At 44.9% G+C, this 57671-nt stretch carries 59 protein-coding genes (2 of these 59 only partly in view); 25 read left to right on the forward strand and 34 right to left on the reverse strand.

The genetic code is table 11. The features are described from left to right. Positions 1–431, reverse strand: the 5' portion of a protein-coding gene (gene gltS / locus L4C44_RS08535; protein WP_146492613.1) for a sodium/glutamate symporter. 796 nt of this gene lie to the left of the window's left edge; 431 of the gene's 1227 nt are visible here — the first part of the coding sequence; it begins with the start codon at positions 429–431; its stop codon lies beyond the left edge, outside the window. A 316-nt stretch (positions 432–747) separates the two neighbouring features. Further along, the gene (locus L4C44_RS08540; protein ID WP_060980886.1) at positions 748–1104 is read right to left on the reverse strand and encodes a YibL family ribosome-associated protein; all 357 of its coding nucleotides are present in this window, start codon (positions 1102–1104) and stop codon (positions 748–750) included. A 325-nt stretch (positions 1105–1429) separates the two neighbouring features. Here L4C44_RS08540 and L4C44_RS08545 point away from each other — a divergent pair, with 325 nt between their 5' ends. Then, positions 1430–2227 (forward strand): DUF4344 domain-containing metallopeptidase, encoded by a 798-nt coding sequence (locus L4C44_RS08545; RefSeq protein ID WP_146492615.1) that lies wholly within the window; start codon positions 1430–1432, stop codon positions 2225–2227. A 114-nt stretch (positions 2228–2341) separates the two neighbouring features. On the opposite strand, the gene L4C44_RS08550 is transcribed toward L4C44_RS08545, so the two are convergent. Then, the gene (locus L4C44_RS08550) at positions 2342–2728 is read right to left on the reverse strand and encodes a tautomerase family protein (protein WP_017070218.1); all 387 of its coding nucleotides are present in this window, start codon (positions 2726–2728) and stop codon (positions 2342–2344) included. A gap of 252 nt (positions 2729–2980) precedes the next feature. Between L4C44_RS08550 and L4C44_RS08555 the strand changes: the two genes are divergently transcribed. From L4C44_RS08555 to L4C44_RS08625, 15 genes are all read left to right on the forward strand, one after another. Then, positions 2981–3601 carry an LON peptidase substrate-binding domain-containing protein gene (locus tag L4C44_RS08555; RefSeq protein ID WP_146492617.1) on the forward strand — a complete coding sequence of 207 codons (621 nt, stop codon included), beginning with the start codon at positions 2981–2983 and terminating at the stop codon, positions 3599–3601. Between the two features lie 110 nt (positions 3602–3711). Beyond that, the gene (locus tag L4C44_RS08560) at positions 3712–4359 is read left to right on the forward strand and encodes a sigma-70 family RNA polymerase sigma factor (RefSeq protein WP_428804866.1); all 648 of its coding nucleotides are present in this window, start codon (positions 3712–3714) and stop codon (positions 4357–4359) included. Then, the gene (locus L4C44_RS08565; RefSeq protein ID WP_146492618.1) at positions 4352–5032 is read left to right on the forward strand and encodes a ChrR family anti-sigma-E factor; all 681 of its coding nucleotides are present in this window, start codon (positions 4352–4354) and stop codon (positions 5030–5032) included. The genes L4C44_RS08560 and L4C44_RS08565 overlap by 8 nt, the downstream gene beginning before the upstream one ends. A 132-nt stretch (positions 5033–5164) precedes the next feature. Continuing rightward, complete coding sequence (locus L4C44_RS08570) at positions 5165–6112, forward strand: YbgA family protein (protein WP_146492619.1); 948 nt, start codon at positions 5165–5167, stop codon at positions 6110–6112. Beyond that, on the forward strand, positions 6109–7554 hold the full coding sequence (gene phrB / locus L4C44_RS08575; protein ID WP_428804867.1) for a deoxyribodipyrimidine photo-lyase: 1446 nt from the start codon (positions 6109–6111) through the stop codon (positions 7552–7554). Before L4C44_RS08570 ends, phrB begins: the two co-directional genes overlap by 4 nt. Positions 7555–7568: 14 nt before the next feature. Next, entirely contained in the window at positions 7569–8000 is a 432-nt protein-coding gene (locus L4C44_RS08580; RefSeq protein WP_146492621.1) for a nuclear transport factor 2 family protein, read from the forward strand. Continuing rightward, positions 8000–8731, forward strand: a complete 732-nt coding sequence (locus L4C44_RS08585; RefSeq protein WP_146492622.1) for an SDR family NAD(P)-dependent oxidoreductase — start codon at positions 8000–8002, stop codon at positions 8729–8731. Before L4C44_RS08580 ends, L4C44_RS08585 begins: the two co-directional genes overlap by 1 nt. A gap of 2 nt (positions 8732–8733) precedes the next feature. Then, positions 8734–10005 carry an NAD(P)/FAD-dependent oxidoreductase gene (locus L4C44_RS08590; RefSeq protein WP_428804868.1) on the forward strand — a complete coding sequence of 424 codons (1272 nt, stop codon included), beginning with the start codon at positions 8734–8736 and terminating at the stop codon, positions 10003–10005. Beyond that, positions 10002–10808 carry a DUF1365 domain-containing protein gene (locus tag L4C44_RS08595; protein WP_146492624.1) on the forward strand — a complete coding sequence of 269 codons (807 nt, stop codon included), beginning with the start codon at positions 10002–10004 and terminating at the stop codon, positions 10806–10808. Before L4C44_RS08590 ends, L4C44_RS08595 begins: the two co-directional genes overlap by 4 nt. A 118-nt stretch (positions 10809–10926) precedes the next feature. Next, a complete protein-coding gene (locus tag L4C44_RS08600) occupies positions 10927–12207 on the forward strand; it encodes a class I SAM-dependent methyltransferase (RefSeq protein ID WP_428804869.1) in 1281 nt (426 codons plus the stop codon). Continuing rightward, positions 12185–12706 (forward strand): DUF2878 domain-containing protein, encoded by a 522-nt coding sequence (locus L4C44_RS08605; RefSeq protein WP_428804870.1) that lies wholly within the window; start codon positions 12185–12187, stop codon positions 12704–12706. Before L4C44_RS08600 ends, L4C44_RS08605 begins: the two co-directional genes overlap by 23 nt. A gap of 3 nt (positions 12707–12709) precedes the next feature. Beyond that, positions 12710–13285, forward strand: a complete 576-nt coding sequence (locus tag L4C44_RS08610) for a chalcone isomerase family protein (RefSeq protein WP_428804871.1) — start codon at positions 12710–12712, stop codon at positions 13283–13285. After that, a complete protein-coding gene (locus L4C44_RS08615) occupies positions 13282–13824 on the forward strand; it encodes a DUF3833 domain-containing protein (RefSeq protein ID WP_371714036.1) in 543 nt (180 codons plus the stop codon). The genes L4C44_RS08610 and L4C44_RS08615 overlap by 4 nt, the downstream gene beginning before the upstream one ends. 253 nt (positions 13825–14077) lie before the next feature. Continuing rightward, positions 14078–14341 carry a hypothetical protein gene (locus L4C44_RS08620; protein WP_017061275.1) on the forward strand — a complete coding sequence of 88 codons (264 nt, stop codon included), beginning with the start codon at positions 14078–14080 and terminating at the stop codon, positions 14339–14341. Positions 14342–14472: 131 nt separating this feature from the next. Further along, on the forward strand, positions 14473–14712 hold the full coding sequence (locus L4C44_RS08625) for an RNA recognition motif domain-containing protein (RefSeq protein ID WP_017057644.1): 240 nt from the start codon (positions 14473–14475) through the stop codon (positions 14710–14712). 157 nt (positions 14713–14869) lie between these two features. Here the strand turns inward: L4C44_RS08625 and L4C44_RS08630 are convergent, their stop codons facing one another. The 3 genes from L4C44_RS08630 to L4C44_RS08640 form a co-directional block, all read right to left on the reverse strand. After that, complete coding sequence (locus tag L4C44_RS08630; RefSeq protein ID WP_428804872.1) at positions 14870–15214, reverse strand: ribosome recycling factor family protein; 345 nt, start codon at positions 15212–15214, stop codon at positions 14870–14872. A gap of 152 nt (positions 15215–15366) precedes the next feature. Next, positions 15367–15834 carry an OsmC family protein gene (locus L4C44_RS08635; protein ID WP_428804873.1) on the reverse strand — a complete coding sequence of 156 codons (468 nt, stop codon included), beginning with the start codon at positions 15832–15834 and terminating at the stop codon, positions 15367–15369. A gap of 29 nt (positions 15835–15863) precedes the next feature. Beyond that, the gene (locus L4C44_RS08640; RefSeq protein ID WP_428804874.1) at positions 15864–16256 is read right to left on the reverse strand and encodes a GFA family protein; all 393 of its coding nucleotides are present in this window, start codon (positions 16254–16256) and stop codon (positions 15864–15866) included. 209 nt (positions 16257–16465) lie between these two features. Here L4C44_RS08640 and L4C44_RS08645 point away from each other — a divergent pair, with 209 nt between their 5' ends. Together L4C44_RS08645 and L4C44_RS08650 are read left to right on the forward strand one after the other, a co-directional pair. After that, a complete protein-coding gene (locus L4C44_RS08645) occupies positions 16466–17296 on the forward strand; it encodes a LysR family transcriptional regulator (protein ID WP_428804875.1) in 831 nt (276 codons plus the stop codon). A 244-nt stretch (positions 17297–17540) separates the two neighbouring features. Beyond that, positions 17541–19568 (forward strand): alkyl sulfatase dimerization domain-containing protein, encoded by a 2028-nt coding sequence (locus L4C44_RS08650; protein ID WP_428804876.1) that lies wholly within the window; start codon positions 17541–17543, stop codon positions 19566–19568. Positions 19569–19701: 133 nt separating this feature from the next. On the opposite strand, the gene L4C44_RS08655 is transcribed toward L4C44_RS08650, so the two are convergent. Beyond that, positions 19702–20631, reverse strand: a complete 930-nt coding sequence (locus L4C44_RS08655; protein ID WP_428804877.1) for a LysR family transcriptional regulator — start codon at positions 20629–20631, stop codon at positions 19702–19704. Between the two features lie 124 nt (positions 20632–20755). On the opposite strand from L4C44_RS08655, the gene L4C44_RS08660 reads away from it, so the two are divergent. The 3 genes from L4C44_RS08660 (at position 20756) to L4C44_RS08670 (ending at position 23909) form a co-directional block, all read left to right on the forward strand. Continuing rightward, complete coding sequence (locus tag L4C44_RS08660; RefSeq protein WP_428804878.1) at positions 20756–21439, forward strand: SDR family oxidoreductase; 684 nt, start codon at positions 20756–20758, stop codon at positions 21437–21439. Positions 21440–21523: 84 nt separating this feature from the next. Then, positions 21524–22747, forward strand: a complete 1224-nt coding sequence (locus L4C44_RS08665) for an MFS transporter (protein WP_428804879.1) — start codon at positions 21524–21526, stop codon at positions 22745–22747. Positions 22748–22820: 73 nt separating this feature from the next. Next, the gene (locus tag L4C44_RS08670) at positions 22821–23909 is read left to right on the forward strand and encodes an alkene reductase (protein WP_428804880.1); all 1089 of its coding nucleotides are present in this window, start codon (positions 22821–22823) and stop codon (positions 23907–23909) included. A 298-nt stretch (positions 23910–24207) separates the two neighbouring features. Here L4C44_RS08670 and rlmJ read toward each other — a convergent pair whose 3' ends face one another. The 13 genes from rlmJ to L4C44_RS08735 form a co-directional block, all read right to left on the reverse strand. Continuing rightward, on the reverse strand, positions 24208–25074 hold the full coding sequence (rlmJ, locus tag L4C44_RS08675) for a 23S rRNA (adenine(2030)-N(6))-methyltransferase RlmJ (protein WP_428804881.1): 867 nt from the start codon (positions 25072–25074) through the stop codon (positions 24208–24210). 200 nt (positions 25075–25274) lie between these two features. Beyond that, positions 25275–26198, reverse strand: a complete 924-nt coding sequence (gene secF, locus L4C44_RS08680; RefSeq protein ID WP_428804882.1) for a protein translocase subunit SecF — start codon at positions 26196–26198, stop codon at positions 25275–25277. A gap of 2 nt (positions 26199–26200) precedes the next feature. After that, positions 26201–28000 carry a protein translocase subunit SecD gene (secD, locus tag L4C44_RS08685; RefSeq protein WP_428804883.1) on the reverse strand — a complete coding sequence of 600 codons (1800 nt, stop codon included), beginning with the start codon at positions 27998–28000 and terminating at the stop codon, positions 26201–26203. Positions 28001–28275: 275 nt separating this feature from the next. After that, on the reverse strand, positions 28276–28740 hold the full coding sequence (locus L4C44_RS08690) for a hypothetical protein (RefSeq protein ID WP_239719112.1): 465 nt from the start codon (positions 28738–28740) through the stop codon (positions 28276–28278). 277 nt (positions 28741–29017) lie between these two features. After that, positions 29018–31792 carry a M16 family metallopeptidase gene (locus L4C44_RS08695; RefSeq protein WP_428804884.1) on the reverse strand — a complete coding sequence of 925 codons (2775 nt, stop codon included), beginning with the start codon at positions 31790–31792 and terminating at the stop codon, positions 29018–29020. A gap of 191 nt (positions 31793–31983) precedes the next feature. After that, positions 31984–32832, reverse strand: coding sequence for a LytR/AlgR family response regulator transcription factor (locus L4C44_RS08700; protein ID WP_428804885.1), 849 nt, complete (start codon positions 32830–32832; stop codon positions 31984–31986). Positions 32833–32904: 72 nt separating this feature from the next. Then, positions 32905–33939 (reverse strand): sensor histidine kinase, encoded by a 1035-nt coding sequence (locus L4C44_RS08705; protein ID WP_086714629.1) that lies wholly within the window; start codon positions 33937–33939, stop codon positions 32905–32907. After that, a complete protein-coding gene (locus tag L4C44_RS08710; RefSeq protein WP_285953398.1) occupies positions 33939–35231 on the reverse strand; it encodes a hypothetical protein in 1293 nt (430 codons plus the stop codon). Before L4C44_RS08710 ends, L4C44_RS08705 begins: the two co-directional genes overlap by 1 nt. 9 nt (positions 35232–35240) lie before the next feature. Further along, positions 35241–36035, reverse strand: a complete 795-nt coding sequence (locus L4C44_RS08715) for an outer membrane lipoprotein-sorting protein (RefSeq protein ID WP_057622713.1) — start codon at positions 36033–36035, stop codon at positions 35241–35243. Beyond that, entirely contained in the window at positions 36028–37317 is a 1290-nt protein-coding gene (locus L4C44_RS08720) for an ABC transporter permease (RefSeq protein WP_428804886.1), read from the reverse strand. The genes L4C44_RS08715 and L4C44_RS08720 overlap by 8 nt, the downstream gene beginning before the upstream one ends. Beyond that, positions 37305–38003, reverse strand: a complete 699-nt coding sequence (locus tag L4C44_RS08725; protein WP_428804887.1) for an ABC transporter ATP-binding protein — start codon at positions 38001–38003, stop codon at positions 37305–37307. Before L4C44_RS08725 ends, L4C44_RS08720 begins: the two co-directional genes overlap by 13 nt. Positions 38004–38069: 66 nt before the next feature. After that, positions 38070–38750: a hypothetical protein gene (locus tag L4C44_RS08730; protein ID WP_017061254.1), complete on the reverse strand. Its 681-nt coding sequence runs from the start codon at positions 38748–38750 to the stop codon at positions 38070–38072. Positions 38751–39020: 270 nt separating this feature from the next. Next, positions 39021–39458 carry a carboxymuconolactone decarboxylase family protein gene (locus L4C44_RS08735; RefSeq protein ID WP_048660563.1) on the reverse strand — a complete coding sequence of 146 codons (438 nt, stop codon included), beginning with the start codon at positions 39456–39458 and terminating at the stop codon, positions 39021–39023. Between the two features lie 127 nt (positions 39459–39585). On the opposite strand from L4C44_RS08735, the gene L4C44_RS08740 reads away from it, so the two are divergent. After that, positions 39586–40515 carry a LysR family transcriptional regulator gene (locus L4C44_RS08740; protein WP_239718598.1) on the forward strand — a complete coding sequence of 310 codons (930 nt, stop codon included), beginning with the start codon at positions 39586–39588 and terminating at the stop codon, positions 40513–40515. Positions 40516–40607: 92 nt separating this feature from the next. Here L4C44_RS08740 and sodC read toward each other — a convergent pair whose 3' ends face one another. The 8 genes from sodC to L4C44_RS08780 form a co-directional block, all read right to left on the reverse strand. Continuing rightward, positions 40608–41120: a superoxide dismutase family protein gene (gene sodC / locus L4C44_RS08745; protein WP_123311851.1), complete on the reverse strand. Its 513-nt coding sequence runs from the start codon at positions 41118–41120 to the stop codon at positions 40608–40610. 37 nt (positions 41121–41157) lie between these two features. Further along, the gene (locus L4C44_RS08750) at positions 41158–41622 is read right to left on the reverse strand and encodes an ankyrin repeat domain-containing protein (RefSeq protein WP_123311849.1); all 465 of its coding nucleotides are present in this window, start codon (positions 41620–41622) and stop codon (positions 41158–41160) included. A gap of 113 nt (positions 41623–41735) precedes the next feature. Beyond that, complete coding sequence (gene katE1 / locus L4C44_RS08755; protein WP_428804888.1) at positions 41736–43256, reverse strand: catalase KatE1; 1521 nt, start codon at positions 43254–43256, stop codon at positions 41736–41738. Between the two features lie 398 nt (positions 43257–43654). Continuing rightward, positions 43655–45100, reverse strand: a complete 1446-nt coding sequence (locus tag L4C44_RS08760) for a sugar porter family MFS transporter (protein WP_285953406.1) — start codon at positions 45098–45100, stop codon at positions 43655–43657. Between the two features lie 42 nt (positions 45101–45142). Then, positions 45143–45799: a nucleoside/nucleotide kinase family protein gene (locus tag L4C44_RS08765; RefSeq protein ID WP_123287160.1), complete on the reverse strand. Its 657-nt coding sequence runs from the start codon at positions 45797–45799 to the stop codon at positions 45143–45145. Further along, a complete protein-coding gene (locus tag L4C44_RS08770) occupies positions 45778–46632 on the reverse strand; it encodes a PfkB family carbohydrate kinase (protein ID WP_061040086.1) in 855 nt (284 codons plus the stop codon). The genes L4C44_RS08765 and L4C44_RS08770 overlap by 22 nt, the downstream gene beginning before the upstream one ends. Before the next feature lie 18 nt (positions 46633–46650). Continuing rightward, entirely contained in the window at positions 46651–47703 is a 1053-nt protein-coding gene (gene fba, locus L4C44_RS08775) for a class II fructose-bisphosphate aldolase (RefSeq protein ID WP_123287164.1), read from the reverse strand. Positions 47704–47928: 225 nt separating this feature from the next. Beyond that, positions 47929–49452 (reverse strand): glycoside hydrolase family 32 protein, encoded by a 1524-nt coding sequence (locus tag L4C44_RS08780; protein ID WP_048660550.1) that lies wholly within the window; start codon positions 49450–49452, stop codon positions 47929–47931. Positions 49453–49675: 223 nt separating this feature from the next. On the opposite strand from L4C44_RS08780, the gene L4C44_RS08785 reads away from it, so the two are divergent. Then, positions 49676–50905, forward strand: coding sequence for an ROK family transcriptional regulator (locus tag L4C44_RS08785; RefSeq protein ID WP_428804889.1), 1230 nt, complete (start codon positions 49676–49678; stop codon positions 50903–50905). Positions 50906–50990: 85 nt separating this feature from the next. Here L4C44_RS08785 and L4C44_RS08790 read toward each other — a convergent pair whose 3' ends face one another. Both L4C44_RS08790 and L4C44_RS08795 read right to left on the reverse strand, forming a co-directional pair. Then, on the reverse strand, positions 50991–51866 hold the full coding sequence (locus L4C44_RS08790) for an NAD(P)-dependent oxidoreductase (protein WP_428804890.1): 876 nt from the start codon (positions 51864–51866) through the stop codon (positions 50991–50993). A gap of 12 nt (positions 51867–51878) precedes the next feature. Beyond that, positions 51879–52781 carry a LysR family transcriptional regulator gene (locus L4C44_RS08795; protein ID WP_428804891.1) on the reverse strand — a complete coding sequence of 301 codons (903 nt, stop codon included), beginning with the start codon at positions 52779–52781 and terminating at the stop codon, positions 51879–51881. Between the two features lie 85 nt (positions 52782–52866). Between L4C44_RS08795 and L4C44_RS08800 the strand changes: the two genes are divergently transcribed. Continuing rightward, a complete protein-coding gene (locus L4C44_RS08800; RefSeq protein ID WP_146492653.1) occupies positions 52867–53097 on the forward strand; it encodes a DUF2798 domain-containing protein in 231 nt (76 codons plus the stop codon). A gap of 171 nt (positions 53098–53268) precedes the next feature. On the opposite strand, the gene L4C44_RS08805 is transcribed toward L4C44_RS08800, so the two are convergent. From L4C44_RS08805 to phhA, 4 genes are all read right to left on the reverse strand, one after another. Then, on the reverse strand, positions 53269–53985 hold the full coding sequence (locus L4C44_RS08805) for a YebC/PmpR family DNA-binding transcriptional regulator (protein WP_017057670.1): 717 nt from the start codon (positions 53983–53985) through the stop codon (positions 53269–53271). Positions 53986–54081: 96 nt separating this feature from the next. Further along, positions 54082–54291: a DUF3283 family protein gene (locus L4C44_RS08810; protein WP_008216860.1), complete on the reverse strand. Its 210-nt coding sequence runs from the start codon at positions 54289–54291 to the stop codon at positions 54082–54084. Between the two features lie 283 nt (positions 54292–54574). Continuing rightward, positions 54575–54913 carry a 4a-hydroxytetrahydrobiopterin dehydratase gene (locus L4C44_RS08815; protein WP_019819924.1) on the reverse strand — a complete coding sequence of 113 codons (339 nt, stop codon included), beginning with the start codon at positions 54911–54913 and terminating at the stop codon, positions 54575–54577. Continuing rightward, positions 54903–55697, reverse strand: a complete 795-nt coding sequence (phhA, locus tag L4C44_RS08820; RefSeq protein WP_428804892.1) for a phenylalanine 4-monooxygenase — start codon at positions 55695–55697, stop codon at positions 54903–54905. Before phhA ends, L4C44_RS08815 begins: the two co-directional genes overlap by 11 nt. A 199-nt stretch (positions 55698–55896) precedes the next feature. On the opposite strand from phhA, the gene L4C44_RS08825 reads away from it, so the two are divergent. Further along, on the forward strand, positions 55897–57671 hold the 5' portion of the coding sequence (locus L4C44_RS08825; protein WP_428804893.1) for an acetoacetate--CoA ligase. Its footprint extends 280 nt past the window's final position; the window shows 1775 of its 2055 coding nt (coding positions 1–1775); the start codon lies at positions 55897–55899; the stop codon falls past the right edge of the window.

Below are 57671 nucleotides of genomic sequence, written 5' to 3' on the forward strand. Positions count from 1 at the left end.
GCGCCTGTGCCATGGCCACCCGAAAGCGTGATAGAGCCAGCAATCAAACCCATCAAGGGTTCAAGGCCTAGTGCCGTTGCTAAGGTTACGCCTACACCGTTTTGGATAATGATGTAGACCGACGCCACCCCTAAAAATAGGAAGACTTTGGCACCACCTTTCATTAGCTGCGTGTAGTTAGCCGCAAGGCCGACCGTTGCAAAGAACATCAACATGAAGGTGTTCTGCAAGGGCAAAGAAAACTCAAGATCAAGGCCATTAAAGTGCAGGGCTGTAATAGCAAAAGCGACAATCAAGCCGCCGACAATGGGCTCTGGGATGTTGTACTTTTTGAGAACCGGAAGCTTTGCATTGACGAAATGACCTAGAAACAAAACACTAATCGCGATTAGGAAGGATTCTAGTGGTCCAATTGAAATTAATTGATTCATATAACCTCTATTTTTTTACGTTCTCATCTTCCTTAATGAGTCTAGTTTTATCTGTAATTATTTGTGCTGCTCTACCTATATTTATTGCAAACTGGAGAGAAATTGTGGATTAGAAAACGAACACATTACTGCGGTCGCTTAGTGCCATGTTAGTAGCACGTTAACTTTTATAGGAGATAAAAGGATTTGTGACAACAATCACCTCCAAAAAGTTAAAAACGGCGTGAGTATTTTTGCCGTTGATTCTGCTTTTTCAATACCTAAAAAAGCAAAAAGGAGCTATTGCTAGCTCCTCTTTCATCACCATCGCTGGTAATTAGAATTTTTTCGGTGCGTAACCAGTCATAACCTCAATGCGAAGCTCTTTACCGATCTTTGTCATTGGGTGAACAATTACAAGCCCTTTTACAGACTTCTTAAGTTTGCCCATATCCGCTTGCTCAGCCTTAGTAATCTCGCGGCTAAATGGCATATCAATCAGAGATTTACGCTCTTGATTCACATCGTAGCTTTCTTTGTGTTTAAGCTGGGCAATTTTCTTAGTTAGCTTCTTAATCTCTTCCTCGAACTGACGAACAACAGGACGATCATTACGAGTTTTAGCAGCATCTAACTTGTGGCGACACTTGTCTAGACGGTTGTTAATTTGTTGAAGTTCGTTTTTAACACTCATAATAATTTCCTAAGATTTAACAAGCCAATTCGGATTGGGGCGCGGAGTATAGCACAAGGGTTCTGTTGAACCGAAATTTATCTGTTAATTACCAACAAAACCGAATCACACGAACACCACTCATTCAGCTCACCTATCCTTTATGACGAATATCTAAACGGTTTTTTATTGATAGGATAGCGCCTACTTCAAAAATTGCAGTCCTCGATGCATCAAAATTCCGTCTAAACTTATACTCTAACGTAGTAACTAACTCAGGGTACACAGCTTGGGGTATCCACTCCTGCAACGACTCTGATTCGTAGCGTAATCACAAGGATAGCCGATGACATTATTGAAAAGAACATTGACCTGTAGCCTAGCTCTGAGTTCAATGTTTGCCGCAACTTATGCATCTAGTGAACAAACAGCCCAAAGTAACTTAATCGTCGAATACTTTGCACCGAAAAATGCCGAAGAAGAGCAGCTCAAACGCGAGATTCAAAGCAGTGGCGTTAATGACACCGTGATTGAACTATCAAGCCAACTCTTCATGTTTGAAAAGCCGTTAACCATTAAATATGGCGGGGAGGAAGGACCGCTCTACGATCCACAAACCCATCAAGTGCTGATCCCTTACCGCTTTTACGCTGAGTCACTCAATTACTTTGAGCAGAACCAATATGAAAAAGAGTATGGCAAATCTGCGCAAACCGGCGCTATTGATACCTTGCTACACACCCTGCTACACGAAGCTGGGCATGCTTATATTGAAGACCAAAAGATTGCCATCTTGGGCAAAGAGGAAGATGCGGTAGACAACCTAGCAACCATCCTATTACTTAACTATGTGGAACATGGCGCCGATGCCGCGATCAGCGCAGCAGACATGTTCGCTTTCGAGTCAGAAGACCGCCCGGAGTATTACGACTTGGGGGAATACATCGACGAGCACAGTTTCGATCTGCAGCGTTACTTCTCCACGTTATGCTTGGTGTATGGCAGCGACCCCGATGCTTATAAAAACTTGCTCGATGAAGTGGAAAACGACTATTTGAAAGATAGGAAAGAGTTCTGTGTCGAGCACTTTGACGTGATCAATGAAAATTGGCATCAGTATTTAAAAGAGAGTGACGATACGTAGATGCTTAGAGGTTAGTGTCGAGAACGAGACAAAACGGCTTTGGCATCAAATTCCAAAGCCGTAACCCGATAGGTTGGCTCAAGTCTTACGTGTTAAGAGTTAAGAGTTTAAACCCTAGACCTTCACTTTATATTTCAGATCTTGAGCTTCATCGCCCGTCATGCCTCGAAATCCCCAGCAGTGCGATGGCTGTTCCTTAATGGTGATTTCGATATCAATTGGAGAGATAGCTAACTGCTTCTCTATCTCAGAAAATATCTTCTTGATTAAGCGCTTTTTGGTGTTTACCGCCCGACCTTCCATCATGTTGATCTCAATGACGGTATAGGCTTCTGTTCTTCCTTCCGGGTAAAAGAAGTCATCTCGTTCCAATGGCACAAATCGATGTGCTCGCTTGTCATCGGGTAAACCCATCTCACTGTTCAAGCACTGCTGCAACACATTAGAGAGCTGCAACTTAATTGGATTTAAGCACTCTTTGATACCATAAATAACAATCATGACCATTCCTTTGATGCAATGTTAGGTATAGAAGAACGTCAGATAGAAGCATCGTCTTGCGACCACCCATTCGCTTACTATTTGTACACATATTACCTAATGACGCGTATGAGAAAAGGTAAAAACAATGAATTTATGAACAGGTGCAACAAAATACCTATCCCTTTGCAAACATAAGCCGAAGCGAATTGATCGAACACCACCCTCCCCGCGTATATCTTCTCAAATCACATTTGAACTAAGGAGTGCTATGTGCCGAATTCACCGAGGAAGACCACGCCGACAGACGCCGAACTAGAAACACCCATAGAGTCTTCTCTCGAGCTCGCTGTGTTTCCTCTCCCTATCTTCCTTCTCCCCGGAGGCAGACAAAGACTGCGCATTTTTGAGCCAAAGTATCTCGCGATGGTTGCTCACGCAGCGCAGAGCGATGGTTTCATTATCTCCACTCAAGACAACTCGAACCCTGATCATCTCAGTTCTTGGGGAACAAAGGTGAACATCGTCGACTTCAATATGTCGGATGACCAGATATTGGAAATTGATGTCGAAGGCGAAAAGTTGGTGCAACTTCATGACTCGTTTCGAGACAATGATGACTTGATTAAAAGCAAGTTCAGCTTGTTGCCCCACTGGCCAGCCCATGAATATCAAGTGCCAAACGTGTTTACCGCATTTTTGGTTCAGTTGTTTCGCGACCACGATTCGATAAGAACACTCTATCCCACTCCAGATTTCGAGAGTCCTCAATGGATCTGTGCACGATTGCTCGAAATGATGCCTATCCCATTGGAAAAGAAAACAGAATTTACTGAGCCTGCTAGTTTTCCGTCTCTAGTTCCTTTTTTGAATCAAATCATCACGGGGCAATAAGCATTTTTCTTCACTATAATTTTGTATAGTGGAAATTAATTTAAATTTAAGTGATCCCGACCTTCAACTTACACGTAGTGCCTCTCAAATTCGCATGATGGTTATTTACTATGCAAGTCGAAAGTAGAAGTTCAGGGAAAGGCAAGGAGCATGTCATTATCCCAGACAAAAAAACAACGACCGAATCCAAAGTTCCAGCAGAGCTTTCAATCTGGTTGATCTTGGTTGGTACAGACAGAGACAAGCAGGCATTTACCTGTTTGTTCAAGTTCTTTGCTCCCAAGATAAAGCGTTTCGGAATTAGTAAGTTAGGTGGTGAAGCTGCTGCAAACGAGCTAGTTCAAGACACCATGACCAACGTTTGGAAGAAAGCTCATCTGTATAAAGAAGACAAAGGCGCTGCGACGACTTGGGTCTACACGGTCATGCGAAACGCTGCTTTTGATATGTTGCGCAAAGTAAAAGCAAAGGCTGAACAAACAATCGCAGACGACATCTGGCCTATCGACGCGATGGTTGCGGAATCTCAGAGTGATCAATTACCGTTTGGCGATCATTTGATGAGCCGACACGTAATGACCCAAATAGAGAAGCTGCCTCTGGCCCAGAAAACTATTGTCAAAGGTGTTTACTTTCAAGAGCTCTCTCAAGAGCAACTCGCTCAGCAACTTGGCGTCCCACTTGGAACCGTGAAATCACGTCTAAGACTTGCTTTAGCCAAACTTAAGGTTCATATGGGGGAACAAAGTCATGATTAAACATCACCCAAATGCTGAAATTTTGAAAGATTTTGTCGATGGCACGCTCGCAGACTCTGTTTCTTTGATTGTTTCTAGTCACGTAGAACTGTGTGAACACTGCCAACAGCAAGTTAAGCAGCTTACCGCTGAAGCGGCGAATAACGTATTCGACGCGGATTCAGTATTTTCAAGCGATGACCTAAATAGCTTCTCAATGGACGATATGGGCTTTGATTTCGACGCGATTGATCAAATCACTGCTGATTTATCTCAAGCAGTGGAAGTTGAGTCAAAGGTAGAACAAGTTACCGTTGCAGACACCACATTCACTATCCCTCGCGCTCTAAATTCAGTGGCGAGAAAAGACTGGATGAACCTAGGCAAAATTTCACGCGCAAGACTCGACTTTGATGACGAAGCACATCACACAAGTTTGCTGCATATCGATAAAGACGGACAAGTGCCTTGCCATACTCACAGAGGTTTCGAGATCACGCTTCTTTTAGAGGGTAGCTTCGAAGACGAGATGGGGGTCTACAACAAAGGCGACTTCATCTGGCTAGATGGCAATCATACTCACCAACCGGCTACTAAAGAAGGATGTGTGTGTTTAACGGTTTCAAGTGATGCCTTGTACTTCACTAAAGGCGTGAGTCAACTGTTCAATCCATTAGGTAAATACATTTATTAGATTGAGTACATTTACTTGACGCGTCAAGTTGGCTAGGTAGAAAAATAATAACCTAACTAAAGCAACGCGAAATAAGTAATAAACCACATAACATAAGAATAACGATGAGCAATGAACGTGAGGATTTGACCAATGGATAAGAAAATAAAAATAGGCATCAGTGCATGTGTCGCCGGTCATAAAGTTCGGTTCGATACCGGACACAAACGTTCTCGCTTCTGCACAGACGATCTTGCAGATTATGTAGAACTTGAGCCGGTATGCCCTGAAATGGGAGTTGGACTGCCAACGCCTCGCCCAACTATTCGTCAGACACGGATGTTAGACGATATCATTCACGTCTCCCGTCCAGACGGTTCTGGTGATGTAACCCAGGAGCTGATCGAATTCGGTCAAAACTACTCGAAGAACAACCAGCACATTGCTGGATTCATTGTTTGCCAAAAGAGCCCAACTTGCGGCATGGAGCGAGTGAAAGTGTACCACCACCATGGTCGCGGCTCTGAATCGACTGGCGTAGGCATGTTTACCCAACAAATTATGGACGCTAATCCGTTACTTCCCGTTGAAGAAAACGGCCGCCTTAACGATCCCATTTTGCGTGAAAACTTCATGACTCGAGTATTCACTTACCAAAAATGGCTCGATCTTGTGGATGAAGGTGTAACAAAGCACAAGCTGATCCTATTCCATAGTGCACACAAGTACTTGGTAATGTGTCACCACGTTGAGAGTTACAAAAGCTTAGGCAAACTGTTAGCGGGTAATGAGTTAGAGATTGACGAATTGGCGGCTCAATACATCGAAGGCTTGATGACGGCGTTATCGCATCACGCCAATAGAGGCAGTCACGCCAATACTCTGCATCACTTACAAGGTTACTTTAAGAAGCAATTGAGCAGCACGCACAAGCAAGAGCTCACCAATCAGATTGCATCATTTAGAGAGGGCGTAATTCCACTGCTAGTGCCCCTAACGTTGATAAACCACTACCTAATGGAATACCCAAACGAGTACTTGGAGTCACAGGTTTACCTAAACCCTCACCCACAAGAACTTAAACTGAGATACGGATATTGAGCAACATTCTATGGATAAGACGAGACCTGAGGATTCACGATAACCCAGCGCTCGTCGCGGCAGTTGAAAACGGCGTGTCTATCGCCGTTTTTATTTCAACACCACAGCAATGGCAGCAACACCACCTTGCACCAATCAAAGCCGATTTCATCTATCGTCACCTAAAACAGCTCGAATCCCAGCTCGCTAAGTTTGGGATTTCATTACTGCACCTCAAAGCCAGCGATTTTGATGACCAAGCCCGACAGCTCATCGAATTATACGAACAACTTGATGCGAAGTGCGTATATGCAAATTCAGAGCCTGAGGTAGATGAACAAACTCGCGATAAAAAGCTGATAACAAGCGGCCTAAACCTGAAGATAAGCGACTGTGACGTTATGCTGCCATTAGGTAGCGTGCTGAATAAACAGGGCGAAATGTTCAAAGTCTTTACGCCCTTTAAGAACGCGTGGCTAAAAGAAGTTCAGGCGAAAGGCATCACCTGTAGCCCTGCTCTTGTCGCACCCGCTAAGCTTCAACAAACACAGCGTCAACAAACTCAACGTTCACAAGAAGAGCTTTCTAACGACTTAAGAGCTTTAAGAATCTCCGCTGAGTATGATTTCGACTTTCCTCATGTTGATTCCAGCCGTTGGCCATTAAGCCAAGAAGTGCTGGGCAATGTGATACCTAACTTCCTAGCCAACAAGGTCAACAACTATGCGCGCCTGAGAGACATTCCCTCGGTCAAAGGCACGTCTGGTCTTTCGCCATATTTGGCTATCGGCGCAGTCAGCCCTCGTTGGTTAGCGATTCAATTGATTCAGCAACAGCCTGACTTATTATTTGATACTCAGTTGCCAGCCTTTTCTTGGCTCAATGAGTTGATTTGGCGAGATTTTTATAAGCATTTGATGTTCCATCATCCTAAACTGGTTAAAGGTGCGAACTTTCAACAGAAATACAACGGCTTAGATTGGTATCACGACAACCCGAGCTTCAAGGCGTGGTGCGAAGGAAAAACAGGCTACCCATTAGTTGATGCAGCGATGCGTCAATTGGTTGATACAGGCTGGATGCACAACAGGCTCAGAATGGTGGTGGCAAGCTTCCTAACCAAGCACCTGCTGATCGATTGGCGTTGGGGCGAACGTTTCTTTATGTCGCACCTTATCGATGGTGATTTCAGCGCGAATAATGGCGGTTGGCAATGGGCTTCAAGTACTGGCTGTGATGCTCAACCTTACTTTCGAATTTTCAATCCGATCACACAGAGTGAAAAGTTTGATCCGAAAGGAATTTTTATTCGTAAGTACATACCAGAGCTGCAAAATATTCCTGACAAGCATGTGCATTTTCCACATGATTACATTGCAAAAAACGGAATTAACAGCGAATACTGGCAACCCATCGTTGAGCACAAAGAAGCACGATTGAGAGCCTTAGCCTTCTTCAAATAATTAGAGCGAATATTATGGATAACTCTCTATGGCTTGATAACTTTATCAACATGTATCGAGAACTCGGAACCGACAATTTCGACGTGCTTAAGACGGTTTATCACCCTGATATCGAATTCCAAGATCCGCTGCATCATGTCAGCGGAATTGCGTCGCTTACCCACTACTTCGAGAATCTCTACACTCAGGTAACGAGCTGTTACTTTCATATCGAACACACTTTCGAAGCGAACGACGAAGCTTCGGTTTACTGGACGATGCAATTTGCTCACAAGCAATTAAATGGGCAAAAGCCGATCGAAGTACAAGGACACAGTCATCTCAAGATGCTCGACGGTCAAGTGATCTACCACAGAGATTACCTCGACGTCGGTTCTATGTTGTACGAACACATTCCAGTACTGGGCTGCGCGATTAAATCCATCAAAAAGAGAGCGAGCAGATAATGCGTATTATGATTACAGGCGCGACTTCAGGTATCGGCCAATCACTCGCTATCGATTACGCTCAACAAGGGCATCAGGTGATTGCTTGTGGCCGTAACTCAGACAAGCTGCAAGCATTAGTTGATTCTCACGAGACAGACATCGTGCATTCATCAATTACACCGCTCTGTTTCGATCTGACCGATTACCACAACTTCCCAGAAATTGACCAAGACAAGCCGCTCGATCTACTGATTCTAAACGCGGGTGATTGTGAGTACATCGACGACCCAGTGAATTTTGATGCCGAGCTTTTCGAGCGCGTCATCAACATAAACTTAATTTCAATTGGCTACGCCCTTAAAGCCTGGTTAAAAAACATCAAGCCCGGCGGCCGTTTGGTTTTAGTAAGCTCCAGCGCCAGCTTTTTACCTTTGCCAAGAGCCGAGGCTTATGGCGCTTCAAAGGCAGCCCTCACCTACTTAGGCAGAACACTGTCGGTTGATCTGGCCGAGCACAATATTCATGTCTCAATTGTGCACCCAGGCTTTGTTGAAACGCCATTAACCGAGCGAAATACTTTCTCTATGCCTATGATTATTAGTAGTGAGGCCGCAACTCAGCGAATCGTAAATGGTATTGCTCAAGGAAAGAGTGAAATCGATTTCCCAAGACGATTCATCATGTTGATGAAGCTACTAAGAATGCTTCCAACTCCAGTTTGGCAAAAACTCGCTTCAAGGATGGTATAACAATGAAGAAAATCGCCATTATTGGGTCAGGTATCTCTGGACTCACTTGCGCACACATATTAGATAAGCACCACGACGTGACCGTATTCGAAAAAAACGATTATGTTGGGGGCCACACAGCCACCGTTGATATTGAACATCAAGGCTCGGCGTTTTCGATAGATACCGGTTTCATCGTATTCAATGATCGAACCTATCCAAATTTCAATCAGCTACTCGAACAACTCGGTGTTGAAAGGCAACCTACCGAGATGAGTTTCAGCGTTCACAACACAACGACTAAGTTTGAATACAACGGCCACAGCATCAACTCTCTGTTCGCTCAACGAAGTAATATTTTCAAACCTCAATTTTGGTCTTTGGTATCTGACATTCTCAAGTTCAACAAACTGTGTAAGGCTCAATTCGAAAGCAATAAGTTCACACCGGATGTTACCTTGGGCAGCTTCCTGCGCGACAATCAATTTTCCGATTTTTTCAGCCAACACTACATCTTACCTATGGGCGCGGCAATTTGGTCGACAAGCTTAGAGGAGATGGAAGAATTTGAGCTTAAATTCTTCATTCAATTCTTCTACAACCACGGACTACTCGACATCGCGAACCGTCCACAATGGTATGTGATTCCTAAAGGGTCGCGCTCTTACGTTGAAATTATCCTTTCACGTTTGAGTAAGCCTGTTGCACTGAATACATCGATTAAACAAGTCACTCGCCAAGAAACGAGTGTCGCGGTTGAATTTGAAGATGGCAGCACACAAAACTTCGACGAAGTAATCTTTGCCTGTCACTCAGACCAAGCCTTACATCTGCTTGGTGATGCGACAGAGCAAGAGCAACAGGTACTGGGCGAGATCCCATACAGCCGCAATGAAGTGGTTCTGCACACCGATATTCGCTTATTACCAGACAGAAAACTGGCTTGGGCAAGCTGGAACTACATGTTGGATGGCGACAGTAAACGACCTGCCTGTGTGACTTACAACATGAACATTCTGCAAGGCATCGAAAGCCAAGACACCTTCTGCGTCACCTTGAATCAAAGCGAAGCCATCGACCCAGAGAAAATCATTCGCAGCTTTGTATATCACCATCCAGTATTGAACTCCAACACGGTCAACGCACAACAACAGCGAGATCGAATTTGCGGTAAACAGAATACGCATTTCGCAGGCGCGTATTGGTACAACGGATTCCACGAAGATGGCGTTCATAGCGCGCTTGATGTGACCAAACGCTTCGGCTTAGATTTGAGTACGAGTTCGACATTATGAACACGCACACCATGACACCCGACATGGGGATCACATCCGAAAAGAGTGAAGAGCTCAGCGGTATCTATTGGGGTAATGTCAGACATCGCCGTTTTGGCGACATCACCCACGAGTTCAGTTATCAGCTTTATATGATGGGGTTAGATCTTGATGAACTGCCCCAAACCACAGCGCGCAGTGCTCTGTTCGGAACTCGATGGTATAACCCGATTCGCTTTGTCGAATCGGATTATCTCGCTGAAAAAAAAGAAAATGTCTCAACGGATGAACCAAAATCACTTAAGCAACGTATAGCTTCCAAAGTGCAACAACTTGATGGTGTTTGGTCTGATTCAAACCGTGTGACGATGCTGGCTCAGTGTCGCTGTTTAGGTATCTATTTCAGCCCAATCAACTGTTTCTTCTGTTATGACGAGACTGGAGATTGTAAGTACATGCTGGCTGAGGTGAGTAACACGCCTTGGCGAGAAAGACATTACTATCTCATCGACATGCACCAAGAATTAAAGGTAAAAAAAGAGTTTCACGTTTCGCCGTTCATGGACTTGAACATGACTTATTTTTGGAAGATTAAGCCACCAGCGAAACGCACGTTAGTCCACATCGAAAGCCGCCGAGACGACAAGCTTTTCGATGCGACACTAGCTCTGACAAAACAGTCAGTAACCAAGACAAACATTAGACGGACAGTATTCAAGATTCCGGCGATGACGATAAAAGTCGTGATGGGAATTTATTATCAGGCTCTCAAATTATTCCTGAAAAAAGTACCGTTTGTGGCGCATCCAGACTCAACATCTTAAGCGTCTTAACAACAACTAAATAATAGAACTCGACCCAAGCTTGGGTTCGCTCCAACCAAGGGGCATAACCCAGCTTAGTTGGCACAAAATATTAGAATGAGTTATCAGCGAGGTTTACATGGAACAGCTTGCCAAACAAAACAACAACATTGAACAACAAGCTAAAGCCGTTGCTGTTTCAAGCAACTGTAAATATCGAGCTTTAATCTTCAAGGTTTTAGAAAGCCTACAATTCGCCACGCTTGAGATCATTGAGCGCGACCAACATTCGGTATTTGGTGATCGAGAAGCCGAATTGAAAGGTCGAATCGTGATTCATGACGCGACCTTTTTTAGAGATGTCGTTATCAACGGCAGTATCGGGGCATCTGAAGCGTACATCGATGGTAAATGGACCAGCCCAAATCTGACGCGCGTGATTCAAATCATGGCTCGTAACCAAGCCCAATTGGACGAGCTTGATGACAAGACACAGTGGATATCTCGTATTAAAAACCTATTGCTGCGTCGTAAGAATGCCAACACCGAGCAAGGCTCCAAGCGCAACATTCTGGCTCACTACGACATTGGTAACGAGCTGTATGAACGCTTCCTAGACAGTTCGATGCAATACTCATCCGCTATCTATAGCGAAGATGCACAAACCCTATCCAAAGCTCAACAGAACAAAATGAAAACCATTTGTGAGCGATTAGAGCTGTCTGAGAAGGATAGCGTGGTTGAGATAGGCACTGGCTGGGGTGGCTTAGCCATCTTCATGGCGCAACACTACGGTTGTCATGTCACTACAACCACAATCTCAGATGCCCAACACGCACTTGCAGAACAGAGAGTCAAAGCACTTGGTTTAACCGACAAAATCACCCTACTTAAAGAGGATTATCGCAACCTTGCAGGTAAGTATGACAAGTTGGTCTCTATCGAGATGATAGAAGCGGTCGGCCATGAATATCTACAAACCTTCTTTGAAAAATGTTCGTCGCTACTCAAACCTTCAGGCAAGATGCTGATTCAAGCAATTACGATTGCTGACAGCCGTTACGATAAATACCGTAAGGGCGTCGACTTTATTCAGAAGTACATCTTCCCAGGTGGCTGTTTACCCTCCGTTTCAGTCATGACACAACACCTTGCGACCAGTACCGACCTTGTGGTTCAAGAGATTGACGACATTGGCCTACACTACGCTCGAACGCTTAACGACTGGAACATCGCCTTTGAAAATAGCTGGGAAGAACTTGAGTCTCTCGGCTATTCAGAAGAGTTTAAGCGCTTGTGGATCTTCTACTTCTGTTACTGTGAAGGTGCATTCAAAGAGCGAGTGATCAGCACTCACCACGTTGTAGCCAGAAAACCTCGTTACTTTGGAGCAAAAGATGAAACGGTTTTGGATTATTAATCTCGTACTGTTTCAAGCGACCTGGGTTTGCAGCGCCTTCTTTACAGCGCAAGCCCCGTTCGTTACACCACTGATCGTGATTGTCCATTTCCTTCTTTCTCCGACTCGCAATAGCGATCTCAAAATCCTCTGTTTGTTACCTTTGGGGCTACTGCTCGATAGCTTGATGCTTCATTTTGGCGTGTTCGCTGTTGATCCTGATATCGCCAATCAAACCATATTCCCAGTGTGGCTTGTATGCCTGTGGGTCATGTTTTTAATCAGCTTCAATCACAGCCTAAATTGGCTTTTAAAATGCTCGAAAGTGATCTTGTTTGTCATAGGGTTCGTAGCAGGTACTAGTAGTTATTGGGGAGGCATCAAAGCAGGTGCCCTTCTGACTACTTGGCCAGATGCATCGGTAGTTGCTGCCCTTGCAATAAGCTGGGGGGTTTTGTTGCCCTTACTGGTGGCCGCCTACTCCAACTTAGTACAACCTAAAATGGCATTATCGAGGTGACTTATGGCTTCTCCACGCAACCCGAGACAAACGTTCAAACCTGAGAGCGTTTTTGTTCGCGCTCATCAACAACTAAAAAACAAACTCTTCGCCTTCATCACTTTATCGCTAATCCTTGCAGCGCTTCTATTTACCGGAAGCGCAAAAGCCTCAGCCGTCGATGACTTAAATAAACGCGGCCAAGGCGAAATGAGTTACCTATTTTGGACACTCTACTCTGCTGAATTCTATGCCACACCAACCAATTCCGAGCGCGCACTCAAGCTTGAATATTACCGCGCTATCGATAGCAAAGACTTAGTCGATGCAACCGAAGATCAATGGAACAAGCTTGGCTACTCTAACATCAACATTCAACGTTGGTTGAAGCCGTTGTACGCGATGTGGCCAAACGTAGAAGCAGGAAGCACTCTCACGATTCGCGTAGCTGAAGATAATGTCAGCCGCTTTTACTTTGATGAGCAACCAATTGGGGTAATCCAAGACAAACAATTTGGTGAGGCCTTCTTAGCGATCTGGTTATCTGAAAACACATCCGAGCCCGGTCTTCGCAAACAACTATTAGGTTTAAATAAATGAATCCAAAAACAACAATGATAAAATTCGCTCTGACACTGCTTTCTCTCACTTGGCTAGCTGGATGTGGCTCTGCAAGTTTAAAAGATCACGTAGACACTACGCCAGAGCTCAAGCTTGAAACCTTTTTTAATGGCGAGCTAATGGCCTACGGCATGGTACTCGACCGCTCTGGTAACCTACTGCGCCGCTTTGATGCCAAACTTATCGCGACTTGGGACGGTGACAACGGAGAGATAAAAGAGTGGTTCTCTTTTGCTGATGGCGAGCGCTCAACTCGCGTTTGGAATCTGATAAAAACCGGTGAAAACACCTATTCAGGCACTGCCAATGATGTAGTGGGTACTGCCTATGGCGAGACCCAAGGTTCGGCTCTGTATTGGAAATATGACCTAGAAATCCAAGTAGACGGCAGCACTTATGAGGTGGTGCTCGATGATTGGATGTTCTTAATGGACGACAAACGCTTGTTCAACAAAACTGAGATGTCCAAGTTTGGCTTTAAAGTGGGAGAGGTCATCTTATACATCGAGAAGATTTGATTTAACTGCCGTTTCTGACTGTCAGCTTCAAAGCAATAACTACAACTACAACTACAACTACAGTACGTAACAGCCCATAACGAAAATTGTGGGCTGTTTTGTTTAATCCCTCGAATAGCATACCTGTATGCTCAAGCCTCTGTGCTAAGATGCGCCACCAGCATACAAATGGGCTAGGCTCATACTCAGTATTTCCTGTTTGTTTCGCTTAGCGTAGATTCCCTACCATGAATAATTGAAAAGGCTTTAAAGCATGAGCAAGTTGACCTCAGCGGAGCGTAAAGCTCGCGATAATGAACGTTTCTCACAACGCGTAAACGACCGCAGAGAAAAAGGTGAAGACGTAGTTGCTTACGCACTGACCAACAAAAAAGCTGTAAAATTCCTGACTAAGTCAGAGAAAAAACGTTTCAACGAAACGAGAGCGACTCTTCAAGAAGAGAAGCGAGTAAAAGAACAAGAAGAGCTTAACCGAATCGAAGATGCGTTCACCATCAAACAGTTCGACGACGAATAATCACGTTTGACTACTCAAAAGCGCTGGCTCTGCGTAATAAAACCAAGCAAGCGTGATCTCAAATTATTATGTCAGGGTGGGCACAAAAATGTGCGACAATACTCGGCGTAAATTCATATTCAAGGTTTATTATGAAACTTCTAGTTCGTAACCTATCGCGCTCTACTTCTGAGCAAGACATCCGTGTGCTATTTTCTGAGTTCGGTTCAGTAAAAGAGTGCAGCCTAGTTTTAGACCAAGAAACTGGCGACTCAAAAGGCTTTGCTTTTGTTGAAATGCCAGAGCACGAAGAAGCTAAAGCAGCACTAAACAAGCTGAACATGACTAAGCTTGGCAAAAACACGATTCGTGTAAAAGTAGCGAACTCTTAATTGAGCCACGCTTGATAAGCCACGTGGCTTAGCTTAACGGCAGCACAGATGATAAAGCCCGTAACGATATTCCGCTGAAAAACGTAATATCGTTACGGGCTTTTTGCTGCTCGCGATTCTCTTTTTACAACACGACCGGCATACTTAATGCTCGCGTTTATAACCCTTCATGTTCATCAATAGCACGCCTTGCTTCTGCCATTGAACATCCAGATTCCATCACCAGCTGAGCGACCGTCATCGAGGGTGTCGCCGCTAACAGCGAAGCCAAACACACCACAGGTTTAGGCAGTACTTTGTCGATTGCAATTGCTATCCAACCGTCTTTTTCATGGGTGAGCAGGCTTTTAAATTCAACGAGTTGATGCTCTTGAGCGACCAACAGCCAATTACGCGAACGACGAACTCGTTTCAACTGACATCCACATTCCGCAGCATTCGCCATCACTTGGCTTTTATCACTCACACGATGTACAAAACTATTCAATGGGACGCTAAACATAACTCTCTGCCAATAAATCTCTATCAATCATTAAAGCGCCAGTACCCGCAACTCAACACTTCAATCACAACTCAATAAAACCCTGAGTAGGATTACACAGCGTTTACGAAACTGCCAGATCCTGTTTTTGCTCACAAAGAATGAACTGCAGGTTACCCAATAGTCTCTACCACAATATCTGTTTTTACCGAGTTCGCGATAAAGCAGTTTTTGTGCGCTAAATGATGAAGCTTGTCGAGTTGTTTGGCCGTTGGCTTCTTAGTACCGGAGAACACAATATCAGGTCGCAGAGTCACCTTAGTCACAGACGAACGACCTGATTCATCTTCTTCCAGCACACCTATCGCATCATCGACATAAGAGTCAATTACGTACTTCTGTTTTGCAGCAATGCCCAAAAACGTCAGCATATGACAGCTAGAAAGTGCCGCAATAAAGGCTTCTTCAGGGTCAACATTCGCTTCCACTGAAAACGGCAGTGGCACAACATGTGGAGAGGACGAAGCAGGTACAGTGACACCACCATCGAACTCCCACGTATGACTGCGACTGTATTGATTGTCGCTAAAGGCTTCATCTTGCGCTTTTTGCCAGCGAATGACTGCTCCGTATTCAGACATAACCCCTTCCCTTTTTAATGCTCAATAAATTAACGATCAGCTGGGTGATTAACACCGTCGTTGGTCACCACATCACCAATATCAAAAGGGTTCACCCCTTCCAAACAACCGATATTAAAACCATATTCGTTTGGGCTTGAGCGGCGTTGATGATGGGTATAGATACCGCAGTTCGAGCAGAAGTAATGCTTCGCGGTATTGGTGTTGAATTGATAAAGCTTGAGATGATCTTCACCTTTAAGGATCTTGATGCCATCAAGCGCAACAGAGCTAACAATCGCGCCTTTACGGCGACAGATAGAACAATCACATCGACGCGGCTTTTCTATTCCGTTAGGTAAACTGAGCTCTAGTTCAACAGATCCACAATGACAACTTGCTTTGTGTAAAGATTTGATGATGGTACTTCCTACCAGCTTCATGAACACTCCTTGCCTTGTTTGTTTTTTTGTTCATCATATCGCTGTTTTACATTTTGGTAAAAAAATGTGTTTTCCTACAAATATATAGCGCATGTTTTCAATACATAATTTAAGCTAAATCTCGGCACTATTAACTCGGTCATCTTCTACACAGTAATCACCGAGTCGTATTCAAACTATTTAATCTCTTTTCTACAGGGCGTACCTATATGAATCTAAATCTGATTAAACACTTTCTCGCTGCCTATGACTTCAAAAGTATTTCTAAGGCAGCAGAGCATATGAATATGACTCAGCCATCAATGACCGCCGCAATCAAAAATTTTGAAGAGCAGAGCGGAAAGATCATGTTTTATCGCACCAGTCGCTCGATTCAGCCGACTGAAGAGGCGCATTACCTTGCGGAACAGTGTCGAGAAATATTGGGGAGACTCGACTCAGTATTTCAAGAGGAACGAAAACTAAAGGTTTGTTGTCCTGAAGCGATAATGCAATCACTTCCCGGATATGATGGTGTCCACTTCGTAGAGACCCCAGCTGTTGAATACAGTATTTTAGACCAAATCAGAACTGGGGAAGTTGATATTGTTATCGACGACATCTCCATCGCTGACCATTCTTTTGTCGTAGAGTCAATTGGCTCTCAAAAACTAGCGTTAGCATGTCGTAAAAACCACCCCACTATCGGCGACACCATTACGCTCGAACAATTTAAAAGTGCCGAACACATCATGTTGCGCCTAAAAAATAAGAATGTAAGCGCTCTTGAAACTCGAACGGAAGAGACATTTAACCGTAATGTGGTGCGCGAGGTGTCTGGTCAATCAAACCTCTTGCTCAATGCCCGTAATTCCGATGCCGTATGTATTGTGAGTGAGTCGATGTTTGGTTTAGCAGAGGAGCTAGGGTTAAAAGTACTAGAGCCACCGTTTGCATTGCGTGACTATGAGATGAAGATGATTTATCACAAGCGAAATATTAACAACCACCAACATACTTTGGTTCGAGAGCACATCAAAAAGCACCTTCAACCTAAATAAACATAAAGCTAGGCTATTTAAATCAACAAAAAATCGTCAATAATGACTAAAGTCTCAAGTTTGCATAGCTAAAATCTATACAAATTATAGTTCTTACCCAATGGTTCACTTTCTAATAACTGCCTAAGATAACGCCATCAACGGCGCATTTTGTATGCCTCGTTTTCCTTCAACTTTTGAAGAATTACGAAACAGAATGGATTCTGAATCTGATTCATACGAAACACAGAACCAGGGTACAACTATGAAAAAAACCATCATCACTTTATCTATTGTCGCATCATTCGGTGCGATGGCTCATTCTCATAACGCCTCTGAGCGCTTAACTCATGGTGACCACGACCACTCCTTCGACATGAGCCAATACGATGTAGTTCTGTCTGACAACTATGACCCGAAGGCCAATGGCATTGAGTTTCTAAGCCCGAACTTGTCCGCTGAAAGTCAAAGCTACTTCCCTTTAGCTGACAACGCATCGACTGAACTTGCTGGCTCTTTTCCAGAAATAATCTGGCGCGGTGAACCTCTATTTACTCCTGAATACAACAAGGAGAATATGGAAAAAGCGCTACAAGAAGGTAAGATCCATCCTGAACTGGCAGCGATGGAAGAAGCAATGACTAACCCTGTGATCTTCAAATTATCAGACCGCATGTACAACGCGTTTGGTTTTGAAGGTGCTTCTATCACCTTTATTCAAGGCGACGAAGGGCTAATCATTGCTGATGCAGGCTCAACGGCAGAAACCGCAGCAGCGATGCTTGCCGCTTATCGTGAAGCAACAGGAGACAAACGCGAAGTTCACACTATTTTCTATACTCACCACCACCCAGATCAATGGGCAGGAACCGAGGGGCTAGCAACGCGTGAAGACTTTGAAGCGGGTAAAATCAACGTGATTGCCCATACCGACTTCCAAAGAAAAATGAACGAAGAATCTGGTATTTATCTCAATCAACAGTCGATTCGAACAGCGTATGCCTTTGGCGCGTTTATCCCTCATAACAATGACTATGATAAAGGTGTAAACCAAGGTGTCGGCTACCCGTCAGACATTATTATGCAGTCAAAAAACAAATCCTTCTTTGCACCTAATATCTTGGTCGACGATCTTATGATCATAAAGGTCGACGGCTTAACATTAGAGTTTTTCCATACTCCGGGAGAAGCCCCAGATGGCGTCGCACTCTACATTCATGAAACAGGTGACATGGTCGGTGGTGATACCATTCAAGGCGAAACCATTCCGAACCTCTATACCATTCGAGGTGCAGAATACCGTGACGGCCTTGAGTGGGCTGACTCAATAGACCGCATGCGTCGCTATCAGCCGAAATCTCTATCATTGCATCACGGCCGTTCAGCTGTGAATGCCGAGCGTGTTGAAGACGTGATGAAGGCTTACGCAGACTCATTACGTTATATGCAAGATCAAACGGTTCGTTACATCAACAAAGGCTATACGATGCACGAACTTTCAGACAACATCCGTTTACCTGAAGAGCTCAAAGATCACGATTACTTGCGTCCATTACGCGGTTCTGAGTATCAAAACGTCGCTAATATTTATGCGGGGAACGTAGGCTGGTTTAACGGTGATGCAAGTGAGTTTGCTAAACCTGCTCACAAAGATATGGCGCAACTCTATGTCGATATGATGGGAGGCTCTGACGCAATCAAAAAAGCCGCAGACCGTTTAATTGAACAGCAGCATTATGGTGAAGCAATGCAGATTTTGACTCACGTTATTCGCGTCGATCATGGCGATATGTATGCTCGCGGACAAAAAGCGGTCGCACTTGAGCGTTGGGGCTGGGAACAATCAACTCCGGGTTGGCGTCACTGGGCATTAACTGGCGCAGCTGAACTGCGCGGCGAACTAGACGGCGTGCTTGATACGATGAACTTCTTTGGCGATGCCAGTAAGTTTGTCGATGCTCCAACCAATGATGTGATGTCACTGATTCCAACACGTTTGATGGCTGAACAGCTCACAACAAATGAAAGCTACCAGATCAACCTAGTCGTGGATGGTAGCCCGTATTTGGTTAACGTCTCAAACCGAACCATGGCAGTCGACAATGGGTTCAATTCGGATGATGCCGAGCTTACGATTGAAATGACGAAGAAAGACCTAGTTCACTTGTTCTTAGTGAAAGACATCAATGTGGCAGAATCAACCGCCACAGCAACCAAAGGAGACATCAATCAACTTCAACGACTCGTTGATGTTATTGATACCTTCTCTCCGTTCTACTTGCACCTTCGCTAGAATCATTCACTAATCCTGTGCCTCAGCTACCTGAGGCACGATAAGAGGTGCCCATGATAGATAAAGATACCTTTATCCCAAGAGCGTTAGCGGTTGCCATCGTTGTATTTCTATTATTTTCGTAACTTGGAAATCAACAACTCGAGTTGACGCAATCTCCAAACCGCTCAAACAGAAAATCCAAAAACAGCCGGATACGTTTCGGCTGATATTTCTTGCTTATATACACCACATTCAAGTCGGCGCTCGACACACTCATAGAAGTATTGAAGTTTTTCATGTAGCCATTAAGCAGAGTCACAAGGCGTTGGTTATTGATGTCGTCCTGCACATCCAACACCGATTTAAGCGCAATACCCTCGCCTTTCAGTGCCCAGTAGCGAATCACTTCACCGTCGTCTGAGAATCGCTTTGGCACAACAGTGATAGACTTCTTCATGCCATGATCTTGGAAGTGCCATGTCTTGAGTTCTTCATTGCTGCGCAGCATTGCCAAACAGTCGTGCTCAACCAAGTCTTGTGGCGTCAACGGTGTCCCGTGTTTGGCAAGGTATTCAGGAGAAGCACACAGCACACGTCTGCTCGGGGATAAACGTCTTGATATCAAACTGCTGTCGACTAACTCTCCGTAGCGAATCACCACATCCATGCCCGACTCTGCAATATTCGACAAGTTATCGTTCAAATACAGGTAAGGGATCACGTCAGGGTATTTCTGACAAAACTCCGACAAGATTGGCAGAATGTATTGCTTTCCAATGTCCTTCGGCGCGGCGATTTTTAATGGGCCTTTGACCTCTTTGACGCCATTTTGAATCAGGTTTTCAGCCTCACTGACGTTATCCAATATCTCCAGACACGCCTTGTGATACAGGTCGCCAGAGTCGGTCAAAGACACATGGCGTGTGCTTCGATTCAACAACTTCACACCATATCGTTCTTCAAGCGCCTGCAGCCTTGCTGTCATGGTCGCAGGAGAGAGCCCTAGCTCTCGCCCCGCCGCTGCTAACCCGTGATGCTTAACAATGCTCACGAACATCGCCATGTCTGAAAACTTATCCATGCTACTTCTTCCTCGCCGCACTGTTCATATTAACCGAATAATGAATTTATATTTTAGCCAATTATCAATTTTAGTCGAACAAATATAATGACAACCATCAGCAGAACACGCAGGAATTAAGAACATGAACAACACACTAGCGAACCAAGAAAAGAGCACTTTTGTCATCATTGGTGGCACGTCAGGTATCGGTAAAGCTCTAGCGATGCAATTGAGAAATGAAGACAACACAGTACACATTGCTAGCCGCCACACAGGTGTTGATATCAGCAATGAAAAGTCGATTTGCGAATACTTTGAATCAATTGGTCCATTCGATCACTTGGTGGTCACGGCTGGCTCATCCGCTCCGGCTGGAAAAGTGACAGACGTTGCTATCGACGACGCAAAGTCGGCATTTGATACCAAATTCTGGGGCAGCCTAAACGTAGCTAAACATGCCGCACGTTACATGACACCAAACGGTTCTATCACGCTCACCACGGGCATGTTGTCACGCAAAATCGTTGCAGGCACTTACGTCAAAACAGCCATCAACGCCGCGCTAGAAAGCGTGACTAAAGTGCTTGCGAAAGAGCTATCACCGATTCGAGTTAATGCTGTCAGCCCCGGCTTAACCATGACAGTGGCATACAAAAATATGGACGATTCAGCTCGCACAGCCATGTACGACAACGCCAAAAACAACCTACCCGCGGGCAAAGTGGGCGAGCCTTCAGAAATCGCTATGGGTTACCTGTTTGCGATTAATAACCCATACGTAACTGGGTCAATTATCGACATCGATGGCGGTGCTCTACTCGGTTAGAAACCCCGCAGAGACACAAAGAACAATCATTAGGGCGTATATCGAAACGCCCTAGCAAACAAGAATTTACATAGGTAACTCATCATGAAACAAGAAGCCATCCATCAAGAAACTGTCCATAAAGAAAAGATCCCATTCCAAGTTTGGATACTGACACTCGCAGCTTTTGCCATTGGCACCGCTGAATTTGTTATCGCAGGCATCCTTCCGCAAATTGCGACCTCCCTTTCGATCACCGAAGGTCAAGCAGGCTATCTAATCAGTGCCTATGCGTTAGCTATCGTTATCGGCGGGCCAATCTTAACCATCTACCTTGCACGCTTTAACAAAAAGATGGTGCTGATTGGATTAATGGCGCTGTTCATTATTGGCAATGTCTTGTCTGCACTCGCACCAAGCTATCCGCTACTCCTCGCGAGCCGTGTTATCGCAGGCTTAGTTCAAGGGCCTTTCTATGGCATAGGTGCAGTTGTCGCTACCAACTTGGTATCTGAAAAAATGGCAGGTCGCGCCGTTGGTCAAATGTTCGCAGGCTTAACGCTCGCTAACGTTCTTGGCGTTCCAGCCGGTACTTGGGTGAGCTTGCAATTCGGTTGGCACACCACCTTCTTTACCGTTGCGGCACTTGGCACAGTTGCGATGATTTCAATCTTAACGTCAATCAAATCAACAGGTCACAGCGAAGCGAAAGACATCAAAACTCAGCTTATGGCGTTCAAAAATCCAATGCTGCTTATCAGCTTGGCAATCACCGCTTTTGCTTGGTCTGGCTTTATGACGCTTTACGGCTACCTTGCGCCAATCGCCATGCACATCACGGGTTACGGCCAAGAATCGGTCACATGGATCTTAGTGATTGTGGGTGTGGGCTTAATCATAGGTAACACCTTGGGCGGTCGCTCTTCAGATAAAAACCTCGGCAAAGCTTCCATGTTTTGGGCAGTCGCAATGATCGTGTCATTGGTTGTGGTGGGCCTAGTGGTAGACAACAAAATCCTATTCGTTGCAGCTGCATTTGTCTTTGGTATTGCATCATTTGCGAACGTTCCTGCCATGCAACTTCGAGTAATGAACCATGGTGGCGAAGGCCAAGAGCTAGCAGCAACAGCCAATATCTCAGCGTTTAACTTGGCTAATGCCTTCGGTGGATTCCTTGGCGGCATGGTACTCGACAGCCAACTGGGCGCAGGAACGATTCCGTTCGCAGCCGTTGTCGTCCCTGTCATTGGCTTACTACTTATCGCTAAAGCCAATCGAGCTGACAAGCCACAAAGCAACTCTATTTTCAGCCCAGCAGAAAGCAAATAACGCGACTTATAGCCCGAACACAAAACTAAAAACACTGAATTAAAAAGTACTGAATTAAAACAAGGTAGATACCATGAACAAATTATTCGGAACATCAGAACTCAAAGGCCTAGAACTGCAAAACCGTGTTGTGATGGCTCCTATGACACGCGCTCGTACTAGCCAACCTGGAAACGTGCCAAACGACATGATGGCGACCTATTACCAGCAACGCGCCAGTGCAGGTTTAATCATCACCGAAGCAACGCAGATATCCGACGATTCTCAAGGCTACTCATTCACACCCGGCGTTTACACCGATGCACAAATCGAAGGTTGGAAGTCAGTAACAACAGCCGCAAAAGAACAAGGTGCCGCGATATTCTGCCAGCTATGGCATGTCGGCCGCGTCTCTCACCCTACCTTTCAAAAGGGTGAACTACCGATTGCGCCGTCAGCTTTGGCGCCAATAGAAACTCAGGTGTGGATTTCCGATGAGAATGGTAACGGCAACATGGTCGATTGCATCCAACCAAGGGAGATGACCCAAGCAGACATCGATCGAGTGGTTCAAGATTTTGCGAACTCAGCAAAGAAAGCCATCGAAGCAGGCTTTAATGGTGTCGAGATCCACGGTGGTAATGGCTACCTGATTGACCAGTTCCTAAGAACCAACTCAAACAAGCGAACCGACAACTACGGTGGCAGCCGCGAGAACCGACTTCGCTTTCTAATTGAAGTAGTTGATGCCGTCATTGATGCGATTGGCGCGGACAAAGTGGGCGTACGTTTAGCCCCATTCATCACCTTCAAAGACATGAACTGCCCAGACATTGTGCCAACGATTTTAGAAGCTTCAAAGGCACTTCAAGATAGAGACGTTGCTTATCTGCACCTATCAGAAGCCGACTGGGATGATGCTCCAGTTATTCCTGAAAGCTTCCGAATTGAGCTAAGAGAATTATTCTCTAACACCATCATCGTTGCTGGCAGCTACACACCACAACGCGCCGAAGAAGTGTTAAGCAAAGGCTACGCGGATCTTGTCGCATTTGGTCGCCCATTCGTGGCCAACCCAGATCTCGTGTCACGCCTACAAAACGGCAGCGAGCTATCAGAACTCGACGGCGCGACCTTATTCGGCGGCAACGAAAAAGGCTACACCGATTATCCAGCTTTGTAGTGGATTTTGAATTGATAGAACAGCCTTAGATTTTCCTTCAGGCAAAAGAAAGGCTCGCATGACTAGTGCGAGCCTAATGCAGTTTAGGGGGTAAACCACAATCTGGTATTAATCTGGGACTAATTATTTAACTTATGAGCCATTATGCACTTGTGCGCATTGATATTCTATTTTTAAATGATTCACTGCAATTAATCAATCGATAAAAGTTAGCGTTTGGTCAATTTAAACCACATAAATAACAGTGATTTAGTGAGCAGCGTCTAGAAATTAATCTTAAATCCCATATAAATCAGATTTATAGACTTCTCATTTGCCAATAACCCTCACCATTGGTTGCGAGCTGATTGTGTAAATAATCGAGCGTGTCAGCCACCTTTCCAGTAATGCCTTGAGGCGGATTAAACAACAACAACCCACTGCCGATGAGTCGATCATCGCCCTTAGGATCGCGCAGTCGTAATTCCGATTTGATCGGGCTTGGTAACAAGCCATCTTTCACCGCTGTCACGCAGTGATTCAAAATCAGTGAGCTTTTGTCATCGGTGTACAGCGGATACCAAATCAGCGCAGACACTTTCTCAGATTGCTGATAAGCCTTCACCAAGGCATCAATCACTGCGAGATATTCAGCATCAGTTTCATAGGGTGGGTCGATAACGATCAAGTGATGATTATCGTGCTTTGCCACGTCATCAGGTAGCGCTTTAAGCCCGTCGCCCGCAGTAATGGTGAGCTTACTTGAGACATCAAGATCGCGTTGCAACTTCTCGATATTGGCTTGCAATAAATCGGCTTCGTCTTGCTGAATATCGGAAAAGTAGAAGCTGTCTTGGCTACGACCTTGTTGATAGGTAATGGCCGCTGAGCCGGGATACAGCGTGATTAGTTGATTAGGATTGTAGTATTCCAGCACCGACATAAAAGACGCGAATGATTCTGGAAGGTAAGCCTTGTTTCGCCATAAGTACCCAACCCCTTCGGCAAATTCGCCCGCGTGGTTGCTTGGCGCAGTGGTGAGGTCGTAACAGCCTGTGCCTGAGTGTGTGTCGATAACATTGAGACGTGAATGCTGCTGCATTAATGACTGAACCAGAGCACTCAATACGGGGTGCTTCAGTGCATCACCGTGGTCGCCTACATGACATTGATGTCGATATTCCATTCCCTTGCCTCATTTCTACTGACGTCATATAAACATACTTCATATCCTAAGGGCTTTCCTGCTCAATCTATCGTTTTTTGAAATAGCCTCTCTTTTGACTAACTGTCTGACTCTTATAAAAAATAAAGCCCTTCGTCTTATTACAAACGAAGGGCTTTACTGAGTTACTTATTAACTTGTACTACTAGCGAATAAACACCCTAAGGGTACTCCCCCTCAACTTCTACTGGCGCTTTCACTTGGTAGTGACAAGGCTTTAGACCAAGTAGCTTAGGCAGTGTGATACCGACAGAAACTGAAGACCACGTACCGCTGACAATACCGACAACCAGTGCAATAGCGAACCCTTGCAGTGCCGCGCCACCAAGTAGCCAAAGCGCTGATACAGTGATTAGCGTTGTACCTGAAGTCACCATGGTGCGTGAGAACGTCGCTTTAACTGATTCGTTAAGCAGATTGTCTGTATCACCGTTTGGATTACCACGCAGCATTTCACGTACACGGTCGGCAATGATGATCGAGTCATTCAATGAATAACCCAAAATCGCCAACACCGCTGCCAATACGGTCAGGTTGAACTCAAACTGAGTAAAAGCGAACAGACCCAAGATAAGCGTCACGTCATAGATTATCGCGGCAAGCGCACCCAGTGCCAAGCGCCATTCAAATCGAACACTCAGGTACAGCATGATCATTAGGAAACACACCAATACCGCCAAGCCACCTTGGTCAACCATGTCTTGACCCACTTGAGGGCCAACCACGCTGCTGTTAAGCACTTGTACTTGGTCGCTCACCGATGACAAAACATCCACTAGGTTAGGCTGAGGTGCATCCGTCAATTGGCTGTAACGCAGTGTCCAGCGGTCTTGTTCTGCCATACCAACCACTTGCACGTCTTGTTGGAAAGCGGCATCAAGTTTTGTTTTTAAATCGTCTTTAGTTACTTGGTCAGAAAGCTGAACTTCGGCCACCACACCGCCAGTAAAGTCCAAGCCCCAGTTGAAACCTTTCACTGCCACAAGCATCACAGAGCTCATGAACAGCACAATAGAAATCACAGACATCACCTTGCGAAGGCGAGTCATATTGCTGTCTGAAATAGTCATATTTGAAATACTCATGCTTAAATCCTTACATCATGGCGCTGGTCGCGCCCCCAAACCAAGTTGATGATTGCTCGTGAAGCAAAAATGCCCGTGAACATACTGGTTAGAAGACCTAAGCCCAGTGTCAGGGCGAAGCCCTGAATCGGTCCATTACCAATGGTATATAGAGCCACAGCAACGATCATGGTGGTGACGTTAGCATCGAAAATTGAAGAGAACGCGCTATCGAAACCACGGTCGATAGAGCTAGCAAAGCTGCGCCCTTCTTTCATCTTGTCTCGAATACGTTCGAAGATAAGCACGTTAGTGTCTACCGCCATACCGACGGTCAGTACTAAACCCGCAATACCTGGCAGGGTTAATACCGCACCCGGTAGCATCGCTATCAAACCAAATAGTGTGGTCATGTTGACGACCAATGCAGCGTTCGCAACCCAACCAAGGCGGCGGTACCATAGCGCCATAAACGTGAGAGTTAGACCAAGGCCAAGTGCCAAAGCAGCAAAGCCGTTAGTAACGTTTTCAGCACCCAGAGACGGGCCAATGGTACGCTCTTCAATGATGGTTACTGGCGCAGTCAATGAACCCGCACGAAGCAATAGAGCCAGCTCTTGAGCTTCAGCCATGCTGCCTGCACCTGTGATTCTAAAGCGGCTACCCAATTGAGACTGGATGTTCGCCACACTGATCACTTCACTGGTTTTCTCGCTGTTACCGGCTCTATCACGGCTGTACTCGCTGTACACGGTTGCCATTGGCTTGCCGATGTTATGACGAGAGAACTCAGACATCTTCTTACCGCCCGCTGAATCCAGCGTGATGTTTACTTCTGCGCTGCCCATCTCACCAATGCCACTACGAGCATCGATAATGTGTTCGCCGCTCAGTACCGCTTTGCGAGCAACAACGACACGGTTGCCATCCGTATCTTTTAGCGTTTGAGTGTTACGCGTCGCGTTATCGTAAACAGAGTAGAACGCCAATGATGCCGTTGCACCAATCACATCTTTCGCGGCTGCAGGGTCTTGGACACCCGGAAGTTCGATACGGATACGGCTTTCACCTTGGCGTTGAATCGATGCCTCAGTGATGCCGAGCTCTTCAATACGGCTGCGCATGATTTGCAGGTTTTGTTGAACCGTTAGGTTACGGAGCGTTCTTTGCTCTTCTTCAGACTGAGTTAACGTTAGCGATTTATCTGAACGGTCACGTTGCCATTGTGGGAACTCTTCACGAATCAGTTTTTGTGCTTTCTCGAAATCTGCATCAGTGCGGAAATTAAATTCAACTTGGTTGTTCACCACTTTACCGCGTGCATAACGCACTTGGCTGGTGATCTCGTCGACCACAGATTGCGCTTGTGCGTGGTAAACCGGTTCCATGTCCACTTCTAACAGGAACTGCACACCACCACGTAAATCAAGGCCTAACTGAATCGGCGCGAAGCCCATGTCAGTCAGCCATTTTGGTGCTGCTGGCTCCATAGCAAGAGCAACGGTCGCGTTGTCGAGGAAGCGCTCATTAAGCACTTCTTTGGCTTTCGCTTGTTGCTCAGCATCTTCTAAGATCACCACTAAACGTTTGTCTTTTTGAAAGGCTGATTTGGCTTGAATGCCCTCGCTAGCAAGGTATTGCGTCACTTGAGTGGCGTCGATGGTCTGTTCAGAGCGGTTACTGATTTGAACCGAGGCGTCCTCGCCAAACCAAGAAGGCAAAGCACTCAGAATCATGATGATGATGGTGGCGATAAGCACCACGTATTTCCACTTTGAGTAGTGGTTAATTTGTTTTCTTGGAATGCGTTTTTTCACAGTCAAGATCTCTTCTTTTTTACCAATCACCGTAAATACGTGCTCAAAAATAGCACCGAAAAAAAGCAGTGATCGAGCATTTTGACCAGCTGGGGTGACCAGTTATTTACTACGATTGGTATGTCTAATGTTTTGCGAACACGAGCGATGGCTAATCACAACCAGAACAAGCTGATTGAAAGATAGTGGTGCTAAAGCTGATGTCACTATGTTTGTTTTGGTTAACTGGCGAGTTCAACGGGCACAAGTGACCATCGATACGACCAATTTAGGGTCAACGATTAGCTAAGAAGTTCTCGAAAATGCGAGTATTGAATGTTGCCCTCTTTCCACCCAGAAAGCCGGGAGGACGGAGAACTCACAATACTGGTCCAGTGCTGCTTAGAATCCAACAACGGTGTATTGAAAAGCAGAGAGGCCAGTAATGAAGGGGGGGAGAAGTCGATCAGTAGATGATAAGCAGGCTCAAGATCAGCCACGCTTTCTTGTTCATTGCTGAGCATACGTCTGAAGTTTGCTGCTTGAAGGCTAGACTCAGTGTCGTGATAGTTAGAACTGTCACCAGAAGGCACTGTGCCAAACTGAGCCTTATCGCACTCTAAGTAGCTCGACGGATTATCCGTAGCGGCTTGTTTACACAGGTCATTCTGTGAAGATTGCTCTTGAGCCGAGTATATTTGAAATGGCTTAGAAGGAAACGAATAGCCGTTAGAATTCACTAAGCCAAAGCTCAGTAAAAACAACATTAAGACTAATCGGGTACCCAGTTTAAGCAATCTAATATCCAAACAACATTCTCGTAGATCGTCAATCTACAATACAAATGAAACGCTGTCTTGATTTAAAACATTTTTTTAGAAAATGATTCGATGCAACCGATTAAGCGTTCTCGCAATTTAGATTTACATAGATCTAAAACGACTTAACAACAGGTGATGGATAGATGTTATGAATAGCGAAAAACAAGAAAGCCAAGCGACACTCGCTTGGCTTTGAGTTATCTCTCTTTGTTGGTTTCAAGCTTTAAGCTTTAGGACGCATGATGTTCTTAACCTTACGGCTATTTTCACCAAAGATGCGTTGTACTAACTCATTCATCTCTTCTGCAGAGATTGATCTCGCCACTCGCTCAACTTGAGACAAAGCTTCGATATCGTAACCATGAAGTAGATAACGAGACACATACCACGCTTGGTCGATAGAGCTCATCTCGAGAGGCGAGAAGTCAGCTTCAAACTGTTTCACAACCGCTCGCATTTCCTCTTCAGAAACACCTTGTAGAAGATCTGAAATCACCTTATCAATCGCCACTTCCACTTTATCAACGTTCTCAGGCGCTATCATCGCACCGATGACCCATTCATGACTCAACTCGCTGTCTGCAGACGCCGAATACGTATAAGGCGAGTAATCCAAGCTCAACTCTTCGCGAATATAAGTATCTAAACGAGTCGCCAGTAGGCGTTCTAGCAAGCTTTCCATGAAAATATCTTTTGCCGTAAAGCCTTGCTCGGTATCGCTTACTGGTTCAGAGATCACTCGCAAGACGTACTCTGCACTATTTACATTGTTAATCGCCAAATCAATACGTGACTCTAGTGGCTGGTTGTAAGCCACTTTAAACTCAGGTACCGCCGCTTTTTCCAATGGGATAGAAGCCAAGTACTGCTGAACCAAAGGCTTCAATACACTTGGGTCGATATCACCCACGACCACCAGTTGGTTGTGTCTCATTTGACCAAACAGCTGCTGATGAAGGTTATCGACATCTTTCACTGAAACCGCTTCAACACGCTCTTTATCAACAAAAAGGTGACTACTGTCCGGACTATAGATATTTTGGTTTATTGCGCGCTCAAACTGACCGACAGGACTGCTCAGGAAAGATTCTTGTCCCTGTACAAACTCTTGCTTCACCGCCTCTAATTGCTCAGGGTTGATTTTAGGTGCCGTGATGAAGGTATAAAGCGCAGCAAACGTATCTTTAAGCCCATCTTTTTTAATATTAAATTCGATACCATGGCGAGTATTGCCAATAAAAGAATCCGCTCGAATATCTTCACGATCAAAATACGCTAGAAGTTCAGAACCCGTAAATTCACCGACACCACTTCGAGCAAACGTCGGTAACGCAACTTCAACGGCAGGGTACAAGCTAGGATCTAAAGCTGATTTACCGCCGAGGCTCATGTACATCACACCAACATCGTCACCTGCAACATAGTCACGCAAGTACCACATGTCGATACCATTGCTTAACGTCCACTTTTGGATGTATGGATCGATGGACATTTGTTCAGCAAGTACAACCTCGCCCTTCGAACTAGGAACAGCAAAGGCACTTACAGAAGCAATAGCGAGCGGCGGGGTTCCAGGCTCGCTGTAAGTCGCTTTTAAGCTATCTAGAGAGTTAACGACAGCTGTTCTATCTTCAGAATCGTCCATGCCAATAACAAGAAAGTAATCATCAGAGAGCAGATTTGTGATGTTGTCGTTGATCGCTTCCAGGCTTAGGTTAGCAATGAAAGCTTCCAAACTCGCTTGATAGTCTTTCTGTGATTGGACAATTCGCTCAGTTACAAGCGCACTCGCTTTGTAATTCGCGTGTTCAACGCTGTCCATTTTATCCCAGTCATGCTCGATGTTATCCAGCAAGTCTTGGTAGTAGTGCTGCTCGCCGACGATATCCGTTTCCGAAACACCAAAATCACGCAGTGATGCCAAGGTAGAAAGCAGCTCTTGTTGGATGACTTCACGGCCGCCAGCCGGGAAACCAACACTTATTGACGAATAGTTCAGAGAGCCCATCTGATAGTTATCAGACGCTATCCATTGAGTCGGCAACGCTGCATCATTGAATACTGCTTCGAGTCGCTGGCGAATGAGTTGTTGCGAGGTTTCATCTAACCAGCGTTGATGCTGCTGAGCATGATTTTCAACTCTATTTAAACCTCGGTTAAACGTTAAAGTAATGCTTGGTGCTTCTCTTCCTGCATACTCAACATAATTACCTTCATTGAACGAGGTCACTTTCTGTTTCTCTGGTCTCGGCGTGTCGCCACGCTCCCAGTTCGAAAACTTCTCTTCAATGAGTGGAATCACGGTTTTGATATCCACATCACCAGAAACGACCAGTTCAACTATTTGAGGTTGATACCAAGTCTGATAAAAGTTGCTGATGCCTTGAGGAGTAGCATTAACAATCGACGATTTAGTGCCTAATGCATCTTGCGATTCATACGGGCCGCCTTCAATGAAGTGGTCAAAGAATTTCTCTCCGAATGACTTATCATCGAGGCGAGCCATACGAAACTCTCCAAGAACCACGCCTTTCTCTTTTTCAACTTCTGAACTTGATAGATCCAGACCATCACCAATGTCACGCATCCACGTTAGAGCAGACTGCAATTGGATGTTATCTGGCAAATCTAACTGGTAGACCGTCTCTTCATAAGAGGTGTAGGCATTAATATCTGCACCAAAGCTAGCGCCTGCATCTTCGAATAGACGAATCACATCATTTTCAGAGAAGTTCTTACTGCCATTGAATGCCATGTGTTCCAAGAAGTGCGCGTAGCCTTCTTGCTGATCAGTCTCTTGAATCGAACCCGCGTGAACGACTAGACGTACAGATACCGATGCTTCATGATCTGGATAAACATGATAGGTAAGACCATTTTCTAGCTGGCCTGAAGTCCATGCAGGATCCGGCTGGATTAAGTTTTCGGTGGTTTTTGGTGTTGAGCTACAGCCAACCAAAGTTAGGCATAGAGCCGTCGCTAAATAATATGTTTTCATAACAACCTCTTAATGTCATTCATCGACAATATACAGATTGAGTTAACGATTATTATTTAATACTGAACCGGATGAGTATCTTTGTGATCTGGATCTTTATTTTATAAATTACCAAGTGATATGTAAGATCACTGTATTCATTTGAATTAGCGTTTTAATAAGAACCGATTACATCCCTTTAAGCTAGTTCTCTACATCCCCTTAAACAACGCTTGCGAAGCACGGCTGATCGGTAGTTTTTCCCCTGACACATAAGCCGACATCTGACCTGAGAGGCCTTTCTTCACCTTATCAATGGCGGAGACTTTCACCACCACCGAGCGGTGGATCTGCCAGAACTCATCAGGATTGAGTTGGGCGATCAGCTCTTTTAGTGACACGCGAAGAATAAACTCCTCTAGAGAGCCGCCTTGGCCTTTTTTGAATATCGAGACGTACTTGTCTTCTGCTTTGAAGTAAGCGACATCATCGACGGCGATTAGGTGAATGTCTTCCCCAACACTGGCTTTGAGCCACGTGAGATACTTTTTCTGCGATAGATAAGGAGGCTGAACTTGTTGTGAGGTCGATTGGGATAGCAGTTGAAGCTGAGCCATTAACGCCGTGATATCAGGTTGTTCGGGGAGGTTACCTATTTGCGATTGGTTACTCGACAGACGCGCTTGCACCTTCTGACAGGTAGCAAGTAGGCGCTCTTCATTGATTGGCTTAAGCAGGTAATCCATCGCATTGTGTTCAAAGGCTTTAACTGCGTATTCATCATAAGCCGTAATGAACACAATCAATGGCGGCGAATCTAGCTTGTTGAGTTGTTTCGCTAGTGAGATTCCATCCAGCTCAGGCATACGAATATCGAGAAACGCCACGTCGGGCTTAAGCTGCTGAATACTTTGTATCGCCTCCAAACCGTTTTGTGCCTTGCTGACGATCTCTAGCTCCGGCCAAACCTCAGCCAAGCTCTTGTCTAAGTGATGCCTTAACAGTGCTTCATCGTCTGCGATAATCGCCGTTACGCTCGGCTGTATTGCTGGGTTGTTCATGGTTAATCCTTTAAATTCACACTGTAAATCGTCTATTTTTCGTCACTGTTCTGTACTTTCTGGTGCGTAGTTCTAGACAACTGCGTCAGTCAGCGGTAACAAGATCGTCGACACTACCCCGCCCTCAGTTTGTTCAGTAATAGTTAGACTCGCCTTATCACCATAAAGGGTTTCGATTCTTTGACGAATATTGCTTAACCCAACACCGTGCCCCGTATTCGCAGAGGGCGTTTTCAACCCAGCACCACTGTCTGACACTTCAATCTTCAACTGTTCAGCTTGCTGGGTAATACGGATATTCACTTCGCCACCTGCGGCTTTTGGCTCAATACCGTGAGTTAATGCGTTCTCAACCAAGGGTTGAATTAAGAAGGGCGGAATCACTTGCTGATCGCTAATGTTGTTCGTTTCAATCGAGAAGGCTAAGCGCTCATCTAAACGAATTTTCTGGATGTTAAGATAAGCATCCAGCAAGTCGACCTCTTGTGCGATGGTCGATTGCTCAGTGCGGCTATTCTTCAAAGTCACACGCAACAAGTCGGTCAGTTTTTCGAGCATCAACTTGGCTTTCGCGCTGTCACTCTCAATCAATACATTGATGGTCGCAAGCGTGTTGAACAAGAAGTGCGGTTCAATTTGGCTCTGTAGTTGTTTAAGCTGACTCAGCACCACCACCTTCTCTTGATCGGCCTGACGGCGCTTGGCCACTTCTAATTCGTTATCGGCACGTAACTGCTGCTCTCGTGCGTAGAAATAGTAATAGCAAACCGAACAGAAGATCACACCAAGCAACACGACAGATTTAAGGTCCGAGATATTGGACCCAAAATACCCGTTCAACCAATAGTGCGCGTTCAAGGTACCAAAGGTCATCGCGATCACCATTGATATACCCACTTCAAGCGTGCGGGATGTTCTCTTGAACAACTTAACCAAGATGAAAGAAGAACCCACCGCGCTGTAGCCAAAGCCAAAACTGATTGCTAGATTAACCGTTAATCCGCCGCCCCAAATCGTATGGGTTGTAATCGCAATAAGAACACAAAATAGCGTGGTGAACGCAAAGCTTTTGATCCATGAAAACCGACTGTTTGAAGAAGTGTTCATTAAAATCGTCCTTTGATATTTATAAGAATCATATGACTATCGGGTAAGTTGGCGTAAGCAGAATCACTTTTACCGCCTAGAAAGCGTGCAGCAAGTTCCAATTCCAACGATGAATCACCATTATCTAACGCCTGATAGTTGAGCCACTGAGTAGCAATAAAACCACCGTCTTGTGGAGACAACATCACATCAAATGTTGGCGTGATATCTTCAAGCCAGCCATGTGTCGAATCCAAAGACCAGTGAAACATGATGTTGTGTTGAACCAAATTGGCGTGCTGATAACCTTGCGCGTAAGAGCCTGCCAACAATGCTGTCATCGGATTAACTGACAAAGGCTCGGCACTTTCTATTGCGCTTTGCCACTCAGAGTCACTCCACGCTCGGCTATCAAACCAGTATTCCAACACCACATTGTGGCCCGTGTCATTGGCCCATGTTAGTCCTGCTAACGCTTGATAAGCTTCGCCCTGCTCTTCAAGATAAACCGGTTTAAGCATTGAATCCGGCTGACTGTAGCCAAGGCTTTGTTGTTGATAGACCACCGAACCATGAAACTCCCATGCAAGGTTTAAGACCGAAACCAAACTCGCTCCAAGCAAGCCGTGGCGCACATCATCATAATAAGCGACCCACTGATACTCATGGTCACCCACTAGGTTGTAACGACGTAAGCCAAATCCTTGTTGCTGGTTCTGCTTTTCGAATTCATTTACGTCTTGAGAAGTCCATGACGAATCGCTGTAAAGCAGTGTCCATTCGCCCGTCATATCGAACAGTGACGCCGACGCAACACCCGCCCCCTCCTCAGCGACAATGCCTACTGGGTTTTGGCGATAAGGCTTGATGATGTCTAGCGGTCGGTAGCCATAACCCACGCCCCAATCGAGGCGAACCTTGCCGAGCGTCACATCGAGGTAGTGGTCACCGACTATAGAATTAGACACCTCAACACCACCTTGCCAAAACAACTCGCGCACGATGAATTCCGATTCAAAGCTCGCCTCTTGTCCTTGAGGATTGTTACTCAAAATATCGTTGGCTTTGACTGCAAACAGGCCAAGCCAATTGTTATAACCAACCTCAAGATCCAGTAAACCATTTAACGACTGGCGATTATCAGATGCTAAAGGAGTGAATGGTGACTCTCGTGATTCAATCGCTTCGGCACTGAGTTGCCAATCCCAAGCCAAGCTCAGCTCATCCGCTTGAATCGTGTTACTTACGCAAGACAAAGCAAGCAAAATAGCAGCTGAATACTTGATGTAAGGCTTACGACTAGAAGCTTTCATGGCATCCCCCTAAAGCCCAGATACACTATTACGCGATAAGTAAGCTGGGTTGTAGTATTTGTCTGCCAAGGCTTGTTCGCTTACTTCGCGGTACTCAATCACGGTCTTCTTACTTGGTTGAATCTTATCAAGTAAGGTCATTGACACTACACTCGGCAAGCCATCACGCACGCCTTCAGTAAACCACGCTTGCTTGGCTAGTTTTCCTGAACGCAAATACAAATCCGCTTTAACTGGAAATGCGCGCTCTGTCGTTAACCACAGATCGATGGATTGATAACTCGCGCCCTTAGTTTTTGCGGTGAGTTTTAAGTGATGGGTATCAAGCAGATCACCACTTGACACCTCAACCTGTTGTTCGACAACCCACTCACCTTGGTAATCTTCGCTCCAAGTGAGCGTTGAGATATCACCAACCGAAGCTTCACCAAGCAATTTTTGCATCGGGGTAATACGAATTGGACGACGAGATTTCGGCATCAATAACCAATAGTTGTCTTCTATCATCAGCATCTTTTGACCCGCCTCGACAGCCGACTTGAACACCACTAACGACTCTCGATTGGGTCTTGTGTAGACGTTGTACTCACGTGTTTTATCGAGTTGTTCGTCTTGATATAACGCCACCAGAGAAACCACTTTCGACGCCTGTTCGCTGTTCAAACGGTAGCTGTCTGCCTTGGCAATCATCTCGGTAACTTGCTGTGAATCGACTGCCCAGCTTGGTGTCGATACTAGAACCAAAGCTAAAACAGAGCCCAACGCGAAAGCCAATGTATTGAATGAACGAGTTAATTTACACATAAACCAGCGCCTCCGTGATTGGCTTATTTACGCCTTTGCGAGCAGAGAAATAAGCAGCCAGCAAACAGATCGCCAGCACACCCAAAGTGGCGTAACCAACCAATTCCAATGAGAAGTAAATATTGAGTGGGTAACCTTCGGTTCTTCCCGGAGGTGGTGGCATTTGCACATCAACCACCAGCAATAACACCGACACTAAACCGCTCACTAGTGCGCCTATCGCACTGCCAATTACCGCCAGTAATCCCGCCTCTTTTAAGAAGCCTGCAACGATTTCAGAAGGATAACTACCAAGAGCCGACAAGGTGCCAATTTCACGAGTGCGCTCCGTCACCGACATGGTCATGGTGTTAAACAGCGACACGAACACCACTAATGCCATCACTGCACCCATGATGCCGAAGATCCGGTCGTAAAGATCTTTAACCTTGGTGTAGAAAAACGCGCGATCTTGCCATGGGGTAATCTCTATTTCAGAACCTTGTTGAGCATCTTGCTTGTCCAAAGCCATTCGAATACGTTGTTGAACCGTCGATGTCTTGTTGGTTTCAAAAAGGAATACCGACAAGGTACTAACTTTGTCTGAAGCTAAAAGCTCTTGAGCTGTCGTGATGTGTACGTACAACTGACGCTTATCCAACTCAGGCACGCCAGTCGAGTAAATGCCCTGCACCTTAAAATCAAAGGCATTCAATGCGCCATCACTGGTCGTCGCAAGCAATGTGACCCAATCACCAACGGCCACTTTGAGGTTACGAGCAAGGTCGGTTCCGAGCATCACTTGTGGCTCTTGGCTGTCGTATCTTGGTGATTTCACATCCGAGAGGGTTTGACCGCTGCGCACATCAAGGAACGGTCCTTTCATGTCGAACTCGCGCTCATTAACGCCCGTTCCCATGAAGATGGTCGACTTACTGCCGTTAGAAACCAAACCGCTGAAGTAGACTCTTGGCTGAACACCACGCACGTCGCTGTCGCCAATAATGCTCTTGGTTAGCGCTTGAACGTTATCCAGACCATTGCTCAGCGGCATGTCTTCATCTTGCTCAAAATAACCCGGCGTGCTCAAGGTAAGGTGGCCAGTATCGCGCGCGGTCGATTCTCTCAAGGATTCGTAGGTGTAAAGCCCATAGCCTCCTGCCGACGTCAACGCAAATACGGCAATGGCGATGATCAATACAGAAAGCAGACTGCGGCGACCATTTCTTAATAGATTAAGCCACGCCAAACGCACCGAAGTTGGAAGTAAAAACGTGCTCATTCTTTGTGTTAACTTGCCCATGAGATCGCCTCCGTTGCTGTGATTTGTGGTGCCAGTTGGCCGTCGATAAGTTCAATCACTCGGTCGCAGCGCTGCGCCATTCTTGGGTCGTGCGTTGCGACAATAAAGGTAGTGCCCATTTCGTGGCCAAGCTCTTTCATAATGTCGATCACAAGGTTTGCGGTATGACTGTCTAAGCTCGCGGTCGGCTCATCGGCAATCACTAAGCTTGGGTTGTGGATCAGTGCTCTGGCTATCGCGACACGTTGTTGCTGACCGCCTGAAAGGTTGTCTGGGCGGTGATGAACGTAATCTCCTAGCCCAACACGCTCTAACATCTCTTGCGCTCTGGTCTGCTGTTCTTGTTTCGAACATTGGTTCAACATCAATGGATAAGCGACGTTTTCAAGCGCAGTCATTACAGGAACCAGATTGAAGCGCTGAAATACAAAACCCAGTGACCCGCGACGAAAACGCGCAGCGGCAATTTGCTCAGTCGGATACGCTTTACCATCAATGTTTATCTCGCCTTGATAGTCCATATCCAACAAACCAAGAATGTTCAACAGCGTGCTTTTCCCTGACCCAGAAGGGCCACACAACGCCACCATTTCACCGCGTTTGATTTGGCCATCGACTCCCTTGAGAGCGTCTACACTTTGACCGCCAGTGAGATACGATTTGCCGATACCTTTAAATTCAATCATTCCTTTGTCCTCTGATTACTCGCCAACTATTTAGCTTCAATGCCCTTTATTTCGCTTTCGCAACTATTACTTGGCTTTCGCTATTAGGGCCTTCGCAGTCATAGTTTCGATATTGCCAGCATCGGCGGTTTCCATTTGTTCTAGCCACACCTGTGCTTGCTCGAAGTCTTCAGCACGAATCGAAGCGGTAATTGCATAGCGATAAATCCATGAAGTTGCAGAGAAGTGCTGTTGCTGAAAGTCCTCTTCAGTGAGTAACGAAAGGAACAGGTCATAACCGCGATCAAAGTGATTAAACATGTCTGGTAGAGAGGTGTAAGTCACCGCAGCCATAGCGCGAGTTAGGTACGAATCTGGTAGCCCTTGAACACGAGGTTGCTCATGAATCGGTTGGTCTTCGTCTTTAAGCAGAACCAGTGATTTATCGATGGTCGATAAACCCTTTTCCACATACTTCATCTTATTCCAAGGTAAGAACGCATCACGCCCCATTAAGGTTTCTGTGCTTCCTAAGTAGACCAAGGTCAGTGGCGTCGCACCGTCTTGTTGCAGCGTGTCATTCAGGCGCTCGTAAGCCACCTCAACCAAATCTTCATTGCCTTGCGCCGCTTGGTTGTAAATATCAAGCACGTCTGAACTCGGGTTCGCTAAAGCTAACGACGGAGCAAACGAAACAAGCGCAATCAGTAATGAACGCTTAAACAAAGAAGTGGTAGAGCCTGAATTTAATGAGTGTGAAGTAGTCATGATTTCTAATCCCTTTCAAATGTTGACGTTGAAAGGTTAACCACAAACTGTAACGCCGTTTTATCAATGCGACGAATGGTAATAATAAGGAGTGAATGGCTTGGAGAGGGTGTGAGTGGGAAACAAAAAGCACGAGTGGTGACGTTTTCAGCCCTAGTACCAATCAAAAATCACGAAGAATCGTCCTAATTAATTTAGAAGGTTACAAACTCAAAAGAGCCTGTAACCTTTTTAAGTGACAACTATCTGGATTTGTTCTGATTTTAATTTTTATTCGTGAGTCATCTTTGTAGCAAGTGCAAAGCGATTCCAAGCATTAATCATGATTACTTGCATCATAGATTGTGCGAGTAACTCTTCTCCTAATAAGCTTAGACATTGCTGATAAGTTGTATCCGAAACACCCGAATTTGAAATCAGCGTCATTTCGTCCGTTAGACTCAAAATTGCTCGCTCCGTTTCATTAAACAGTGGTGACTCCTGCCATGCTGACAGAGCAAACAGTTTCTGCTGTGAGATATCGATCTTCAATGCTTCAGTTGTGTGCATTTGAATACAGTAAGCACATTTATTAATGATTGACGCTCTGATTTTGATCATTTCTTTTAGTTCGCTAGATAATTCAACATCAGATAAATAGCCCTCGATAGACAGCATTGCACTTAAAGCATCAGGTTGAACTTGTGCGAGATCGATACGTTTTAACATTTTGGCACCCTAATTTGATTGATGGATGTCGCTATCAATGCGACAGGGCTATTGTGCACAACTCGAAATATAAGCGGAATACACATATTATGTGAATTAGTTATGCATCAAACGCAAAGGTGAACGTGTGTTAGAGTTGATAAAAATATTTGACCAAGTCGTGGAGTCTGGAAGTTTTTCTCAGGCAGGCCGAGCTCTCAATATGGCTCCATCTTCGGTCGCAAGAAATATAGACAACCTGGAAAGTAAGATTAAATCTTCGCTTTTTAAACGCAGTACACGACAGCTATTGCTGACTGAAGAAGGCCAGTATTTTTACCAACAGTCGGCCAAGATCTTACAAGATAGCAATAGACTGTTAGAAGAAATGCAAGGTAATCAAGGCACTCCAGAAGGGGTAGTACGAATTTCAGTTTTTGAAAGCTTTGGCAATTTGTGTCTTACTCCACTAATTCCAGAGTTCCTTGAACGATACCCTAAGATACAAGTTGAGTTAGAGCTGGATAACAACGTAGTCGATTTAAATAGTGAAAATATTGATGTCGCTATCCGTATTGGTACACCACAAGACAGTCGACTCAAGGCTCGTCATCTACTGACAAATAACGCGTCATTGGTCGCAGCCCCGTCGTATATTGAAAAGTATGGAACTATCGATAAACCCGAAGAGTTGCAAGATCACAACTGTTTGTTGATAAGTCATGAACGGCAAAAAAACTATTGGTACTTTAAGAAAAATGCAGTTAACAAAAAAGTGTTAGTGACAGGCAATTTGATATCAAAAGGCGGCTCACCTCTTTTACATGCTGCGCTAAGCGGAGTTGGCGTTCTTTTACTATCTGACTGGATGCTACAACCGTACTTGGAAAATGGACAGTTAACGGAGTTACTCCCTCACTGGACATCAATGCACAGTGAGCAAGGGAGTGGTGAAATATTCGCAATATATAAAAACACTCAATACCCAAGACCTCATATCCGTTTGTTTATTGATTTTTTAATTGAAAAGCTAGAGCCTTTGAAGAGCGTCCATCCAAACAGAAGTCTAAGTGATTAATAATAGTTCTGCGTTAGAGATAAGTGTCACCTCTGAATACAAAAAGCGCTCCAAAGTAAATTGGAGCGTTTTAACGACTTTTAAAAAGGGGATTACTTAATCACGCCACATACAATGCGTGCACCACCACCGCCAAGCTTAGCTGGATGGTCAGAGTGGTTGTCACCGCCTGCGTGGATCATCAAGGCTCTGCCTTTTACGTCATCCAATGTAACTCTTGGCGCCATCACTGGCTGGTCGGCTACTCCATTAGCATTAACGTAAAGCGGTGGTAAATCGCCAAGGTGATTATCATCCGTCCAAGGGAAACCATGTTTACCCGTTTCCTCTGGATCATAATGTCCTCCTGCAGCTCCACCGAGTATGGTTTTGCCATCTTTTGTGATGCTATCGCATGAACCATTCGCGTGCACATGAAATCCATGCGTACCAGCTGGCAAGCCTTTCAATTCTGGTGTAAAGACAGCTCCGTAATCACTTGAGCTTATCATCACTGTTCCGGCTGACTGACCAGAGCCAAGATCGATCATTTCAACACTCACCGCTTCAGCGAAAACAGAAGAAGAAATAAGGGTGAGTGCAGCAAGCCATGTTGTTTTGTTCATATCATTACGTCCTTTTATTGTTATTAGTACTCTTCATTCAGTACTTAAGGGATTTTAGTACATTAGATTGACCATAGATTTCAGCAAATTCTTTCAGATTAAGCCCTGCTTTATTACGCAGTTCTGAGGCACACTCCGCTTGGTACAAATCTTTCGCTATACCAATTTCACGTTTTATAAGTGCTCCCATCAAAGCTGTGTTACCGCGCTTATCTTGCAAACACGCATTCGCCCCAGAATCGAGTAGCAAGCGGACGGTTTCTCTATTTCCTTGATAAGCCGCAACCATGAGTGCTGTGTAACTTTGGTTATTACGTTGATCAATAGGGAAACCTTGCGAAACAAATGCATCGACCACTTCATTATTGCCGATACGTGCGGCATCAAAGAACAGCCCAACCAGAGATTGGTACTCCTCTTCCAGTTGGTTATCTGCAGCCAATAAGCTGAACGATAAACTCAAAGCAAAAACAATGGAACTAAGCAAAAATACGATTTTCATTTATTCCCCCTCACTAACATAATTAGAGAATGGCCTACAGGAGTCCTGATTTTCGGGCAGAAAAGAGCAGATAAATCTCCCGTAGGCCAAAACTTTACGCCTTACAGTACTGCCTAGTCGTTCACTTGGGAGCGTTTTTTGACTTGTGAGATACTGGTGTCAGTTGCTTTAGCCAAACGCGTTCCATACTCTTTATCTGCACGATAGAAGTAGCTCACCATGATTTCCTTGACTTCTTTATCCATAACCTTATTTAGGTCACCTGCTAAGTTTGTAATCAAGTCACTTTTATCTTGTTCACTCATGCTGCGGTACTGCACACCCGCTTGATAGAAGTTTCGTGGATTACTGATCGCTTTTTGTTGAACGGTACCAACAAGTTTGGTTTCTACGGCTTTGAATTGAGCATCTTCTGCCAACTCTAGCTTTCGGCTTGGCTCATAGTTAACAGCACCATGGCTTAGTGATGCATTATTACTCAAACCATTTTGGTTATGGCTGCTCACTGGCGCTAACGGTCGGTTAACGGGTAGTTGGAACTGGTTAGCGCCCAAGCGATAAAGCTGTGTATCGGCGTAAGCAAACAAGCGACCTTGCAGCAAACGGTCTTCCGATGGCTCGATGCCAGGAATTAGATTCGAAGGCGCAAATGCCGCCTGTTCGGTGTCTAAAAAGAAATTTTCTGGTAGACGATTCAGCGTCATAGTGCCGACTTTTTGATCTGGCACATTCAGCCATACTTTGGTTGCATCGAGTCCGTTATAGTCAAGTTTGCTCAATGCTTCAGGAGACAATACCTTCACGTAAAGATCCCATTGAGGGTAATTACCTCGGCCAATTTCAGCATAAAGGTCATTGGTAAGATGGTTGAACTCTTTACCTTGCATCTCAGTGACTTGATCAGGGCGAAGGCTTTTAACACCTTGCTGACTCTTCCATTGGAACTTCACATAGTTCACGTCGCCTTGCTTATTGATCCACTTATAGGCATGAACCCCAAAGCCATCCATTGTGCGATAACTCGCTGGCGTACCTAAATTACTGTACACCCAAGTCAACATGTTGGTCGCACCCGGCTCACTGCTAAAGAAGTCGAAGAATCGGTTTGGATCCTGAACGTTGGTGACTGGAGACGGTTTTAGAGAGTGCACCATATCCGGAAACTTAATCGAATCACGAATAAAGAACACAGGCAGATTATTCCCTACCAGATCCCAGTTACCCTGTTCAGTATAAAATTTGGTGGCAAAACCACGTGGGTCACGAAGTGTTTCTGGTGATCCTTTTGAGTGAATAACGGTCGAAAAACGAACGAAAACAGGAGTCACCTTACCTTTATTAGTAAAAGGGTCGGAAACCGTTAAATCACTAAAATTACCAGAAGCGACGAATTCACCATGTGCGCCCGTACCACGAGCATGAACAACACGCTCAGGGATACGTTCTCTGGCAAAACGCTGCAATTTTTGGATCAGATGGACGTCTTGCAGTAATACACTGCCATTCTCACCTGCTGTTATGGAGTTTTGGTTATCACCTACTGGTGCACCGTTGTCTCTGGTCAGGGTTTGAGCCTGTAGAGATGTGCTGGCTAAGCCAACTGTAATTAATAAAAAGCTTTTTGACATCTGCATGGTTGCTCTCCAATGCGTGCTAACCATCAAACCAGTCGAGTGGTTAATGGATATTCAAAAGCTCTTTTCTGCCCACAAAGAATATAACTTCAATGTTTACATTTGTTTAATGGGAAATAACGATAGATTCAATAGATGAAAACGATGGAACGATTAAGTTGGTTCGAATAGAGAAAAATAACAGCCCAAATACTCGCGATTTCTAATCCCTTTCAAAGATTGACGTTGAAAGGTTAGCCACAAACTGTCACGCCGTTTTATCAATACGACGAATAGTAATAATGAGGAGTGAATGGTTGAGTTGGGGCAGGAGTGGGGAATGTATGTGGTGAGTTTTTTGAAAATAAAGAGCCCCCTATATGGTGGAGGCTCTACTCATGACAGTATTAATTAAATCGTTATACTTGCTTTGGTTGAAGTTCTTTACCTTCGACCTCTTTTATATCAAATCGTTGCTTTAACTCTTTCTCGATACTTTCTAAACTACGATTTGCTGTCTCAGGAAGGATTTTTACCGCAAACCAAACTTGGCCAAGCAGGATAATCGCGAACATGATGAACAGTGCCGATGTTCCAAATGATTCTCTAAAAGCTGGTGTAAATGAGTTCAAGATAACACCTTGAATCCAGATTGCTGCCGTTGTTATAGAGACTGCACGGCCACGAACTGAAGTTGGCAGAATCTCAGCTGAGATAGTGAATTTTAGAGGGCCTAAGCCCAATGCAGTGAAAGCAACAAAGAACGCCATTAAGCCAACTATCAACATAGGTGGTGTATCAGGCCTGTCGAAGAATATTGCCAAACCAATCAGGCAAGTAAAACAACCAAGTGCAGAGGTTATTAGCATTTTTCTGCGACCCACTTTATCGATGAATACCATTGATAAAGAGGTAAATATAACGCTTACTAAGCATATCCAACCAAAACCTCCCAGTGCAGAACCTTGGTTGCCCATTATCTCTTCTAGCATTACAGGGCCGTAGTACATCACAACAGTTACGCCAGACCACTCTGACCATATTGCTAGTAATACACCCGTCATCAAGCCGAAACGCATCACTGGATTTTTGACTAATTGTTTATATGATCCTGCTTTCTCTGAGCGAATTACCTGACGACATTCAATAATCGCTTCTTCTGCTTCACCCTTGGTTAAAAACTTTCTCAGAATGTTAGCCGCTTCTTTTTCTCTAGCTTTAGATATCAACCAACGAGGAGATTCCGGAAAAAATGCTACCAAACCAAGGAAAATAACTGCAGGCAAAAATTCAACAGAGAACATGCCACGCCAGTTTTCAATAATAAAGAAATGGTCAAGGTAATGACCCGTAACAACGGCAGCCTGGCTGTAGTTAACAATCAATGTGTTGGTGATCACTGAGCAAGTTAAACCGATCACAATGGCAACTTGAAACAGATTACTGAGTTTTCCTCTATGCCTTGCTGGAGCTACTTCTGCAATGTACATAGGGCAAACCACGGTCGCGATACCGATGCCAAAGCCACCAATGATACGTGCCCAGATCAGTAAGTTGAATGAGTCTGCGTACATACAGCCAAGCACCGATACGATAGCTAGTAAAGCACCTAGCATCAGAGGTTTTTTACGCCCAGCATAGTCAGCAATAGGACCTGCGATTATGCTACCAAATAAGCAACCCACAAGCGCTGATGATACATACCAGCCTTGTTGTAAGGTCGATAATTCGAACTGTTGTGTGATTTGCGTGATCGTGCCGCCAATAACAATGGTGTCCATTCCAAATAGGAACCCACCAATCGTTGCCGCAGCGCAAATGAATGTTAAAAAGAACATCTTCTTATTGTTTTCGCTAAGAATCATTTGATCTCTCCATGAGAATTGTAGGGTACATGGGACGCTGTTCTAGTGCGTCTGGATTACGTAGTCTGCGTTTGATTCGTATTGTTTTATTTTTAACGCATTAACTAGATCCACGCGCTCGGTTTTATCGAGCGCCTCTTTTTTCGACTTTCCACCAGCTAGGTGTCTTGATATTAATCGCTCTCTGAGTACTTCTTCACTTGCTGTGAGAAAGATCTTCAAGTCAATTAAATCGCTGACTGGTCGCCAGTCTTCGTCGGTTGAGTAGATGTAATTGCCCTCGAGTAAAATAATTTGAGTGTCTGGCTCAATTAAAAAACCTTTTGCAATGGGATCGTGTAACTCACGACAGTATTTCGGCCAAAAGAATGCGTCAGTGTTTGGCGTCACCGCTTTGGAAAGCAAATGTGCTAATGAGGTTACATCAAATGTTTCGATGCTACCTTTGACTGACGTCAGTCCTTTCTCTTTCAGTACCGAATTGGGGTAGTGAAAGCCGTCCATTGGACACAGTTGGGCTTTAAATCCTAACAGTGACAGTCCAGACAGTAGGGATTCAGACAATGTTGATTTACCCGTCGCTGGAGCACCAGAGATACCGATGACAAGAATTTGTTTCCCAGACTCTTGGTAGGTGTTGGCGACCAGTTGAGGAACGCTTGCAATGTCATCAACCGTTAACGAATGTGTTTTAGCCATGATCTGGTTCCTAATTCGGTACATGATAATGCCGCTATGTGACTGGCTTTCTTCAGAGAGTCACGGAAATCTTGACTCTCCAAGTAGTAATGGCAAAAAGCCCCATGGAAAATATCTCCAGCACCTAGCGTATCGATAGCATCCACTTTAGGTGCTGGGATTAACCCGCTACCGGACTCATCACTATAAAAAACACCTTTGTCGCCCAGCGTCATTGCCCACTTTTTGATCCCGTGTTGGTCGCAAAGTGCCTGCATTTTATCTTTGTCACCATTGGTGAATTCCTCTGAAACAATAGGAATAGTACAGAGAGATAAAAACTGTTCGCTGTGCGATTTCCAAGTACCAGCGTCTAACACAATATCCCCAGTAAACTCAGCCAAAGCTTGTACGTTTGCGCTAACAAACGGATGCTCATATTGATCAAGTAATACGAGCTTTGCATTATCTAGCCATTTCGGGTCTAAACTCATCACCTTTTCGCAATCGGGCTGACTAGCGTTGACGATGAGCCTAGATGCCGTTTGCTTTGCAGAGATAATGTTCGATAGTGGTAGCTGGTATTCATCGTCTAAACTTAAATCCACAACCGAAATTTCGTGTTCATTAAGCTCTGCTGTCACTATCGATTTATAGAGGTGCTCTTTACCTAAACATGTCCAAAGGTGTACATCAGAGCCTAATGCGTTGCATGCAATGGCAGCATTGAGTGCAGACCCACCACCACCAATAAAATCAGCAATTGCATTCACCTTTTGATCAGGATCAGGCATCACTTCAACAAAGCTCATCAAATCAATCGTGCTTCTGCCTATAAATACACAATTTCCCATACGTAGAACTCCTTTGAATTACAGCTCACCGCTAGCGTAGCGTGCAGCCATATCATCCATAGAAATTGGTGTAATCTTGTCACCGTGACCAGCACAACCAAATCGTTCAAATCGGTTTAAACAAAGCTTCGTTAATTCGTCCATTCCAGCTAACAGGAACTTACGTGGGTCAAACTCTTGCGGATTTTTCATCGCGAGTTCACGAAAGCGACCAGACATCGCCATACGACAATCAGTATCGATATTTACCTTACGAACACCATGTTTGATACCGCGCTCAATTTCTTCGATTGGCACACCATATGTTTGAGGCATTTCACCGCCATTCTCATTGATCATATCTTGAAGGTATTGAGGAACCGATGAGGCACCATGCATAACTAGGTGAGTCGTTGGGAGCTTCGAGTGAATTTCTTCGATAACGTTCATCGCTAAGATATCGCCATCCGGTTTGCGAGTGAACTTGTAAGCACCATGGCTTGTACCACAAGCGATAGCTAGTGCGTCAACCTTTGTTCTTTTCACAAAATCAACGGCTTGATCTGGGTCTGTTAGCAATTGGCTCTTTTCAAGGATACCAACAGCACCAACGCCATCTTCAGCTTCCGCTTCACCAGTTTCTAAAGAGCCAATACAACCCAACTCACCTTCAACTGAAGCACCTACCCAGTGCGCAGATTGAGCGATACGAGAAGTAATATCTACGTTGTAATCGTAGCTGCTTGGTGTTGAAGCATCACGCTCCAATGAGCCATCCATCATTACCGATGTAAAACCGTGGCGAATTGCTGACAAGCATGTTTCTTCGCTATTGCCATGATCTTGGTGAAGAACGATTGGTGTTTTCGGGAACATTTCAGCGAGAGCGCAAACCATCTTATAAAGCATCACGTCACCAGCGTAGCTTTTACGAGCATTGATGCTCGCCTGCAGAATGACACCTGAATTACATTTTGCTGCAGCGCGAACAATAGCAAGCCCTTGCTCCATGTTGCTGATGTTGAATGCTGGAACTGCGTAACCATTTTCTGCTGCGTGATCCAGTAATTGTCTTAGTGTAACGATAGCCATTTTCTTCTCCAAAGTGATTTAATTGTTTCTTGCAATTAAATTTACTTAATTTAATTGCAAGAAACAATTAAATAGAATTTAGAATGTGAAAAGGATCGTGTTTTTGTTTTGAGGATCGTTATTTGAGTTGGATAAAAAGGACTTTTTTTTAGGGGATACTTTTTGAGGTACAAAAAAGCCCAGCAATAAGCTGGGCTAAAAAGAAGAAGGAGAAAGCTGAATCAGTTACTCAGCAACACTTTTCATACCGAATGTTTTTAGTGTCTCAATTCTTGCATTACCGTTCTTAGCGTATACATAAAGACCTGCACTGTCTTCATCAGAGAAGATGTTATTGGTCATCACAGTACGGCCGCCATCGGTAAAGATTTCAACAGAAATACTGTCCATAAAGATACGGATGTTTGCTCGATCTTTACTCGCACACTCTAGTGGACATGTTCTACGTAAGGCTGAACGACTGCCCGATTGAGTGCGATCAAAAGCCAGTTCGCCTTTCTTTAGATCCAACTCAATCAGTGTTTTCTGCTCACCTTTACTGCGAATTTCAAATACAACGCTGTCACAATCGCTTGCAGCTAGGTCAATGTCCGCAATGATTTCACAGTGAACATTATCACCAGCTTCAAATGCGAATTTTTCACCATCGTTTAACTGGAGCTCTGTATGTCTTTTTGGAGAATGGCGCAATTTTTCAACTTCTTGCACAGGCGTGAACTTCAGTTTCCCATCGTGACATAAAGAGACTTCTCGGGCCAAAGTGATACTACCGTACCAACCCAGTTCACTGGTATCGTAAGTGCCATCACACCATGGCATGAATGGCCATGAACCAATCCATGCTTGGATTAGGGTACGCCCATTTTCATCATCGAATACTTGTGGTGCGTAGTAGTCAAAGCCCCAATCTAATGAGCCCATTGTTGACCAATGGAACTTACCGGTTCGGTAATCAAGGTCACCAACAAGGTAAACTACTTGGCGTTGCTGCATACCCATAGGTGAATACATAAGGACATGTTTGTCACCCAATTTGAAGATATTTGGGCACTCAAGCATTGTCCCGAGTTCGCCCATACTCTCTACACAATAACCTACGAATTCCCAATCGGTTAAATTGTCTGATTTGTGAAGGCAGACTTTACCGAATCCATTGGTCTCGTAGTTTGATGGGTTAATTAGATCGCTCACGCCATCTGTTACACCGGTCACCATGTACCATGAACCTTCATGCTTCCAAACCTTTGGATCGCGGAAGTCATGTAGGTTAATTCCCTCTGGTGGATCAGATAAGATTGGGTTCCCGTCATATTTGTCAAAGTTTACGCCATCAGTCGACGTTGCCATACATTGAACTTGGCGAGCTTGTGCACATCCCGTATAGAAAAGAGTCATCACACCATCGTTATTCACAGCACTACCCGTGAAGATACCTCCGCCATCCCAGCCGTCATATTCTTCGCTTGGTGCTAAAGCTTCTGGCAGTGTTTCCCAGTGAATGAGATCTTCGCTGACTGCATGTCCCCAGTGCATGGTTCCCCACTTGCCAGTGAAAGGATGGTGTTGATAGAAAAGGTGATATTTACCCTGATATTGAATCAGTCCATGCGGGTCATTAATCCAGCCTACCGGTGCTTGGTAATGGTAATGCTCACGCCAATGGTGCTGCTTAACCGTATCTTTATGCTCAGCGATGTATTCTTCAACTTGATCAATAATTGCCTGATGCTTCTTCTTATCGAATACCACAAGGACCTCCAATGTTATCGAAATATATTTAATTGCAACCTGCAATCAAATATATTTCATTTAATTGCAGCTAACAAATATAGTATGATGAACTTGAGATTGCGCTCACATAAGTAAAGTAGACTCAATTTCTAACTATATGATTTTATTGAAACTTAACTTTTTCTATATATTGTGTAGATCCATTGGAACGTTATTGCAGATCAAATTGGTCAGGAGAACTATGAATAAGCCTATGAGAAGCGGACTGGGCGTTTCGTTAGATGATGTACAAAATCATAATAAGCGCGTCATTCTTAATGCACTTCACAATAGTGGTAGTTGCTCCAGAAAAGAGATCAGCCAATTGGTTGGACTTGACCAAGCGACGGTAACTAGAGCGATAAAACCTCTAATAGAACAAGGACTTATTGTTGAAACTGGTGTGCGAAAAGCGGCACGTGGTCGAAGCTCTATCTATTTGGGGTTCAATACCCAACATCTGCGAATTGTGTCCGTTCGAATACAGCGTACTAACTTCTCAATTGATACCTACGATCTCAATGGTGTTTCGCTAACCAGCATAGTCAAACTAATTAATACAGATAATAGCCCAGAAGAGCTGATCGAGTATTTGACCAAGCAAGTGAGCGATGTTCTGAATGATCAGAAAGGTGATATTTTAGGGATCTCTGTTGCGATGCCCGGCCCATTCTTAGAGCAAGACAATAAAATTATACTGATGACCGACGCAAAAAATTGGCAAGATGTTGATTTTATTTCCCACATGCGAGAGCAATTTCCAGACTATCCAATTTATGCAGGCCATGATGCAAAATTGGCTGCACTCGCGGTTTGGCGCCAGCTACAAAGCACTTATGAAGCAAGCGTTTTACTGTATGTCTCTCTTGGGCAAGGTGTAGGTTCGGGCTTAGTGATTGAAGGGCAGGTTTATCACGGTAGTTTAGGGACGGCTGGAGAAATTGGTCACACATCGATCAATTTTCAAGGGCCGCAATGTAAGTGTGGCAATCTAGGTTGCCTTGAGCTGTATAGTTCAACAACGGCCTTGATTGAACGTTACAAGGAAGAGGCCTCATTAGTATCCGCGGACTTTGAAATGGTAGTAAATGCATTTCATGACAGAGAATCTGCTGCGATAAACGCGGTTGATTACTTAGCTAAGTGCTTAGCACATGGATTAGTGAACAATATTAACCAATTAAACCCTGATTTAGTGGTAATTGGTGATGAACTGACGCAATTAGGGGCTGATTTCTTAAATCGTGTAAAGGAATACACATTTCATTTATTGCTTCCGGATCTGGCAAGCAATATCGAACTGGTTCTTGATAAAAGTGATGAAGATTTGGTTCATAAAGGTAACTATCACAACGTGATGTCAAATGAGCTACTTCTACCTTTAGCACATCTAGGGATTAAAGCCACCAACACACCTGAAAGTTCTAAATAAAGTTAGCTAACACAAACAAAAAAATAGCCGCTAATCAGCGGCTATTTTTAGTTATCTAAACGAAGCTTCAATTACTTCTGTCTTGCTACTTCTTCGTCTCTTCAACTACAGCTTTCATCAATACTGATGTATCCATGCGGCCTTGTCCTTCGGCAGACAATGTCTTGTATGCGTTGTTGGTTTTTTCCGTCAACGGAAGTTGGATGCCTTGGCGTTCTGCTTCATCTAAGCAGAAACCTAAGTCTTTGATCATCCAATCAATGGCGAAACCGAAATCAAATTTATCTTGCGCCATTGTGGTAGCGCGGTTTTCCATCTGCCATGAGCCAGCGGCGCCGTTTTTAAGGCAATCAACCAGAGTTGGGATATCCAAACCTGATTTTTCAGCAAGTACCAAACCTTCAGAAAGGCCATTCAATACGCCTGCGATACAGATCTGATTAACCATTTTTGCGCGTTGGCCTTGGCCGACTTTACCCATCAGAACTGACGACTTACCGTAAGCTTCGAACACAGGTTGAAGATCATTGAAAAGCGCTTGTTCGCCGCCACACATGATGGTTAGCACGCCATTTTCTGCGCCCGCTTGGCCACCAGATACTGGTGCATCCATAAAGCGAACACCTGCTTGCTTCGCAGCTACTTCAAGCTCTTCAGACAGGATTGCAGACGTTGTGGTGTGATCGACAAGAATCGCGTTTGGCTTCATCGCAGCCAGTGCGCCTGCTTCGCTGGTTGTCATGCTGCGCACGTCGTCATCGTTACCCACACAAACCAATACCACGTCGGCTTCCGCTACACATTCAGCCACAGATTCTGCCGCTTTACCTTGGTGTTTATCAGCCCAGTCTAGCGCTTTGCTGTGAGTACGGTTAAATACCGTTACTTCGAAACCGGCTTTGACTAGGTGACCTGCCATTGGGAAACCCATAACGCCTAGCCCGATAAAACTTACTTTCATTTCTTTCTCCTTTTATTTGACCAAGTCATCGCTATGAAAAGATCGAACACTCTCAATCAATGCATCAATAAGCAGGGTCAAAGCCTTTGGCTGATATTTTCTTTCTTTGTACACTAAATACGCTTGGCGATCACCCCGATGATACTCAGGGAGCACTTGAACTAGATTCATCTCTGGGGATACATGACGAAAAGGCAATGAGGCAAGCCCTAAGCCTTTTTGCGCCGCGGCCGCCACTGCATGAATATCGTTAACAATAAACTTGGGCTTTATCGTGATCATCTGCTCTAAGCGGTCAGATTTGTAGAGCGGCATATCAAACACATCATCGACGTTAATCCAGTCTTGAAGCTCTAAGTCGTCCGGCTTTTCAATTATTTCACGTGAATCTAAATATTCTCGACTCGCGAAAAACCCATGTTTAGCTTTAAAAAGTGGCCGAGCAATCATGCCTTCCATGTCCGAGATCTTAAACGTAATCAGTAAATCACGATCGGTCTGTGGAATAAGCTGCTGCTGGCTCAGGGTTAGGTCGAGTTGAACGTTCGGGTATTGAGTGAGGAATTGCTCTACCGTCGTCCGAAGAAAGCCACTGTAGAAGTTATGAGGCACTGCGAGCTTTATCTTGCCTTGGATAGCGTCACGCTCTTCAAGCAAGCTATTAAAGCCGTGATGGATCGACTCCATGCCGCTGCTCAGTGCAGAAAATGCCGACTCGCCGTCTTTAGTGGCCACCAGCTCACGACCTTTCTTTTCTAAAAGTCGGATATTGAGGCGATCTTCCAATGCTGTTAGCCGACGCGACATGGTCGACACAGGGAGTTGCAGCCGTTTCGAAGCCGATAGCAACGAGCCCTCTTCAACCACTGCACAGAACAAGAACAGATCATCAATGTTTCCAAATATGGAATTCATACTTCTACATGTGCCTATTTTTCTCATTAATGGATAGATATAACCTTATCCCATCAACAACAGAAAATCACGGGAGAAACACAGTATGAACAACAAACAATTTTGGGTAACCGCGATTTTATCCTCACTCACCATGGCGACGATCATGTCTGGATTAATTTCTGGCTACAAAATGGGGTTTAGCCACGAATGGCCGCCAATCTGGCTACAAAGCTTCTTCCTTGCTTGGCCGTGTGCCATCGTGCTCAACCTCACCGTGCTTCCTTTGATTAGAAAACTATCAGCATGGATTTGTCGCCCGGGAACGCTTTGCTAATTTATAGATCATGGAACGATGATCAAGGGAAGAAGGGGGTAATGCGACTGACAATACTATCTTTAGAAACATACACACCATTTTGCAATACACTCCTCTAACCTTTTAGCTAGACCCATAAAAAAACCGAGCACTAGGCTCGGTTTTTTATAACTGTTGTTACTGTAAAGATTACAGCTCAGCGTTGTGGTAAACCTGCTGAACATCATCACAGTCGTCAAGCATGTCTAAGAACTTCTGGAACTTCTCAGAATCTTCTTCAGCAACAGGTGTAGTCGTTTGAGGAACGAAAGTGATTTCCTCAACGTCTAGCGTTAGCTCTGGGAACGCAGTGTTTAGTGCAGTCTTCGTTTTGAAGAACTCAGTCGTTGGAGCGAATACAGTGATAACACCGTCTTCTAGCTCAACGTCTGTCACGTCTACGTCTTCCATCATAAGCGTTTCTAGGATGATCTCGTCATCTTCGCCTTTGAACTGGAATACAGCTTGGTGAGCGAACATGTGAGAAACAGTACCTTCAACACCGATTTTCGCGCCAGTCTTAACGAAACATTGACGAACGTCTTGGAAAGTACGGTTGCCGTTATCAGTTAGACAGTCAACGATCACACTTGTGCCACCTGGGCCAAAACCTTCGTAACGAGCAGGTTGGAAGTCTTCACCGCCGCCGCCATTCGCTTTATCGATCGCTTTGTCGATAACGTGAGCTGGTACTTGGTCTTTCTTCGCTTTAGCAATCAGGTGCTTAAGAGGTAGGTTCATGTCTGGGTCAGAGCTGCCGTTCTTAGCCAGTACGTAAATCTCTTTACCGTATTTAGAATAAACTTTAATTTTTGCGCCTGCAGTTTTCGCCATTGAGGCCTTGCGCACTTCAAAACTTCTTCCCATCGGGATCTTCTCTCTGATTCAATTAACGGTGCAAATTCTAGCAAATTACTGTGTCATTTCAATTCTACAGCATTGCTGGGCAAGGTTTGTCTGCGTTTATGCGACACCCATTACCCGTTTGTATTTTTCTACAGACTGTTCAAACCACACCTTTTCATCTGGGTCACCTAGCTTCATTGCTTCTTCAACAATGGCTTCAGGGCCACATTTCGCTTGCTTCAGTTTCCATACAAGAAACGATGCTTGCTTATCCAGTTCGATTTTATTTTTCTCACTGGGTGGAAGGAGTGAAAGGTTGATAGACATTGCTAGCCTTCGTCTGTAATACACTTGGCCGAGAAATATATCATAGAGCAGGCTCATAAAACCAATACTATGAGTAACAGAAAGGGTTTATGAGACAAGAAACCAAGCAAGTCACTGATGCAGGTCAAGCTAGTTTGAGAGAACTTATGTCCCTTGATGTGAAAGTATCACTTATTCAACTCATACTATGAGCCGTTTAAGCCATTATTCGACTCACCGAATGAGCCGAATAATAAGGTAATTGCATCGCAAGGGCTGTAGAAAGCTTCTCAGCCCAAAAAGACTATTCACTCACCGCTAACACATCGCAGCGTGAGGCGCAGATGAAATCATTTTTGTGGAGGCCTTTGATTGAGTGGCTCCACCAAGTGACAGTGACTTTGCCCCACTCCAATAAGATCGAAGGATGATGGAACTCTTCTTCTGCCAACTCTGACACTTTGTTGCTGAATGCCCATGCTTGCTTGTAGTTCTTAAACTTAAACACCTTCTCAAGCTGTGGGATGCCGTCTCTTTCCATGATCTGCCAATCAGACAACTCCAATAGTAAAGATTGTTGTTCATCTTTACTTAGGGCAATCGCGTCGATACTGCAGGCTTCGCATTTTTGTTCATTCAACATGTGTGGGTTCCTTGGGTTCAAAAAGTGGTGGTAGTAACCCCGCATCAATCGCGAGATCAGCTTGCTGTAATAGGTTTTCCTGACTGATTTCAAATAGCTCAGCTAGCTCATCGATCACATAATATTTCGGCTGCATGATGTCGATGCGATAAGGCGTTCTTAAAACCGTTTGTAGATCGAACCGCTCGCGAACGGCCAAATCCCCTCCCAACGCATACATGGTTTCCGCCGGAGACGAAAGAATGCCACCGCCATAGATTTTCAATTGTTGGCCTTCTTTTACTAAACCGAACTCGACCGTAAACCAATACAAACGGGCAAGATAAGTGCGCTGTTTGGATGTCGCCGCTTGGCCTAGTTTTCCATAATGCTCAGTGAATGCTGCGAAATCAGCATTAGTGAGCATGGCACAGTGGCCGAAAATTTCATGAAAGAAATCAGGCTCTTGTAAGTAATCGAACTCGTCTCGCGTTCTCAAAAATGTCGCAACCGGGAATCGCTTATTCGCTAGCAAATCGAAGAAACGGTCGAAATCGATTAACGCTGGAACAGGCTGTACCTGCCAACCTGTTGTTTCCATTAGCACTTTGTTTATCTCTGGAAGCTGGGGAACTCTGTCTAATGGCAGATCCAGCAGGGTCAAACCGTGCAAATAGGCATCACAAGCGCGGTCACTAATGACGTCCAGTTGCCTTTTCACCAAGTCGTGCCAAATGGCATCTTCTTCGAGGCTCCACTCAACCCATCCCTCTTGGCTCACGGGCTTAGAATGATATTGAGTCATTACACACCTCCTTTCGAATGTCTCACTTTAAGCCTATCTCCACTCCTTATATCCGCCAATTTGAGCGATTTTTCGAAACAGGCGGACGTGTAACATTTTATTTACACCATTCCACCAAACGCTTATTTTGCTGAACTTTTGACTTTGTAAAACCTAAATACCAGACTGAAAACGTTAACTTTTTGTTAAAGGTAAAGGAATGCACGAAAGCAATAAGCCCATTTGGCAGCCAAGCGCGCAGCGTATAGACGATGCCAACTTAACCCGATTTATCGATAGCCTTGAACAATCTGGGTTAAACCTAGATAGGGACGTAAAAAGCTACACCGAACTCCATCAATGGTCTGTGGATCAGCCGGAATCGTTTTGGCAAAACGTGTGGCAGTTTTGTGGAATGGTTGGCTCGCAAGACTGTGTTAATAAAGCCGAAGACGAGCGCATCAAAATCCAAGGTGAGAGCCGCTGGCAGCAGCCTAAATCGAATCGTGATGGGGTGTGGTTTCCCAATGCTCAAGTTAACTACGCCGAAAACTTGCTGCATTCATCAAAAACGTTGCCAAACGAGCTTGCGATTTGGTTTGAGAATGAACGTGGCGAGCAACAAAGCTACACATGGCAAACCCTTTGTGAGGAAGTCTCTAATGTTCAACAGTGGCTCCTGGATTGTGGCGTGGAGCAAGGTGATGTAGTTGCCGCTTATACCCCTTATCTGCCACAAACCGTGGTCGCAATGCTAGTGACCACCAGCTTAGGTGCGATTTGGACATCAACCTCACCTGACTTTGGCGTCGAGAGTGTAATTGAGCGATTTGGCCAAGTGAAACCCAAAGTGTTGTTCACCTGTGATGGTTACACCTTCAATGGCAAAACGTTCGATATGACGGACAAGAACCGTGAAATCATCGAACACTTAAACGAATTGAAACAGGTGTGTGAGATCGGTTATTTGAAACCGAGTAATGACTTAGAGAAGAGCGATTTAGAAAAGAACGATTTAGAGAAGAACAACGTTGAACATGCTGTGTCGACCCGAAGCTGGCACAGCATCATCAATAATTATCAGCCACAACCTGTGCGATTTACTCGTGTCGGCTTCAATGAACCACTGTTTGTGCTCTACTCTTCCGGTACGACAGGCAAGCCAAAGTGTATTGTGCATTCGGTTGGTGGCACTACCATCAATCACCTAAAAGAGCATCAGCTTCATTGCGATATTAAACCGAGAGATCGCGTGTTCTACTACACCACTTGTGGTTGGATGATGTGGAACTGGCACGTCTCTGCACTCGCAAGCGGTGCCTGTTTGGTGATCTTTGATGGTAGCCCGGTTTATCCGCAACCCAATATACTGTGGAACTTGGCACAGCGCGCGAATGTGTCGCTGTTCGGTACCTCAGCCAAGTACCTAGAAGCGATTGAGAAGGCGGAACTCTCACCTATCGACAGCTATTCTCTGCCTCAATTAAGAACACTGTGCTCGACGGGCTCTGTGCTCTACCCTGAGCAGTTCGATTACGTCTACAAACACATCAAACAAGATCTGCATTTAGCGTCCATTTCTGGCGGCACGGATATTTGTGGCTGCTTTGTTTTAGGTAACCCTATCTCACCTGTGTATCGCGGTGAGTGCCAACAAGCAGGGCTTGGAGTCGACATCAAGGTGTTCAATTCGTCGGGTCATAAGGTAAATCACGAACGTGGCGAATTAGTGTGTACAAACTCACTACCCAACTTCCCCGCAGGCTTTTGGAATGACACCGGAGAGCGCTATCACAGCACTTATTGGGACAAGTTCGATAATGTGTGGCATCACGGGGACGAAGTCGCACAGAGCGTGCATGGCGGCTATCTGTTCTACGGGCGAGGCGACACCACACTCAACCCTGGAGGAGTAAGGATTGGTACGGCCGAGATCTATCAACAAGTGAACACCATAGAGGGCATCATCGATTCCATCGCAGTCGGTAAAGACAT

The sequence above is a fragment of the Vibrio satsumensis genome (assembly GCF_050337435.1).
Lineage (GTDB): Bacteria > Pseudomonadota > Gammaproteobacteria > Enterobacterales > Vibrionaceae > Vibrio > Vibrio satsumensis.

Bases quoted from the DNA above. Each gene is read 5' to 3' on its own strand.
- L4C44_RS08785 (WP_428804889.1), top strand. From the start codon at position 49,676: ATGAATAAGCCTATGAGAAGCGGACTGGGCGTTTCGTTAGATGATGTA.
- L4C44_RS08690 (WP_239719112.1), bottom strand. From the start codon at position 28,740: ATGTTGTTTTTACTGAGCTTTGGCTTAGTGAATTCTAACGGCTATTCG.
- L4C44_RS08615 (WP_371714036.1), top strand. From the start codon at position 13,282: ATGAATCCAAAAACAACAATGATAAAATTCGCTCTGACACTGCTTTCT.
- L4C44_RS08600 (WP_428804869.1), top strand. From the start codon at position 10,927: ATGGAACAGCTTGCCAAACAAAACAACAACATTGAACAACAAGCTAAA.
- L4C44_RS08630 (WP_428804872.1), bottom strand. From the start codon at position 15,214: ATGTTTAGCGTCCCATTGAATAGTTTTGTACATCGTGTGAGTGATAAA.
- L4C44_RS08725 (WP_428804887.1), bottom strand. From the start codon at position 38,003: ATGATTGAATTTAAAGGTATCGGCAAATCGTATCTCACTGGCGGTCAA.
- L4C44_RS08800 (WP_146492653.1), top strand. From the start codon at position 52,867: ATGAACAACAAACAATTTTGGGTAACCGCGATTTTATCCTCACTCACC.
- L4C44_RS08660 (WP_428804878.1), top strand. From the start codon at position 20,756: ATGAACAACACACTAGCGAACCAAGAAAAGAGCACTTTTGTCATCATT.
- L4C44_RS08635 (WP_428804873.1), bottom strand. From the start codon at position 15,834: ATGTCTGAATACGGAGCAGTCATTCGCTGGCAAAAAGCGCAAGATGAA.
- L4C44_RS08705 (WP_086714629.1), bottom strand. From the start codon at position 33,939: ATGAACACTTCTTCAAACAGTCGGTTTTCATGGATCAAAAGCTTTGCG.
- L4C44_RS08750 (WP_123311849.1), bottom strand. From the start codon at position 41,622: ATGAAAATCGTATTTTTGCTTAGTTCCATTGTTTTTGCTTTGAGTTTA.
- sodC (WP_123311851.1), bottom strand. From the start codon at position 41,120: ATGAACAAAACAACATGGCTTGCTGCACTCACCCTTATTTCTTCTTCT.
- L4C44_RS08815 (WP_019819924.1), bottom strand. From the start codon at position 54,913: ATGTTGAATGAACAAAAATGCGAAGCCTGCAGTATCGACGCGATTGCC.
- katE1 (WP_428804888.1), bottom strand. From the start codon at position 43,256: ATGCAGATGTCAAAAAGCTTTTTATTAATTACAGTTGGCTTAGCCAGC.
- fba (WP_123287164.1), bottom strand. From the start codon at position 47,703: ATGGCTATCGTTACACTAAGACAATTACTGGATCACGCAGCAGAAAAT.
- L4C44_RS08580 (WP_146492621.1), top strand. From the start codon at position 7,569: ATGGATAACTCTCTATGGCTTGATAACTTTATCAACATGTATCGAGAA.
- rlmJ (WP_428804881.1), bottom strand. From the start codon at position 25,074: ATGGAATATCGACATCAATGTCATGTAGGCGACCACGGTGATGCACTG.
- L4C44_RS08710 (WP_285953398.1), bottom strand. From the start codon at position 35,231: ATGAAAGCTTCTAGTCGTAAGCCTTACATCAAGTATTCAGCTGCTATT.
- secF (WP_428804882.1), bottom strand. From the start codon at position 26,198: ATGAGTATTTCAAATATGACTATTTCAGACAGCAATATGACTCGCCTT.
- L4C44_RS08540 (WP_060980886.1), bottom strand. From the start codon at position 1,104: ATGAGTGTTAAAAACGAACTTCAACAAATTAACAACCGTCTAGACAAG.
- L4C44_RS08625 (WP_017057644.1), top strand. From the start codon at position 14,473: ATGAAACTTCTAGTTCGTAACCTATCGCGCTCTACTTCTGAGCAAGAC.
- L4C44_RS08735 (WP_048660563.1), bottom strand. From the start codon at position 39,458: ATGTTAAAACGTATCGATCTCGCACAAGTTCAACCTGATGCTTTAAGT.
- L4C44_RS08605 (WP_428804870.1), top strand. From the start codon at position 12,185: ATGAAACGGTTTTGGATTATTAATCTCGTACTGTTTCAAGCGACCTGG.
- L4C44_RS08545 (WP_146492615.1), top strand. From the start codon at position 1,430: ATGACATTATTGAAAAGAACATTGACCTGTAGCCTAGCTCTGAGTTCA.
- L4C44_RS08655 (WP_428804877.1), bottom strand. From the start codon at position 20,631: ATGGATAAGTTTTCAGACATGGCGATGTTCGTGAGCATTGTTAAGCAT.
- L4C44_RS08765 (WP_123287160.1), bottom strand. From the start codon at position 45,799: ATGGCTAAAACACATTCGTTAACGGTTGATGACATTGCAAGCGTTCCT.
- L4C44_RS08595 (WP_146492624.1), top strand. From the start codon at position 10,002: ATGAACACGCACACCATGACACCCGACATGGGGATCACATCCGAAAAG.
- L4C44_RS08700 (WP_428804885.1), bottom strand. From the start codon at position 32,832: ATGAACAACCCAGCAATACAGCCGAGCGTAACGGCGATTATCGCAGAC.
- L4C44_RS08670 (WP_428804880.1), top strand. From the start codon at position 22,821: ATGAACAAATTATTCGGAACATCAGAACTCAAAGGCCTAGAACTGCAA.
- L4C44_RS08565 (WP_146492618.1), top strand. From the start codon at position 4,352: ATGATTAAACATCACCCAAATGCTGAAATTTTGAAAGATTTTGTCGAT.
- L4C44_RS08590 (WP_428804868.1), top strand. From the start codon at position 8,734: ATGAAGAAAATCGCCATTATTGGGTCAGGTATCTCTGGACTCACTTGC.
- L4C44_RS08665 (WP_428804879.1), top strand. From the start codon at position 21,524: ATGAAACAAGAAGCCATCCATCAAGAAACTGTCCATAAAGAAAAGATC.
- L4C44_RS08715 (WP_057622713.1), bottom strand. From the start codon at position 36,035: ATGTGTAAATTAACTCGTTCATTCAATACATTGGCTTTCGCGTTGGGC.
- L4C44_RS08585 (WP_146492622.1), top strand. From the start codon at position 8,000: ATGCGTATTATGATTACAGGCGCGACTTCAGGTATCGGCCAATCACTC.
- L4C44_RS08695 (WP_428804884.1), bottom strand. From the start codon at position 31,792: ATGAAAACATATTATTTAGCGACGGCTCTATGCCTAACTTTGGTTGGC.
- L4C44_RS08645 (WP_428804875.1), top strand. From the start codon at position 16,466: ATGAATCTAAATCTGATTAAACACTTTCTCGCTGCCTATGACTTCAAA.
- L4C44_RS08640 (WP_428804874.1), bottom strand. From the start codon at position 16,256: ATGAAGCTGGTAGGAAGTACCATCATCAAATCTTTACACAAAGCAAGT.
- L4C44_RS08720 (WP_428804886.1), bottom strand. From the start codon at position 37,317: ATGGGCAAGTTAACACAAAGAATGAGCACGTTTTTACTTCCAACTTCG.
- L4C44_RS08760 (WP_285953406.1), bottom strand. From the start codon at position 45,100: ATGATTCTTAGCGAAAACAATAAGAAGATGTTCTTTTTAACATTCATT.
- L4C44_RS08650 (WP_428804876.1), top strand. From the start codon at position 17,541: ATGAAAAAAACCATCATCACTTTATCTATTGTCGCATCATTCGGTGCG.
- L4C44_RS08560 (WP_428804866.1), top strand. From the start codon at position 3,712: ATGCAAGTCGAAAGTAGAAGTTCAGGGAAAGGCAAGGAGCATGTCATT.
- L4C44_RS08790 (WP_428804890.1), bottom strand. From the start codon at position 51,866: ATGAAAGTAAGTTTTATCGGGCTAGGCGTTATGGGTTTCCCAATGGCA.
- L4C44_RS08810 (WP_008216860.1), bottom strand. From the start codon at position 54,291: ATGTCTATCAACCTTTCACTCCTTCCACCCAGTGAGAAAAATAAAATC.
- L4C44_RS08795 (WP_428804891.1), bottom strand. From the start codon at position 52,781: ATGAATTCCATATTTGGAAACATTGATGATCTGTTCTTGTTCTGTGCA.
- L4C44_RS08620 (WP_017061275.1), top strand. From the start codon at position 14,078: ATGAGCAAGTTGACCTCAGCGGAGCGTAAAGCTCGCGATAATGAACGT.
- phhA (WP_428804892.1), bottom strand. From the start codon at position 55,697: ATGACTCAATATCATTCTAAGCCCGTGAGCCAAGAGGGATGGGTTGAG.
- L4C44_RS08770 (WP_061040086.1), bottom strand. From the start codon at position 46,632: ATGGGAAATTGTGTATTTATAGGCAGAAGCACGATTGATTTGATGAGC.
- L4C44_RS08610 (WP_428804871.1), top strand. From the start codon at position 12,710: ATGGCTTCTCCACGCAACCCGAGACAAACGTTCAAACCTGAGAGCGTT.
- L4C44_RS08805 (WP_017057670.1), bottom strand. From the start codon at position 53,985: ATGGGAAGAAGTTTTGAAGTGCGCAAGGCCTCAATGGCGAAAACTGCA.
- L4C44_RS08550 (WP_017070218.1), bottom strand. From the start codon at position 2,728: ATGATTGTTATTTATGGTATCAAAGAGTGCTTAAATCCAATTAAGTTG.
- L4C44_RS08570 (WP_146492619.1), top strand. From the start codon at position 5,165: ATGGATAAGAAAATAAAAATAGGCATCAGTGCATGTGTCGCCGGTCAT.
- L4C44_RS08730 (WP_017061254.1), bottom strand. From the start codon at position 38,750: ATGACTACTTCACACTCATTAAATTCAGGCTCTACCACTTCTTTGTTT.